Below are 55,862 nucleotides of genomic sequence, written 5' to 3' on the forward strand. Positions count from 1 at the left end.
ACGGCGGTTTGGGTATTGCAATTGTCTCCACCTCAAAGGGTGTTATGACCGGTTCACAGGCCTGGCGCCAGGGGCTCGGTGGCGAGCTGCTTTGCAAAGTCTGGTAAACTAGAGGTTTTGATATGTCTAGAATAGGTAAAATGCCGATAAAGGTTCCACCCGGTGTAACGGTGGATATAAAAGGGAACGATGTAACTGTTAAAGGACCCAAGGGTACTCTTAGCAGGACTTTTAGACCGGAAGTGACCATTACCCGCGAGGGTGATCATTTGGTAGTCGCTCCGGTAGGCACAGACAAGGCCGCCAGGTCTTTCTTTGGTCTTAGCCGTACCCTTTTGGATAATATGATAGTGGGTGTCAAAGACGGCTTTGACAAGAACCTTGAGATAACGGGCGTTGGTATGCGTGTAGATAAAGACGGCAACAATATCGTCCTGAAGGTGGGTTATTCGCACACTGTTACAGTAGCTCCTCCGTCGGGCATCACTTTGAGCGTAGACGGTACCACCAAAGTCAAGGTATCCGGTATAAATAAAGAAGAAGTGGGCCAGATGGCTGCTGAAATCAGGTCTGTCAGAAAGCCTGATCATTACATGGGCAAAGGTATCAGATATGCCGGCGAATATGTACGCATCAAGCCCGGCAAGGCTATCGGAAAGGGTGCTAAGTAATGGCTAAAGTAAATGCCAGAGAAGCGCGAATTGTACGGCACGAACGGTTACGCAAGAAGGTCAGCGGTACAGAATCCCGGCCCAGATTATGCGTTTTCCGGAGTATTGAAAATATCTACACTCAGGTAATTAATGATAACTGTGGTTCAACCCTTGTTCAGGCCTCCACCAAGGATGCCGAGCTGAAGGCTGAGCTGGACGGTAAAACAAAAACCGAACAGGCAGTTGTAATAGGCAATTTGATTGCGAAACGGTCTCTTGAAGCAGGCATCTCGGAAGTGGTTTTTGATCGCGGCGGTTATAAATATCATGGCCGGGTCAAAGCTTTGGCTGAGGCTGCCCGCTCCGGCGGCCTGAAATTCTAAGGAGGACGGAAAAGACGTGTTAGCTAAGGTAGAAAGAATCGATCCTTCTGAGCTTGAACTGAATGACAAGCTTATATTTATTAACCGTGTAACCAAGGTGGTTAAGGGCGGTAAGCGCATGGGTTTTGCGGCTTTGGTGGTAACCGGAGACGGTAAAAATCATGTGGGTATCGGTGTGGGTAAGGCTAAGGAAGTTCCTTCGGCTATATCAAAAGCCAGTGCCAACGCCAAACGTAATCTTTCACGTATACTTCTGAATGGGACGACTGTTCCCCATGAAATTGTATTTAAATATGGCGCCGCCCAGGTTTTACTGAAGCCGGCTGCTCCCGGTACCGGCATTATCGCAGGCGGTAGTGTTCGGGCAGTGTTGGAATCCACCGGTATCAAGGATATTCTGACCAAGTCTATGGGTTGTGGTAACAAGGCTAACGTTGCCAAGGCTACTTTAGGCGGGTTGACTGCTATGCGGGATCCCAAAACCACAGTTACCAAACGGCGCTCTTCTTTGAAAGAGGAGGCTGCTGGTGGCTAAGATTAAGATTACCTGGGTAAAAAGTACTATCGGTTATAAATTTGACCAGGCGGCCACTATCAAGGCTCTTGGTCTCAAAAAATTAAATCAGAGTGTTATACAGGATGATTCTGCTGCTATACGCGGCATGATACTGAAGGTAAGGCATCTTGTTGTTCTGGAAGAGGTGACCTAAGTGAGATTGAATGAACTTTCTCCAGCCCCCGGTTCAAGAAAAGACCGCAAGCGGGTAGGCCGCGGTGATGCCGGACGGGGTAACTATTCGGGGCGTGGCATGAAGGGCCAAAAAGCCCGTTCCGGTGGCGCTACACGCCCTGGTTTTGAAGGCGGTCAGTTGCCCATATATCTGCGTCTGCCCCGGAAGCGCGGTTTCTTTAATCCCTTCAGGATTAAATATACAGTGGTAAATATTGAACAACTGAACATATTTGAAGCTGGCACCGAGGTCACTCCTGAGACCATGCTGGCGGCAGGCTTGATAAGAAATTTCATAAAGCCGGTAAAAATACTTTCAGCCGGGCATGTTGACCGGGCTCTGGAAGTAAGCGCCCATAAATTTTCGCAGGCAGCCAAAGCTCAGATTGAAGCTGCTGGCGGTAAGGTACAGGAAATAGATTATGCGGCAGAAATCGAGTAGACCACGCCTCTTGCAGGCGATGATTGACGCTTTCAGCTTGCCTGATTTAAGGCGTCGGTTGCTAATTACTTTGGGAATATTGGTTGCGGCACGTTTTATCGCTCATGTGCCGCTTCCTGGTGTTGATTCAGCTGCCCTTCAGGATTTGTTCGATCAGAACGGTGCTTTGGGTATGCTGGATTTGTTTTCCGGCGGTGCTATGCGGTACTTCAGTGTGGCGGCTCTGGGTGTTTATCCCTACATTACCGCATCTATCATCATGACTTTGCTTACGCCCGTTATCCCCAAACTTACCGCCCTTTCAAAAGAGGGAGAAGCAGGGCGCAATAAAATCAATACTATTACTCACTGGCTGGCAGTGCCGACAGCGGCCTTAGCCGGTTACAGCCAGTTGCTTCTTCTCCAAAGAGAAGGGGCGGTAGCTCAGACCGAACCTTTGGCGGCAGTCGCCATAGTTTTATCCATTGTGGCCGGCACCATGTTTATGGTTTGGTTGGGTGAACAGATTACCAGTTATGGTATAGGCAACGGTATTTCACTGATAATATTTGCCGGCATCGTGGCCGGTCTGCCGGATATGATTGGGCGTGGTCTGATGGCCTCGGATCAGTTCGCCGGTTTGGCGGTATATGCCTTCATGGCTCTTTTAACTACAGTTTTGATAGTTATCTTTACTGAGGCACACCGACGGATACCTGTTCAGTATGCCCAGACTGTTATCCGCAGTGGCAAGATGTACCGCCGCGGCGGTGAGAGCCATATACCCTTGCGGGTCAATTCAGCCGGTATGATACCCCTGATATTTGCATCCGCATTGGTAATGCTGCCTGGCTTGGTGGCCAGCTATTTCATGGCAGGCTCAACCGAAGACCCCAACTTCTGGAATACCATCTATAATATTTTCAATTCCGGCGCTTCCATGCCCGGGGGGTTGGTATACTGGGGTCTTTACTTCTTTATGACTATAATCTTCGCCTTCTTCTATACTATGGTAACCTTTGAACAGCAGGATATACCCGGCACTCTTCAGAGGCAGGGCGGTTTTGTACCTGGCATTCGTCCCGGCAAAATGACTGACCAATATCTTAGCGGGGTTATCGGGCGGATTACCTGGGCTGGTGCACTGTTCCTGGGGTTTGTAGCTATTATGCCTTTCATTGCCCGTGAGGTTACCGGCATACAGGTTATTCAGCTATCCAGCTTCGGTATGCTGATTGTGGTCGGTGTAGCTCTGGATACTATGAAACAGCTCGAAGCGCAGCTTGTAATGCGGCGTTACGAGGGCTTTATTAAGTAGGCAAGAATAGTGTATAATATTATTTTCCTTGGCGCTCCGGGTTCGGGCAAAGGCACGCAAGGTGAAGTAGTCGCTAAAGAGCTTAAGCTGGCGCATATGGCTACCGGCGATTTGTTTCGCAAGGCTATAGAGTGTGGTGATGAGCTGGGTGATACCGTTAAGTCCTATATGGAACGGGGCGAGTTGGTACCGGATGAGATTACTATTAGTGTAGTCCTGAAGCACCTTGCAAGTTTAAAAGATGTTACCGGAATTATTCTGGACGGATTTCCTAGAAGTCTGCGTCAGGCCGAAGCACTGGATGAAGCGCTGGTCAAGCAGGGGCAGGGAATCGGAAGAGTAATATATATAAATGTGCCGGAAGATGAGCTGGTCCGGCGTCTAAGCGGCCGCTGGGTTTGCCGAAGCTGTCAGTCACCATACCAGTGTGGCTGTGCGGAAGTAACCGAGGGGAAATGCAGCCGCTGTCAGGGTAAGCTATATCAGCGCCCTGATGATACAGCGGAAACCGTAAAAGAAAGGCTCAAAGTGTACTTTAGCAAAACAGCGCCGCTCATTGAGTACTATCGCTTAAAGGGTAAACTTAGTGAGATTGACGGTATGGCTGAAATATCAGAGGTTACCAAACGTATTATATCAGCTATAAAGTGCGGTAAATAACCGGTTTATGGCCATAATACTTAAAACTGAAAAAGAGATTGCTGTAATGAGGCGGGCCGGTCATATACTGGCTGCTGCTTTAGAAGAAGTTAAGAAGAACGTCAGGCCGGGGATAACTACCCGGGAGTTGGACGAGATAGCCGAAAGGGAACTGTTAGGACGGGGGACTATCCCGTCGTTCAAAGGTTACCAGGGCTTCCCGGCCAGCCTTTGTGCGTCTGTTAACGATGAAATTGTTCACGGCATACCCGGCGGACGGGTATTAAAAGAAGGCGATATAATATCGCTGGATATAGGCAACATATTAGAAGGATTCCAGGCAGATATGGCCGTAACAATCGGAGTGGGTGCAATATCACCTGCTGCCCTGCGGCTTATATCCGCTACTCAGGCTGCACTGGTGGCCGGGATTGCTCAAGCCAGGGCAGGCGGGCATCTGGGCGATATAGGTGCGGTTGTGGAGGAATATGCCCAAGGCAGAGGGTATGGGGTAGTCAGGGAATATACCGGACATGGTATTGGCCGGGATATGCATGAAGACCCCCAAATACCGAACTTTGGCCGCCGGGGTAAAGGCCCGGAATTAAAAAAGGGTATGACATTGGCTATAGAACCAATGTTAAACATTGGCACTGAAAAGACAAAAGTAGCTTCAGACTGCTGGACAGTGTATACTGCGGATGGCAGTTTGTCGGCTCATTTTGAGCATACAGTTGCCATTACCGATGGTGAGCCGGAAATACTCACCGTGATAGAAGAATAGCGGGGATTTATGCCTAAGAAAGATGCAATAGAAGTTGAAGCGACAGTGCTGGAGGCTTTGCCCAGTGCCGCTTTTCGCGTTCAGCTTTCAAACGGGCATGAAGTCCTGGCCCATATTTCGGGCAAGATGAGGGTACATTACATAAGGATTTTGCCCGGTGACAGAGTACTGGTGGAGTTATCTCCCTATGATTTGACCCGCGGCCGGGTTACATACCGATTCAAGTCATAGGTTTGGGAAGGATACAGGAGAACAGTAAATGAAGGTTAGAGCTTCGGTAAAGACAATGTGCGAAAAGTGCAAAATAGTGAAACGTAGCGGGGTGGTTAGAAATATTTGCACCAACCCCAAACATAAACAGAGGCAGGGTTAAGGAGGCATTATGGTTCGCATAGCGGGTACAGATATACCCGATAACAAGCAGGTTTATTTCTCGTTGCAGTATATTTTCGGTATCGGCCCTGCTCGCAGTGAGAAAGTACTTGCTCAGGCGGGTGTGGATAAAGCGATTCGGGTTAATAAACTGACCGATGAGGAAATCAACCGCCTTAGGGAAATTATAGATAAAGAGTATCGGGTAGAAGGGGATCTTCGTAAAGAAATCACCCTCAATATCAAGCGGCTTATTGATATTGGCTGTTACCGTGGTATTCGCCATAAGCACAATTTGCCGGTACGTGGCCAGCGCACCAAGACTAATGCTCGTACTCGTCGTGGCCCGCGCAAGACTGTGGCAGGGCGTGGACAAAAACGCGGTGCAACTAAGAAATAAACGCTAAGTAGCGTAGGAGGATATAATGGCAGTTAGAAAACGTGCCGGTGCCAAGAAAAAAGAGAAGAAAGTAATACCTGTAGGTAAAGCCTTTGTACAGGCTACCTTTAATAATACTATCGTCACTCTGACTGACCTTCAGGGCAATGTTATTGCCTGGGCCAGCTGCGGTACTGCAGGTTTCAAGGGTTCACGCAAGGGTACTCCCTATGCTGCCCAGATGGCCGCTCAGGCTGCTGCCCGCAAGGCTGCTGAAAGCGGTCTCAGGCAGGTTGAGGTACTGGTTAAGGGACCGGGAAGCGGCCGTGAAGCTGCTATCCGCTCTCTTCAGGCTTCAGGTATCAATGTGACCGCAATACGGGACGTCACTCCCATTCCGCATAATGGTTGCCGTCCTCCCAAGAGAAGGAGGGTATAGAGGTAGAATATGTCTAGAGAAACAGGTGCAGTTTGCAGAATGTGCCGCCGCAGCGGCGATAAATTGTTCTTAAAGGGCGATAAGTGCGTTACCAAATGTGTGTTTGAAAAACGCCCCAAAGCCCCCGGCCCTCAACTGGGCAGACCCCGCCGTCTGTCTGACCGTGGTCAGCAGCTCCGGCAGAAACAGAGCATACGCTGGAGCTATGGTATGACGGAGCGTCAGTTCCGCCGATTCTTCGGCTTGGCCAACGCGCAGCCCGGTGTTACCGGTGATAATATGATGATTCTTTTGGAACGCCGTCTGGATAACGTTTTGTTCCGCTTGGGCTTCGGTACTTCACGTGCTCAGGCCAGACAGATTGTTATGCATGGACATATACTGGTAAACGGACAGAAAACTGACATTCCTTCTTATCTGATTAAAGAGGGTCAGGTGATAACTGTACGTGAGACCAGCAAGGCTACTGCATATTTCAAAACTTTAGCTGAAAATATTGAAGCCAAGGCAATTCCTGGTTGGTTAAGCTTGGATCGAAAAACCCTTTCCGGCAAGGTCATTAGTTTGCCCGCTGCCGGTGATATAGACGCTAGATTCGATGCTCAGACCGTAGTTGAGTACTACTCCAGGTAACTAGTATAAGGAGGTATTTCGTGTCTGATCTAGCTATACCCACAATTAGTTGCACCGAGAGCGACGGCAAGTACGGACGCTTTGTGGTAGAACCTTTGGAAAAAGGTTTCGGGACTACTATGGGTAATTCACTGCGCCGTATACTTCTTAGCTATCTGGACGGGGTTGCCATTACCCGTGTCCGGATAGATGGTATCCAGCATGAGTTCAGTGCTCTGCCCAAGGCCAAAGAAGATACACTTGATTTTTTGCTGAACCTTAAAAATATAAGGGTTGAGAGCCTTTCAGGGCTTGAGGGTATTTTGTACCTAAGAGCTTCCGGTTCTAAAGTAGTTACGGCAGCTGATATTGAGCCCTCAAATGATTTTGCGGTAGTAAATCCGGAGCTGTACCTGCTTACCCTTGATTCGGATGATGCAGTATTAAATGTGGAACTTGAGGTGGAACTTGGCCGAGGCTATCGTCCTCCTGAAAGTACCGAAAATACTCCCATAGGGACTATTCCGGTAGATGCCATTTTTACTCCCATCCGCAAGGTGAACTTTACCACCGAGCCTATGCATGTAGGCCGCGAAACCAGCCTTGAACGGTTGGTGCTTGAGGTCTGGACTGACGGTACAGTAGAACCTGCTACTGCGGTCAGCCGCTCAGCAGACATTCTGGTGAAACAGTTTGCGGCTTTGGTTAGCCACAGCAAGGTAGTGGCTGAAGTAGAGGCAAGCGAGCCGGTTAAATATGCTATACCCGAAGAAAAATATAACATGCCTATTGAACAGCTGGATTTGTCCGTCAGGGCTGTTAATTGTTTGCGGCACGCAGGTATAACCACTGTGGGTGAGGTTATAAACAGGGGAACTAAAGAGTTGCTTACTCTTCGGAATTTTGGTCTTAAATCTCTGACCGAGCTTGAGGATAGGCTCAAGACTATAGGTCTGTCCTTGAACCCCGAAGATGAACTGTTTGAAGATGCTGAAAACACTAAGAAGAAAAACAAAGGCATAGACGAAGCCTAAAACTTGTACTTGCACATAAGGTGAGGAAATATGAGACACAACGTATCAGGTAGAAAATTTGATAGACCCACTGGCCAGAGGATGGCACTTTACCGCAATCTGGTAACGGATCTTTTGAATTATGAAGAAATAACCATCTCTGAACCTAGGGCAAAGGAAATACGTAGCATGGCTGAAAAGATGATTACCCTCGGCAAAAAGGGTACTCTTGCTTCACGCCGCCGGGCTTTGGCTTTTGTATATATACCCGGTATTGTTGACAAGGTTTTTGAAGACCTGTCAAAACGGTATGCTGAGCGTCCGGGTGGTTATACACGCATAACCAAGCTGGGTCCCCGCCAGGGTGACGGTGCGGAGATGGTTAAGCTGGAACTTATCAAATAGCTTTTGGGAGGGGTATTATCTCACCCAGGGTATTAATGGTAATTGAATACGAGGGCACCAGGTATTCAGGTTTTCAGATTCAGGACAAAGGGGCCACGATACAGGGAGAGCTGGAAACAGCTATCCAAAAATTAACAAGTGAAAAAACCAGAGTGAGCGGTTCCGGAAGGACTGATGCCGGGGTACACGCGGCGTATCAGGTGGTCAGTTACCTCTCGGAATCTTCACTTGGGCTGGAAAAAATTAAAGGCGGGTTGAATTATTACCTGCCGACGGACATAGCCGTAAAAGAAGTCTACTTCGTAGCGGAAAACTTTGATGTGAGACGCCGGGCTATTAGCCGTGAGTACTCTTACCATATATTAAATAGCAAAACCCGCTCGCCGCTTGCCAGACTTCAAGCCTGGCAGGTGCCTTACAAGCTTGATACAAAGCTTATGGAACAGGCTTTTAAAATGCTTGAAGGGGAGCATGACTTTATCGCTTTTGCCTCCAGTCTGGGGCCGGAGATAAAGAAAACCGTTCGCAGGATTAACTGGACCCGGTTAGATATTGCAGAGGATAGGCTGGTATTCAGGATAGAGGCCAATTCCTTTCTTACTCACCAGGTGAGAAATACTATCGGAACGCTGGTGGAACTGGGACGCGGGATTTTGAGTATGAGCGAGTTTGGGGCATTATTTGAGGCTAAAACCCCCGGACTGGCGGGGCCGGCAGCGCCGGCTTGTGGACTGAGCCTCGTTCGGGTAAACTATAGAGAACCTTTTGGGAGTTAAGATGAACACTTACACAGTTAAAGCTAGTGACATAAAACGGGATTGGCACGTAATAGACGCTTCCGGCCGTGTGCTGGGTGAAGTAGCTGCTGAAGCAGCTAAATATCTCATGGGTAAGCACAAACCCATGTTCTGCCGCAATCTTGATTGCGGTGACTACGTGGTTATTGTAAATGCAAAGAAGATCACGGTTACCGGCAACAAGCTGGACCAGAAGATTTATTATCGCCATTCCGGCTTTCCCGGCGGTTTCCGTCAGGAAAAACTGGGTGACCTTCTGAAAACTAAGCCTTTGTTTGTGATTGAACATGCCGTGAAAGGCATGATTCCCCGCAATACTTTGGGTGCCCAGATTTTGGCTAAATTAAAGGTCTATGAAGGTGCGGAACACCCCCATGCCTCTCAGACCGGCGAAGTAAGCAAGGAGTCTTAACGGGAGATAATAATGGTAGAGAAGAATACATATTTTATTGGTGTTGGCCGGCGTAAGACTGCAGTTGCCACTGTAAAACTGACAAGCGGCAATGGAGTTATAGTAATTGATGGCAAGCCCATTGAAGAGCGGTTTACCCGCATCCAGGAGCGTAATGTTATTTTGAACCCTATGATGGTTACTGATACCATGGGTAAGTTTAATGCTGTTGTAAAGGTTCTTGGCGGCGGTGTTACCGGTCAGAGCGGGGCTATCGCTCATGGCATTGCCCGTGCCCTTGAAAAGACTGATGATAAACTGCGTGCTACTCTTAAGAGTAATGGTCTTCTTACCCGTGATGATCGGACTAAAGAACGCAAGAAGCCCGGTTTGAAACGTGCCCGCAAGGCTCCCCAGTATACTAAACGTTAAGATTATCTTACATAAAAAAGACAAAGGCCGAAACTTTTAAGTTTCGGCCTTTTTATTGATTAAAAGAGATTATTCAGTTTCCGCGTTCATCTCTGAAATAACGTACTATCCCTATGATAGCTGTCAGCAAACCCATGGCTACTGAAAGTATACCGAGAACTGTTTGAGAAAAAGACAGACTATCAATATCAGTTGGCTGCAGGTAGGTAAATATACCTATACCTATCATTATTATCCCAAACCCAAGGTAAAAAAGGCTGGTTTTCATGAATAACTCCAGGAAATTAATTTAGACATTATACCACAGGATAACTTGGTTCGGGGTTCGGGAAGTAGACCAGATAATTACCAGTTGTACTGGAGTCATTCGGGAGTAATTTAAGGTGTTACATTATGGGGAAAAACAAAATGGGGCGGTAGAATCCCCGCTGGGCAGTCATATTATATATAAAAGCCATGGAGTTATATGATGGCTTTAAAATACTCCAAAATCCGTCCTGTGTCTTTTGGCCGGTTATCTAGCGGTTGGTCGGGCATGTTCAAACTTGATTCATAAAAATTAGCTTTCGGCTAATTTACGTTTGAAGTAGTCAACAGCGTCTATCGGATAGGGGTCTACTCCTGTTAGGAAAGCCAGATACAGGCTCACAAAATCTCCCTGAAGTATCAGGCTTAATACCTGGCAAAGGGGACTGAAACCATAACCGTCGATGCTGAAAACGGGGATTTTGGCCTGATGAAGCATATCAGTAGTAATTCTCATGCGCTGGTGAATGCGTTTAGATAGGTAGGTGGTTTTGAACATAACCGCCGCCCAATAACGGGCTGAACTTTGGGGCAGTTGGTAGCCCACTACGGAGTTATGGTTCATTTCTGGTATTTCTTCGGCAAATGAAAAGCACTTGGCGTTCTCGTTCAGCTGGGTTTTAAAGCGGCGGGCTGTCGGGAATGTTATCCCTGAGCCAAATGCCATAACCGCCCGTCCTTCCAGTTTGGTGGCCAGCTGCTTAGCAGGGTTGTTGAGAGTTTGATATTTTTCTGATAATCTTTCCGCAATTTGGGAAAGGACTATCAGGCTTTCACTCACTTCGGTAGATTTATTGGGTATAAAGCCCAGTTTATGGAGGATACTTAAAACAGGCAATACTCCGTAAGCAATAGCGGTACTGGGACGGTAAGTATAGTCATAAATCAGCCCCGGTATATTATGAGTAGCGGTCATTTCCTTGAGCTGTCCGCCAGTGGTTAAAACCAGCAGTTTGGCATGGCGATTAACTGCCTGATGGAAGCAGGATACTACCTCTTCGGTTGAACCGGAACTGCTGGAAGCAATAACCAGTGTGTCCGCGGATACGTATGCCGGCAGCAAATAGTCTTGATGCAGATAGATGGGTATTTTACATTCATCACGCAGCATTCGCTCTGCCAATTGGGCACCTACTCCCGAAGTACCCATACCCAATATTACCACCTGTTTGACGGTGCGGTAATCTTCAGGCAGGTTTAAAGCTTCAGCAGTTTCCCATGCCTGTTTGCAGAGTGAAGGCATGCGTTTAAGCTCGTCCAGCATATGGTGAGGGTCAAGCTTTTCATAAATATTTGGGTCATCAAGATTGATAATATCCATCTGGTATATCCCTAAGACAATATTTTAGATACCGGAAAGTCTGCGGCCGTTTTCAAGCAATGCGGCGGTCTTATCCTGGCTTGGGCTTTCGGCATATATCCGCAGCAGTGGCTCAGTACCGGAAAAGCGGATAAGCAGCCAGCTGCCGTCTTCAAGCTTGTAGCGGAAACCGTCCAGGTTGTCTGTAGAAATCACTTTGGTTTCACTGAGATTATCCGGTTTTTGGTCTGCCAGATGTTTTATTATTTCTTTGCGGCGGGCTTCGTCAAAGGTATAGTCAACCCTGTTGTAATAATGAGGCCCAACCTTGGAATACAAATATTCAAGCATGGCTGAGGGCGATTTACCGGTGGTAATCATAAAATCCAGAAAATAAGCTCCTGCCAGTATGGCATCACGTTCAGGCACGTGCCCGGCAAAGCCGTAGCCGCCGCTTTCTTCTCCGCCGATAAGGGCATTTTGCTCTATCATGACAGGGGAGACATATTTGAAGCCCACTTTAGTCTCAAATACTGGTACATCATAAAGCTCACCCAGTTTGTCTATCATGCTGGAATTGGTAATTGTTTTAACCAGTGGTCCGCGCAGTCCTTTTACTTCCAGCATATAGAGTGCCAATAGGGAAAAGACCTGAAGCTGGTTAAGAAAGTTTCCCATTTCATCTACTACACCCAGACGGTCAGAATCTCCGTCGGTAGCCAGTCCTACATCTGAACGTATATCCTTGACCAGTCTCATCAGCTTGCTCAGATTGGGGGCAATAGGTTCGGGTTGGAGCATATCAGGGAAATTGGGGTTGGGTTCGGCGTTTATTTCATTCAGGCGGTTGCAGCCGCCCTCAAGCAGTTGCTTGAAATAACCTATGCCGGCACCATACATAGAATCTATGGCTATATTGAAACCGGCCTCCCGCAGTTTTTCAGTATCTACCAGTGTATTTATTTGTTCAAAATAAGCGGGGGTAAGGTCTGTCAATTCAATAAGCCCGCGGGAAACTGCCGTATCAAAATCCAGACGGGATACCGAAGGGTTATTCTCCAGTTTAGCTATCTCTGCCTCAATGGCGTTTATCATGTGGATAGGGGCACTGGCACCGTCAGCTGATTTAACCTTGAAACCATTCCAAATAGCGGGGTTATGGCTGGCGGTAATTATTACTGCGCCAGCTGTTTTCAGGTTTACCACCCCGTGGCTGATTACCGGCGTAGGTGTGGGGCGTGAACTAAAATAGGCCTTGATGCCGTTTGCCGCCATAACTTCGGCAACCGAACGGGCAAAATCCGCTGAGGCGAAGCGGGTATCATATCCGATTACCAGCGAAAGGTTATCGGGACGGGTATTTTTCAGGTATGCGGCAGTGGCTTGGGAACAGACAGAGACATTTTCAAAGGTGAAGTCTCTGGCAATAATGCCGCGCCAGCCATCGGTACCGAACTTAATTTGGCTTGTTATTTTGGCTGTCCCCCTTGAAGAATTTGCTTAACATAAAGATGATAGAACCCAGAATAAGCACTACCGGCAGGAAGAGTACCATAATAACGAAAGTAAGTCCTGCCAGCCCCATTATGGTAGCCAGCATTATTACTGCCAGTTCAAGTACAATTGCCCCAAAGAAGGCCAGCAATAAAGTCTTAATCATAAGCACACCTTCCTGTCGGTAGTAATATTTTTTACTTGGATACGCTTAGGGATTCCATAGTTGCCTTTATGGCATCTACTTTATCCAGCCGCTCCCACGGCAGATCCAGTTCCGGGCGTCCCAGATGGCCATAGGCGGCAGTCTGGCGGTAGATAGGGCGGCGAAGTCCCAGATTACGGATAATAGCTTCCGGCCGCAAATCAAAGTGCTTCTGGATAATAGACAAGATATCTTCATGGCTCATGCGGGCGGTGTTGAAGGTTTCAATGGAGACTGACAACGGGTGGGCAACACCGATAACATAAGCTACCTGAATTTCCAGTCTGTCTGCCAGTCCGGCGGCCACCAGATTTTTGGCAATATATCTGGCCATGTAGCAGGCGGAACGGTCTACCTTGGTGGGGTCTTTACCGGAAAAAGCACCGCCGCCGTGACGGGCAAAGCCGCCGTAAGTGTCCACCAGAATTTTGCGCCCGGTAAAGCCGGTATCTGAAACCGGACCACCCACCACAAAGCGGCCGGTTGCGTTTACATAATACTCGGTATTTGTGTCCAGCAGGTCGGCGGGGATGATAGGTTTGATAACCTCCCTGATAATATCAGATTGAATTTTTTCGGTAGTTATGTCCGGGTCATGCTGAGCACCGATAACCACGCTGCTTATCCTTTTGGCCTCTCCGTTGTGGTATTCCACTGTTACCTGGCTTTTGCCGTCAGGACGCAGGTAGGCCAGCGTGCCGTTTTTGCGTACTTCAGACAAACGCTTGCTCAGGCGGTGGGCTAAAGAAATGGGTAGGGGCATATATTCAGGGGTTTCGGTGCAGGCATAACCAAACATCATGCCCTGGTCACCTGCGCCGGTCAAATCCAACTCATCTACTTTCCCGCTCTTGGCTTCCTGAGATTTATTAACTCCCAGAGCTATGTCAGGAGACTGGCGGTTTATAGAGGTAAGTACGCCGCAGGTACGGTCATCAAAACCATATTCGGGTTTGGTGTAGCCTATATCTTTTATGACTCCCCTGACCAGTTCGGGTATTTCCACGTAGCAACTGGTGGTGATTTCACCCATTACTACTACCAAACCGTTGGTTACGGCGGTTTCACAGGCAACATGAGCAGTAGGGTCTTTGGCTATGATAGCGTCCAGAACTGCGTCAGAAATCTGGTCGCAAATCTTGTCCGGGTGGCCTTCGGTAACTGATTCCGAGGTAAAAAGATATTTTGAAGAATTCCCAAAAGTCTGAGACATCGTTTCTCCTTAAGTTCCTTCCTGCCAGCTGGACAGGTATTTTATTTGCTCTTCGGTAAGGGTATCTATACTTACGTTCAAAGAGGAAAGCTTGGTTGCCGCTACTGCCCGGTCAATTTCTTCGGGTACGGCATAGACCTTCTTTTCCAGCCTGGTGTGGTTTTTTACCAGGTATTCCAGTGAAAGAGCCTGATTGGCAAAGCTCATATCCATTACGGCGGCAGGGTGGCCTTCGGCAGCCGCCAGATTTATCAGGCGTCCTTCACCCAGCAGATAAATCCGCCGTCCGTCCTTCATTTTGTATTCCTCAACGGAGGGGCGGATAGTTTCTTTGCCGCAGGCAAGGGATTCCAAAGCAGGGATATTTATTTCGCTGTTGAAGTGGCCGCTGTTGGCCAGGGTTGCGCCGTCTTTCATAACCTTGAAATGGTCTTTGTCTATAACGTGCTTGTCTCCGGTAACGGTTATAAAAATATCACCCAGTTTGGCAGCTTCTGCCATAGGCATTACACTGAAGCCGTCCATCACAGCTTCCAGAGCTTTCACCGGGTCAACTTCGGTAACTATTATATGCGCGCCCAAGCCTTTGGCACGCATGGCAACTCCATGCCCGCACCAGCCATAACCCACCACTACCACAGTCTTGGATGCCCAGAGGAAGTTAGTAGCCCGGGTAATACCGTCCAGTGTGCTCTGGCCAGTGCCGTAGCGGTTGTCAAACATGTATTTAGTCTTGGCGTCATTTACCGCAATGATGGGGTAGCAGAGCTTGCCGCTTTCAGCCAAAGCCCGCAGGCGGATAACACCGGTGGTGGTTTCCTCCGTACCGCCAAGTATGCCGGACAAAAGTTCGGTTCTCTGGCTGTGCAGGGTAGCCACCAAATCAGCCCCGTCATCTACGGTCAGCTGGGGTTTGGCATCTAGAGCGGCGGCTATATGGCGGTAGTAACTTTCGTTGTCTTCACCGTGTATGGCAAAGGTATTTATACCGTGTTCTACCAGAGCGGCGGCAGTTTCGTCCTGGGTGGAAAGGGGGTTGGAGGCACACAGGGTCAGGTCAGCACCGCCTGCCTTTAGCACCAGCCCCAGGTTAGCGGTTTCGGTAGTAATATGCAAACAGGCCGCTATGCGTATGCCCTTAAAGGGTTTTTCTTGCTCAAAACGTTCTTTGATAAGGGACAGGGTCTTCATCTCACGGCCAGCCCAGTCTATGCGTTTTTTGCCCAGCGCGGCCAGAGACATATCCTTGACATCAAAATTTGGCATTACGAATTCATTCTCCTTGATTGGATTTAAAAAACTCCAGTATGTCTGAAAGTTGTTTATCCGTTGGTTTGGAACTATCAATTATAACACGATTTGGTTGAACAGCCAGAGGCTCAAATGACTTAATTTGCTTCAAATACACTTCCCAGCGCCCGTCAGAGACGCTCTGTTTGTCCAGACGCTCCTCAAGCCTCTTTTTAGCCAGCTCAGGTGAAAGTTTGACTTCCAGTACCACAAATTTGGCATTATTCTGGCTGGCGCACTCTTCAGCCTGCTTTCGCTGGTCTTCTTTTAAGAAAGTGGCATCAAGTATAACTGAGTAGCCTTCCTTCAGGGCATCACCGGCCTGGTCAAACATGGCCTGATAGGTTTTCTTAGTCATCTCAGGCGAATATATGCCCTGGTCAGCGTCTTCAAAACAGTGCTGATGGCAATCTATATTTGATAGTCCCTTGCGGACAATATCCGAAGAAATAACTACCGAACCGGATACCTCAGCCAGACTTTGGGCAAGAGTACTCTTGCCGCAGCCGCAAAACCCTGTTGTTATAAAGAGGGTGGGATTGGGTTTGGCATAGAAATCTGCAAGATGGTAATAATTTTTGGATTTTTGGACGTATTTGGCTTTTTCAGCCTCGGAGATATACGGGTCATCCAGCTTAAAGCCTTCCACTTTACCCCGGATATAAGCCCGGTAGCATTTGTAAAAGCGGAGCAGTTTATAAAGGTCGGTATCGTTGCTTTTTTGGATATAACTGTTTACAAAGAGGCGGGAAAGGTCAGCCCTGCCGTAATGGTCTAAATCCATAGCCAAAAAAGCCACTTCGGAAGCTACATCCCCGTATCTGAAGCGGTCATTGAACTCTATACAGTCATATATGCAGATATTGTCCATAAAGCAGATATGGGCGGCGTGCAAATCTCCGTGGCAGTCCCGTATTTTGCCCCCGTTTACCCGTGCGTTAAAAAGGGCTTGGTTATCAGAGATAAAACTGCGGGTAAAAGAACTGATACGGGCGTATTCTCCGGGGCTTACGGTAAGGCCAACTTTACTGCCGGTCTGTTCAAAGTTTTCTTCGGTATTGTATTTAATAGCCTCAAGGTTGCCGTATTTCTGGACTTCGGCATTGGTTCTGGCGGTTTGATGGAAAACGGCCAGTTTTTCAGCCAGTTTTTCCAGCATTCCGCTGCTGACACCGCCGGTTGACAGCAGATTTATCAACATGCGGTCTTCGGGTAATCTTCGCATTTTCAGGGTATATTCCACCACCTCCCCACATCCACCCAGCAAATAACCCCCCTCATTTTTAGTAACAGGCAAAACCTCAAGGTAGGCATAGTCACACAAACGGCGGTTTAGGACCAGCTCTTTTTCAGACAGGGCTTTGCGTTCTGACAGTTCGGAGTAGTCCAGATATCCCAGATTAACCGCTTTTTTGGTTTTATATGCAAAATGGTCAGTCAGGAAAACAAAAGACATCTGGGTTTGCACCAGCTCCACTTTGCTGGTAGGCTCAGGGTAAAAGTCAGGCCTCAGCATAGCCTGGGCATACAAGGGCAAATCAGACATCAGCTTTCCTTGCTGACCATTCGGGCAAAGCATTTGAATGAACGGTCATGTGTTTTTTCAATATTATTCGGAAAAGCGCAGGCGGGCAGTTCATCCATGGCCAGATGGTACGAGATACAGCGGCAGCACTTGCCTTTCCTTTCACAGGGTTCATATGTACAGTTGCAGTTTACTTTATTAAGTTCAGTTGCGCAGTTCATACTGTTCCGTGTTTCCTTCTAAGCAGGGCGGAAAGTTCAGCCAGCAGTAGGGGAGCCCGTTCTGCCGCTTCGGGGCTTTTTAAGCCCAGACCGCAGGCAGGGGTGATAAGTGAGTGGCGGGCAAGCTCGGCAAAGGGCAGGCCGCGGCTGTCAAAGTGGGACATGGCCGCTTCCAAACGGTCTTTCAAACTAGCAGCAGTTTCTTCTTTTAATGCTTTTTCGTCTGTGGGTACAATCCCCCAGGCAACCGCTCCGCCCCTTTTTATGAAGGCTTTGAGTTCATCAGTATATATAGACAGCGAATCTGCATAGGCATAAGTGTCAAAATTTATAATATCCACGCTGGTATCCATCAGGATAGACCAGTCTGTATTGCCGCAGCAGTGCACTCCTTTCAGGCCGGATATGCCTGAAAAAACCTCGTCAAACATGGCTGTAACCTGCTCACGGGAGAGAGGCAGATAGGCTGACCCGTAGGCGCTCATGGCTGGTTCGTCCACAAAGATAATGGTATTCCGGTAGATATTGCTCAGGAAATGTTCCTGCCAGGATGCCTTCAGCTTAAGGAGTTTGGTAGCCGCATCTGAAAGGACTTCATCATACAGGATATCTTTTCCTGAAGGGTCTTTGATAGACATGCAGTAGGTCAGCGGGCCGGTGATATGCCCTTTTACCAGCAAGGGGGAAAGATTGCGGGAAGCAAGCTCATAAAGCCCGGCGGCGTACTCCGCCCCTATGGGAAACTTGTTAAAATCATTATCCAGATAGGCTTGGTAAAGGCTTTCCAGTTCGCTCTCAAAACTGGGGGTTGGTTCAATCCACACCTTGTCCTGGTTTATTTTTACCCCCGGCAGCCCCTGGCTGAACTGGGCGGACATGCCTTCAAGGCAGCTTCTGCGGGGTAGCTGCGGCCAAACGGGTATATCCTGAAGGTAATGGGTAATAATATCCACCGCCGCCTTCGGGTCTGTATGGGGCATACTGCCTATCATGGTAGGCAGAAAATGAAAATCAGTTTTAGTCATTTTCACTCGCTGCGGGCATGTATTTATCAATTATCAAAGCTAACTCACGCTTACGGGTATTCGGCACTGTCTCAGGGGAAGTCATGATAGCGTTGGAAAGGGCGGTGCTGCATTCGCAGTTCCGGGCTTCTCCAATACGCCCCACGGCCAGTTTTATTATATTTTTTGAAAGGTTTATATTGCCGCGCAGGGTGGCAATCACTTTGTCTACCGTTACGGCTTCTTCTTCCTCATGCCAGGCATCGTAGTCGGTGGCACAGGCGATAATAGCGTAACAGATTTCAGCTTCTCTTGCCAGTTTTGCTTCGGGCAGGGCGGTCATGCCGATAACATCTGCCCCCCAGCTTTTGTGAAGGCGGCTTTCGGCTCGGGTGGAAAAGGCAGGCCCCTCCATAACTACATAAGTGCCGCCGTTATGCACATCGGCACCCGCCTCTTTGGCGCATTCATACAGGAGTTTGCGTAAATCCGGGCAGAAGGGCTGGGAGAACGCTATATGGGCTACAATTCCTTTGCCGAAAAATGTATTGGTGCGCTGGCTGGTGCGGTCTATCAGCTGGTCAGGTATTAAAAGATGCCCCGGTTTGACCTCTTTTTTAAAACTGCCTACTGAATTTATGGCGATAATATGCTCCACTCCCAAACTTTTCAGGGCATATATATTGGCGCGGGAGGGGATTTCCGAGGGGAGTATGCGGTGTCCCCGCCCGTGTCTGGGCAGAAAAGCCACTCCCACTCCGTCCAAATTGCCGGTAACTATGGTATCTGAAGGCTTGCCGAATGGGGTATCAAGGGCGTGTTCGCGGATATCGGTCAGTCCCTCAATATCATACAGGCCTGTCCCCCCGATAACACCTATTTTAGCGTAGTTTACCATTTAAAGACCTCCTCAGGTTTTATGTGTCTTTGGGCAGTTAGTCTGCCTAGGGTAGTATGGCAGATGCGACTAATTTTTAACCGCCCCGTCGTATTATCCCGTTTTCAGTTATAAAAGCGGTTATGAGGTTAGCTGGAGTTACGTCAAAAGCGGGGTTGGCTACCGCTATGTTTTCCGGGGCTATGCGTTGCCCCCTTATTTGGGTTATTTCCTCAGGTTTGCGCTCTTCTATAACTATATCCCGGCCTGATTCAATGGATTTATCAAAGGTGGAGCTGGGTGCGGCTACGTAAAAGGGTATGCCGTGAGCCAGCGCCAGCACTGCCAGAGAGTAAGTGCCTATCTTGTTGGCGGTGTCTCCGTTTTTGGCAATACGGTCTGCCCCCACTACCACCGCGTTGATTACCCCTTTTTGCATAAAGTGTCCGGCCATACTGTCGGTAATCAGTTTAAATGGTACACCGGCTTCTTTCAATTCCAGTGCGGTTAGGCGTGATCCTTGAAGAAGGGGGCGGGTTTCGGTGGCAAAGGCGGAAATATTTTTGCCCTGCTGATGGGCGGCTAGAATCACCCCCAGAGCCGTGCCGTAACCGGCCGTTGCCAGAGGGCCTGCGTTGCAGTGGGTGAGCACTGTCCAACCGGGTTGTATCAGCTCCGCCCCGAAGGCGGATATTTTGCGGCTGGCCTCTTCTTCTTCATGATGGATTTTTACCGCTTCTTCTACCAGAGATATTTTTACCTGTGAAACATCTGTCCCCGAAGCTACCACATGGTCCATGCGTTCTGCCGCCATAAACAGGTTTTTAGCGGTAGGGCGGGTGGAGGCAATCTCTGCTGATACCTGCTGGTAAAGGGGCAGAAACTCACTGCAATATTGGGTTTCTATGCCCAGTGCCCCCAGAGCTATGCCGTAAGCGGCGGCTACGCCTATAGAGGGTGCGCCTCTTATCCTAAGGGTCTTGATGGCCTCGGCGACGGCATGGTAGTCATTTAGTTCAAGGTATTTTTCTTCCAAGGGCAATAGGGTTTGGTCAAGTATTATCAGGCGGTTATCCCGCCACTCAATTGCTTTCATATCAGCTGCGCATAGTCCTTCCGAATATTATTGTCCCCAGGGCGAAGATAGCTACTGTCCAGATGGCCAGTATGCCTACTTCACCGCTTACGGCCGAAAAATCTGCCCCCCGTAATATTACCAGACGTGATGCCTCAATGGCATGGGAGTAGGGGAATGCATAGCCCAACCATTTGAGTACGTCCGGCATAAACTGAATAGAAAACCAGGTGCCGGATATTATGGCCAGCGGCATGGAGAAAAACCAGCTGATAGATTCTGACTGGTTTTCACTCTTGGAAAAACCGGCAATCACCATGCCTACGCCTATACTGGATAGCCCGGTGAGGAAGAATATCAGGAAAGCCAAAGCTATATTCCCCGTTATATCCATACCGAACAGATAGCCCAGCAGCATAAAAAATATTATCTGGATTATACAGATAAGGGTCATGCTAAGCGAATACCCCAGTATAAAGTCCATGGAACGGCTGGGTGTGGTCAGCATTCTTGGCATAAAGCCTTTTTCTTTATCCCGTACTATTATTCTGGCTGAGGTGGGTATAAGTATGAGCAGCCCGAATACAATAATGCCGGGAGAGATAAAATCTATGTTGGTTATCTTGTTTTCAATATTTACCGGCTGGGCATTTATGCTCAGGGGTATTTCTATTTTGGCAAAGGCGCGGCAAACTGCATTCAGTTGTGAAAGGATTTCACCGGCGGCCTGTATATCACTTTCATCATAGGTCACATCCAGATATATATTGCCATTTTCACCCGCCCAGAGTTTGTTTACTTCTTCCCCGAAGCCGGCCGGGATTATTACATATGCCCGTATGTCAGACTGTTTCAGTTTGGTCAGGGCTTCGTCAGGGGTGGTTATATAAATAATTTCATAGCTAGGTACTTCTGACAGGGCTTCATCTGCAAATGCAATTGAAACGGGTGTTTGGTCTTTATCCACTAATCCAATCTGGTAGCTGGCACTGCCTTCGCCGGAGAAAGCAAAACCGAAAAGAAGCATGAACATAAGGGGAAAACCCAGCAGGAAACCAAGAGCCATGGGGTCACGGTAGGTTTCCTTGAGGGCGCGGATACCCAGTTCCCAAAATCTCATTGCCGCAGCTCCTTTCCGGTTAGTTTCAGGTAGACATCTTCTAGGCTGGGGTCTTTTATCTGGGCAGAGCGGATAACTGCCCCTGCATTTTGCAGCCGGTTTACAATCTCGTTAAACTCCAGGTGTTCTGCCGAAACTGAAAGTGTTCCGCCTGAGAATTCCACTTTAGGGTAGAAAGTTTTTAGATCGGCTACTATTTTCTGGGAAATATTAAAGGCCTGTATCTTCATGGTGGGTTCTTTTATTAGGCTTTGTTTCAACTCCACCGGTGTTCCAAGTGCTACTATCTTGCCCTGATCCATAATGCCTATGCGGTCTGCCAGCTGGTCTGCTTCCTCCATATAGTGGGTGGTAAGGAGTATAGTTTTCTGCCCCTTCATAGATTTTATATATTCCCACATGGCGTGGCGTACCTGGGGGTCTAAGCCCAGGGTGGGTTCATCTAAAAAGACTACATCCGGGTTGTGGATAAGTGCCATCATTATGCTCAGGCGGCGTTTCATGCCGCCGGAAAAAGTATGCACCTGGCTTTTTGCCCGGTCTTCCAACCCCATTATCTCCAGAAAACGGGGTATCCATTCCTTTAGTTTTACGGGGTCTACCCGGTTCAGCCTTCCGAATAGTTCCAGATTTTCCACCGGGGTAAGGTGGTCCGAAATGGCGGTTTCCTGAGGCGAACTGCCGATAGTAGATTTAACCTGGTAGCTTTGGGTATTTATATCAAAGCCCATTATCCGGGCTGTGCCGGAGGTGGGTTTCAGCAGGCAACAGAGCATATTTATGGTGGTGCTTTTGCCTGCCCCATTGGGGCCTAGCAGGGCAAACAGTTCACCCTTGCGGATATTCAGGTTTAGCTTGTCCACTGCCAGAAGTTGCCCGTATGAGCGGCTTAAATCCAGGGTTTCAATAGCCGGTATTTCCGGCGGTGCTTTTGAAGTGGCAGCCATTTATATGCCTCCCATCTCAAATAATGGCCTATTATAACATAAGGCGGGCATTATTTTGACAAAATGCAGGGTTGTATTATAAGCTTGGCCAAATGCTGAATACCAAATACACTTTGGAAGACTTACGAGCGAATCCCGGTTTAAAACTACTGCCTCTTAGGCTGGTCATTGAGCGGGGTATGGTTGAGCGTTTTTGCAGAGCTACCGGTGATGATGTGGAGAACTGGCAGGCCGAAGCACCACCTTCATTGGCACTCACTTTGGGTTTTGGGCAGATGCTGGAAGCTATCTCGGCGGATAATATTACTGTCCTTCATGGCTCAAGTGAGCTGGAAAGCTTAAAACCCCTTGAAATAGGGCAGGAAGTGGTGGTGGAGACCAGTTTGCTAAGTTTACGGGAACGTCCGGGCAAAATGGGGCTTTCGTCATTCCTTAATTTTGAAATGCAGGTATCAAATAACAAAGGGGAGCTGCTAGCCAGGGTTTGCCAGCTGGCTATAGTGTATTCGGCATGACCAGTGTTTTTGAAAATATAACCGAAGGGCAGGAAATAACCTGCCAGATGCTTGCCCTTAGCAGCTGTGACCTGGTTATCTGGGCGGGGGCTTCGGGGGACTATAATCCCATTCATTATGATAAAGACATAGCTTTGAAAAGGGGTTTGAACGGAGTGGTAGTGCCGGGGCAATTGGTGGGGGCTATGCTGGGTAAGCTGGCATCCCGCTTTGCCTGCCCCTCTGGCAGGCTTGCCAAACTGTCTGTCAGTTATAAAAAGATGATGCCTTTGGGGGAACCCCTTTTTCTGAAAGGTGTGGTATCCTCAAAGGCAGATACTTCGGAAAGCAAAACCTTGAGCCTGAAACTCTGGGCGGAAGATACTGCCGGGGATAAAACCGTTACCGCGGCGGCTGTTATACTTTATTAGACTGGTGTTCTTCAGCCAGCAGGTCTTTGTTTTTCAACCAGTTTGCTTTTAAAAGTTCCATCATTATAAACCGGTGCTGGCCTGATTCTCTTTCCCCGAAAGGTTTAAAGCCGCATTTTTTAAAGGCACACTGGGCACGGGTATTATCAGATAGGGTTTTCAGGTAAAGTCTTTTTAGGCTGGTGTTTTCAAACACATATCCAACCATCAGCCCCAGAGCGTCACTGCCGTAACCTTTGCCCCAGTATTCTTTTTGACCTATCATTATGCCTGCTTCCGCTTCTCCGGCGGCTCTGTCCCAGTTGTAACAGGCGCAGTAGCCAATATATTCCCCCCGGAGGGTTTCAATGCCGAATTGCACCCGCAGGGATAAAGAATTTTCCAGTACGAATATATATTCACCCAGGAAGGTTCTGAAGGGGATAGTCAGAGGCTCTGCCGCATCCAGGCGGCTAAGCTCCGGGTCAGTCTGCCAGATATAATCCAGCGAGGCATCTTCCAGACGTTTGTCTCTCAGCCGGGTCAGCTTTCCCTGAGCGTGTATCACAGATTACTCCTCTGGTGAAATGGCTGGCATACCGGCAGCAGATTCATCTGCCTCTATATCTGCCAGTGCGGTGGTTATCATATCGCGGACAGCCTGACTGGAGGTACTCTCCAGATTTTCAGTCAGACCTTTTTTAGCGTCCTTGCCGCCTATTTTAGCCAGCGCCTGTATTGATGCCAACTGGACTTCTATATCGGGGTCTTCAATCAAAGAAACCAATTTAGGGACGAAACTCTCCAGTCCAAGTTCTCCGGCGGCAACTGCCGCTTCATAACGAAGGTCGTTATTATCATTATTCAGTTCAGATGTTATTACAGACTCCCACTGGTCACTGGCATTTTGTCCCATGGCATAGACCGCACCTATTTTGAGCAGGTGTTCAGGGTTGTTATAGGCTTGGGAAATTGCCATAATTACTTGCGGTTGTCCGAAAGGGGATACTGATTCCAGTGCCCTGCGTCTTAGTTCCACCGGCAGTTCGGTATTTCTGAAAATAGTTAGCAAACTGGTTTGCAGTGTTTGACTGGTTTTTTCCGGCAGCTGGCCGAATTCACCCATAAGGCTGTAGCGCCCCAGAGAGGCTGTTGCGGCTATGCGGACTTCCATAGACGGGTCTTCGTTTGATAAAGACAGCAAATGGTCAATCAGTGAAGGGCGGTTGCATTCCCAAAGGCCGTCGATTGATTTTGCACGCACTTCTGCATTCGGGTCATGCATAGTTCGGATAAAGATGCTTTCAAAATCCAGAGAAACATCATCTTCGGCCAGTTCAACCAAACGGCTGACTATATCAAGCCGTCTTTCAGGGCTCATGCGAATCCAGAAATCTTTGAAGGCGGCTACCTCCTGATTGTTAAGGTCGGACAACAGGGCCAGGTCTGTATGTTTCAGGCTGGTGTTTTCATCTGTCAGCCTTTCAAAAAGTTCAGTAATTTCCGTGTTATTCTGGCTCATCAGTTGTTACTCGCTTCCTCATTGTCATCATCTTCGTCATTATCAAGGTCATCGTCGTCTTCACCGCTTTCCCAAATAGGTTCGGTAAAGTAGTCTATATAATCCTCCATAGCCTCAGCTGCAATCTGTGATACATGCTGCTTGGCGTCAGATGCAATCTGTTCCAGTTCAGTGATATCAACTTCCAGATGGAGCAGTTTGGACAAAATCTGGACAATCACCAAAGCTGCCATGGGATTTTGCAGGCGGGAAGCATAGCTGGGGACTTCGCCCAGCAGGCATACCCCATCCATATTCCGTTCTTTTGCCACACCCAGCAGCAGACCATTCAGACCGGAAATCTGGAGGTTGCCGCTGCCGCTAAGCCCCCGCTCCACCAGTTCATTGGCTACTTGGGTGTTAGTACCCACTGCCCATGCCCGCGGTTGTTCGCTGTGGTGGATGCGGGTCAGGGCGGCGGCGAAAGTATAAATTCTTTTAACGCCGAAACGCTGACCTACGTCCAGAATCAAATTAGCCAGTTCGTAACTCTTAGTAGAAGGTTGGTCTTCACCTATAAACAGGATAATATCGTTATCCTGTTTATTTTTCAGGTAGTAAAAGCGGTTTTGGGGGAATTGGGGTTCTTCAACTACACCGTCTTTTACCAGTACGCCTATAGGGTCAAAGAAACTGGGGGAATCTATCTCGGCCAGTTCCTTAAACTCCAGTTTGCGTGCCAGATAGGTAGCTACAATAAGGGCGACATTGCTTATGCCCGGCCAGGCCGCCAGCAGGCAGGGTGATTTGAGCTTGGGTCTGGAATTCAGCTTGTATTTTTTGTCCATATATCTGTCTCTCTTATTTGGTAGCTACAGACAGCTTCGGGAAATACATGGATGGGGTGAAAAGCTCACCGTCCAGCCAGCGTCCGTCACTGCCGATGGCGTTTATAGTTTTAAGGGCATTATAAATATTGCCGGAGAGCATAGTGTCTTTTACCCGCCCGGTAATCTGTCCGTTTTCTATTTTATAACCCAGCAGTACATTTCCTGAGAAATCACCGCCCAATACATTGCCCTGTTCGGCACCCATCATAAATTCCACTATCAGGCCTTCTTTTATACCTGAAACCATTTCTTCAAATGAAACTGTGCCGGGTTTTATCATCAGGGCGCTGAAACCGGGCGCAGGCTGTCCGCCATGCCTTTCGGCGTTTCCGGTGCTTTTGGCTTTGGCCAAAGCGGCGGTGCGTAGGTCATAAATGAAGTTTTTAATAATCCCGTTTTCCACCATGGGTGTTATCTGGCTGGCGGTGCCTTCATCATCAAAGGGGCGTGAATTCGGGCTGAAACTCTGGGTAGGGTCATCAACCAGATTAAGGGCAGGGTCAAACATTTGCTCACCCAGTTTGCCGGCCAGGGGAGATGCCTTTTCCTGTACCAGTTTGCCGTTGAGTGCGGCAGACAAGGCTGGGATAATGGTGCTACCTACCCCGTGGGGGGTAAAAATAACAGGCATTTCCCTGCTTTGTAAAGTTACATTCTGGCGGGCGCGTTCAAGCTGCTTGCCAACCAGATTTACTACTTCGCTGCCGGAGCGTATAGGACGGCAGGAGCTAAGCCCGTCACCCACAAAAAGCATATCTGTGCCACGTACTAGAGTGCCTTCCAGCCCCATGGAGAAATTGCTTTTTTTATAGCTGATATCTGCTCCGCTGGTATTCAAGAGGCGTATATTCAGGGTGCTTTTGGAAAGGCTGGCACTGCAGACCAAGTCAGGGTTTATTTCAAGCAGCCCGGTTATCATATCTTTGCCCAGCTTTACCATTTCCTCCAAACTTACCGCCTCTGTCTCAGGGTCAAATATTTTAATCTCAGGGCAGATTTGGGCGGCAGGGAACTGGAAATGGGCTGTTTGGCCGTATGCGGCTGTTTCTACTGCCATATCCGCCAGTTTCAGCCAGTTAGCCGGGTTGGAGCTGGCGGCATAACCGATTTTACCGTCCTTGATAATCCGCAAAGCCAGGCTAAGGCTTTGTTTGGACTCAATATTTTTCAGCTGATTAGCTTCAAAATGAATTGGGGCAGATTCGGATTCCACCATAAAACATTCGGCCTGTTCAGCCACTTTTTTAGCTTGCTCAAGTATTTTTTCAAGCATATCAGGCACCACCTACCAGACATTTCTGAATACGGATATGGGGTGAACCGTTTGAAACCGGCAGAGGAGACTGGCCGCTCTTGCCGCAGCCGCCGCCCTGATTCATATCCAGATCGTTGCCTATCATATCTATATTGTGCAGGGTATCAAATACATTTCCTGACAAAACCACCGGCCGCAGAGCTTCGGCTATCTTGCCGTCCCTTATCATATAAGCTTCTCCGGAGGAGAAGGTAAACATTTCCATACTGGTAGTTCCGCCGTACCAGTTCTTTACATAAATACCTTCTTTTACCCCGTCCAGCATTCCTTCCAGAGTAGATGTGCCGGGTTCTATATAGGTATTACTCATACGTACAATAGGGGCATAGCGGTAAGATATGGCTCTGGCATTACCGGAAAGGGGTTCATTTAACTTGGCGGCAGTCTCCCGTGAATGGAGGCGGCCGCTAAGTTTGCCCTCACGGATAAGGTAATTTTTAGTAGCGGCTACACCTTCGTCGTCGTATTTATAGCTGCCCCGAAGGTCAGGCATGGTGGGGTTGTCTACTATATTTAGTATTTTTGGGCCGAATTTTTTACCCAGCACCATTATTTCGCGCATCTGGGGGTTTTCATATATGTGGTCAGCTTCGGAGAGGTGTCCGAAAGCCTCGTGGACAAATACCCCCGCCAGTATGGGGTCAAGTATTACGGTGTATTCGCCGCCTTTTACCTTCTGGGCGGAGAGCAGTTTTACTGCATGTTCGGTCATGTCTTTTATCTGGGAGTGAAGCCCGGTTATGGCGCTGTAATTGCCTCGGCTGCCTACGGAGATATTTGACTGTTGGAGTTCGCCGTCTGCCGAAGCAATGGCAGTGGCGTTGAAATTTATATCCGCGCGTGACTGCTCTATGACACTCCCGCGGGAGTTTACATAAAAGCGGCGGCGGTAGCCGTCTGAAAAGCGGATAAATGATGTTTTTATGCCTTTGGTCTGCCAGATAAGGTCTTTATATTCGTCCAGCACCCGTTTTTTATCTTCAAGCGGGCGTTCCACCGAACTTTGAGACAGCTCGTCCGGCTGGGCATAGGTAACCGAAGGGGCAGATGCAAACTGGCTCTGGGCAGAACCGGCCAATGCAGCCTGGTGGATTGCCTGGTCTATCCGTTTACGGATATCATCCAGACTGTTAAAACTTACAAAACCCCAGCCGCCGTTTACCAGCGCCCGAACGTTGCCGCCCAGGTCACTGCCGCGCCCGGCAGTATCCAGATTTTGTCCCCTGTAAGAGATATAGCTGCTTGTGCTTTCTTCCAGGTGGATTTCCAGATAGTCTGCCCGGTAGTGATAAAGCTGTTGGGAAAGCTCGTGGGCAATATTTCTGAGTTCAGTCAAGGTGGTCACCTTTAGAGAGAGTATTCTAATCTAAGTTTAAACTGGGGCAGTTGGCTTGTCAATTTATTGTTCAGTTTTCAGCCTTGATAGCTGGATGGGCATTGACTAATGATGGGTAAAAGGGCTAGGATTTAGCCGTATGGGATTATTCGGAACTTCCGGCATCCGCCGTTTGGTAGATGACCGTTTGATGGAAACAGCTCTTAAAGTGGGGTTTTCTGTAGGAAAACGCTACCGCAGGGTGGTGTTGGCCGGTGACAGCCGTACTTCCACACCGGCTATCAAGCGCATACTTAGCGGGGCTTTGATTTCCGCCGGGGCAGATGTGCTTGATGTGGGGCTGGTGCCGACACCTACTCTGGCCTTTATGGCCAGAGACTTTGATGCCGGGTTGATGGTGACTGCTTCACATAATACAGCTGAATACAATGGCATCAAGTTTCTGAATCCTGACGGCTCGGCTTTCAGTTATCTGCAGCAACAGGAAATAACCAAAGACGTTGAATCAAGCCGTTCCCCTTCAATAAAGTGGGATAATTTCGGCCAGATAAATGCTTTCCCTTGTACAGTTGAAAAACACATGGAACATATCCTCGGTTACCTGCCGGACAAATGCCGCCTTAAGGTAGTGGTGGATTGCGGCGGCGGGGCGGCATCCGTTATAACCCCTTGGTTGCTTCAGCGTATGGGCAGCAGGGTGATTTCCCTGAATGATACTACCCACGGTTTTTTCCCTCACCCGCCTGAACCTCTGGCTGAAAATCTTACAGGACTAATTCAGACTGTCAAAGAAAGTGATGCTGATTTGGGCATTGCCCATGACGGTGATGCCGACCGGATGGTGGCGGTAGATAAACACGGCAACTTTATTTCCGGTGATAAAATGCTGGTACTTTTTGCCAGAGCTGCCAGGGCAGACAAGGTGGTTACCACTCTGGATGCTTCTATGGTAGTAGACGAGATGGGATTTAAGGTTATCCGTACAGCTGTAGGTGATAACTATGTTTCCGAGGAACTTAAACGGCAGGGTAACTTCGGGGGTGAGCCCTGCGGTGCCTGGGTTTTCCCTGAGAGTTCTCTTTGCCCTGACGGTATTTATGCCGCTGCCAGATTGTTAAATCTGGTTGCCCGCCAGCCTCTTGCGGAGCTTACTTCGGATATCCCGGAATATTCCATGAAACGGGGGAGTGTGGCTGGCAGTGGTTTGAATCTGGCCTTGGTTGAGGAATCACTCCAGTGCCTGAATCCTCTTTCCTCCAGCCTGCTGGACGGGATTAAGCTTAATCTGAAAGATGGCTGGTTGCTTATCCGCCCTTCGGGTACAGAGCCTAAAATCCGTTTGACGGCTGAAGCCAAAACCCCTGAACAATGTGAAACCATTTACCAAACAGGCCTTAAGTGCTTAAAGAGCCTTTCCCGGGAGAAATAAAATGAAGGCAGTCATATTGGCGGCAGGCGAAGGCAGCCGCATGCGCCCGCTGACATTTACCCGTCCCAAAGTTATGCTGCCCATTGCGGGCAAGCCTATTTTGGAGCACCTATTACTGGAGGTCAGCGCTGCCGGTATCACGGAGTTTATACTGGTGGTGGGTTACCGTGATGAGCAGGTGCGTTTGTATTTTGCAGACGGTGCCAAATGGGGGCTGAAAATCAGCTATTGCCAGCAGAACCGCCAGCTGGGTACCGCCCATGCCTTAAAGCAGCTTGAAGACCAGCTTCAGGCTGAATTTCTGGTTATGAACGGAGATATACTGGCAAAATCAGCAGATATCGCCGCTCTAGCGGCATCTGCCAAAACTACACTGGGTGTTTTTGAAGCATCAGACCCCAGCCGCCTTGGTGTGCTTGAAACAGACGGCAGACGTGTAAAACGTATCCATGAAAAGTCCGCAAATCCGCCTACCAATCTGGCAAATGCCGGTTTGTACCTGTTTACCCCGCCGATATTTAAAGCCATAGACGATACTCCGCTGTCACCGCGGGGCGAATATGAAATAACCTCATCTATCCAGCTGCTTATTGACAGAGGCCTAGCGGTGGGTTACCACCCGCTTACTTACTGGCAGGACGTCAGCTACCCGTGGGATTTGCTTGACCTGAATGCTTCCATGCTTAAAAGCCTTAGCCAACGTATTTGCGGCAAGGTAGAGGAAAATGCGGTTATCAAGGGGGCGGTGGAAATAGGCGAAGGTAGCCTTATCCGTTCGGGTGCGTATATAGAAGGGCCGGTGATAATAGGTAAAAACTGTGATATAGGTCCGAATTGTTATATCCGCCCGTCTACTTCCATAGGGGATAATTGCCGGGTTGGTGCTTCGGTTGAGATAAAAAACTCTATTATTATGGATAATACTAAAATACCCCACCTTAATTATGTGGGGGATAGTGTAATCGGACAAAACTGTAATCTGGGTGCCGGAACCAAGCTGGCTAATCTGCGTTTTGATGGTGCGGATATTTCAGCTGGGGGTGTCAATACCCGCCGCCGCAAGCTGGGTGCGGTTTTGGGAGATGGGGTTGAGACCGGTATTAATGTAAGTCTTAATCCGGGCGTTCTTGTAGGCTCAGGCAGCCGCATAGGGCCCGGTGCGGTTGTGAGCGGGCTTATTGAGCCAAACTCATATATCGGCTAAGGCGGGGAGTGAAATATGAAACAGGCAGTTATACTGGCAGCCGGTGAGGGACAACGCCTGCGGCCTTTTACCGCAAGTAAGTCAAAAGTGATGCTGTCTATTGCGGGCAAACCCCTGCTTGAGTATGTTATTGAATCCCTCGCCCGAAATGGTATCCGGGATATTATTTTGGTAGTAGGTTACCAGCGTGAGCGTATATTTGATTATTTTGGTCAGGGCGGGCATTTGGGGGTGCAGATAACCTATGTTCACCAACCAAACCAGTTGGGCACAGCCCATGCTCTTAAACAGGCAAAAGATAAAATCAAAGGGGATTTTCTGGTTCTGAACGGAGACCAGCTTATCAAGCCTTCTACCATAAGTGAGTTTGCAAAACAACCGCCGCAGGCGGTTATGGTAAAAGCTGTAAACGGCGAAGACCCCAGACGATACGGGGTGATAACTTCTTCGGGTGGCTTGTTAACTTCCATAGAGGAAAAACCCAGTATAGCCAAAAGCAGTTTTATAAATACCGGCATTTACTCTTTCTCAATGAAAGTTTTTGATTATATCGGCGAGCATCTGGATATTCCGGTGGTTTTGCAGTCCATGATAAAAGACAAATTGGATATACAGGTAGCAGAAAGCCATGGACTTTGGCTGGATATAGTCTACCCGTGGGATATGCTTTCACTTAATGCGGCAGTATCGGCCGAGCTTAAGCCGGGGGTAGCCGGCACTATTGAAAGCGGTGTGGTAATAAAAGGGCCGGTACTGATTGGCAAAAATACGGTTATCCGTTCAAATTCATATATTACCGGTCCGGTTATAATAGGTGAGGGGTGTGATATTGGCCCGAGTGTTTGTATTTACCCTTACTCCAGCATTGCAGATAATGTAACGGTAGCCCCTTTCTGCCAGATAAAAAACAGCCTTATTTACAGCGGCAACAGTATCGGGGTAGCTTCGGTTATTGAAGATTCGGTGATAGACCGCGGCTGCGTGCTTCACGGCCAGTTCAATGCCCCTTCCTCCGAGGTAGAGACCCGCATAAATGATGAATTGCATAAAATAAAAGTCGGCACCATGATGGGTGAAGGCTGTATCGTGGGTAACTCTGTCGTGTCGCAAAGCGGTACGGTGGTGGGCAATTCCAGCCGCATAGCCCCTTTAAAAACGCTTTCGGGCAGTATACCTGACGGCAGTTTGGTGGTATAGATGTGCGGTATAGTGGGCTACACCGGTAAACGCCAGGCGCAGGCGGTTTTATATGATTGTTTGTGCCGTTTGGAATACCGGGGGTATGATTCCTGCGGTATAGCCGTAAACTCGCCTGAGATAAGGCTTTTTAAAGATGCAGGCAAAGTCCATAACATACTTCAAAATGCCCCCCGGTTTGAGGGTACAGCCGGTCTGGGGCATACCCGCTGGGCCACCTGCGGTGAGCCAACCCAAATAAATGCCCATCCACATACAGACTGCACCGGCAAAATTTGTTTGGTGCACAACGGGGTTATAAACAACTATTCACAACTCTTAAAACGGCTTGAGGCTAATGGCCATAAGATAGTTTCGGATACTGATACCGAGCTTATTGCTCATTTGATAGAGGAGTACGACAAAGGAAACTTGGAAGAAGCCGTCCGTCAGGCAGTGAAGGAAATAGAGGGTTCATATGCTCTGGTGGTTATGCGTTCAGGGGAAAATACCTTGGTGGCGGTGCGGCAGGATAGTCCTTTGGTTATAGGGGTAGGTGACGGAGAATATCTGGTTGCTTCAGATGTACCTGCCATTTTGGGGTATACCAACAGGGTTATATATCTGGATGAGGGTGATATCGGCATTATAAACCCTGATAATCTCAAAATACGCCGGAATGGTGAGTACATTGTGCCTCCGGTGGAAAAAATAAACTGGACTCAGGATGAATCACAGAAGGGTGGCTACAGCCACTATATGCTAAAGGAAATACACGAACAACCGCGGGTTATTCAAAATACTCTGATAAATATGCCCTTACCGGAATCTTTTAATAAGTCTCCATTACTGGAGCAGAGCCGCAAAACAGGTATCCTTTTTTTAGCCTGCGGCAGTTCCTATCATGCAGCACTGACTGTCCGTTATCTGGTGGAAGAGCATCTGAACATACCAGTCCGGCTGGAGGTGGCTTCAGAGTTCAACTATATGCATCGTTTACCTCCCTGCAAACTGGCCGTGGTGCTCAGCCAGTCAGGTGAAACAGCAGATGTTTTACGGGCGATGCGCCGCTTAAAGCAAGCCGGCTGTATGGTGGTAGCCATAACAAATGTAGCCGGCAGTACGGCTGCCCGTTTGGCAGATCATACTATATATACTCAGGCAGGGCCGGAGATAGGGGTGGCGGCTACTAAGAGCTTTGTTGCCCAGCTGACAGTTCTGTATTTTTTGTGTTTTGCCTGTGCCTCTGCTGCAAACCCGCGTTATCAGGATTATCTAAGCACTATGCGTCTTTTGCCCAGTGTTGTTCAAAGAGTATTTGGTAGCCAGCAAAACATTAAAGAGGCTGCTTTAGAAATAGCCAAAGCTAATAGCGTCTTTTTTATAGGGCGGGGGATTAACTATCCCATAGCCCTTGAGGGTGCTTTGAAACTCAAGGAGATTTCGTATATTCATGCGGAGGGTTATGCGGCAGGGGAACTTAAACACGGACCGTTTGCATTGCTTTCTCCGGAAACACCTGTGCTGGCATTGGTAAGCCATGACCAAACCTACGAAGCTATGCTGACCGGGCTGAGGGAAATAAAAGTGCGCCGTGCCCCCCTGATTGTTATCGGTGAAGCTGGAGACGAACAGCTTGGCCAGTTAGCAGATAGGGTAATAAGCCTGCCGTCTTTCAGCCGTCTGTTTAGTCCCATACTTTTTACTGTAGTACTGCAGCTACTGGCATATTACGTAGCCTGTGAGTTGGGCTGTTCCATTGATACTCCCCGGAATCTGGCTAAGAGTGTCACTGTCGAATAGTCTTATTCAGATTACAAACAGCCCGGTAAGGTCTGTCTGGTCAATGATATGCCCTTCCATAGCTCTTAAGAGGTCTGTTTGGTGACAGCCGGCTTTCAGTTTAAGTGCGGTATCCAGTGCAAACAGGCGGAAATGATAGTGGTGCACCCGGTTGGGTGGGGGATAAGGACCTGTATAACCTATTTCGCCGGCACTGTTTAATCCCTGACGGATACCATCCGGCAGGTTGGGTTCAGTGGGAACAGCTTCGGGCAGGCTGTTACGATTGGAAGGGATATTGTAGATAAGCCAGTGGGTAAAGGCTTTGGAAGCGTCCGGGTCTTCCAGTATTAGGGCCAGGCTGTTGGTGCCCTGCGGTAGTTTCATCCAGTGGAGGGGTGGTGAAATATTGCCGCCCAAACCGGAAAAACGGCGGGGAATATACTCTCCACAGGCAAAAGCGCTACTACCCAGAAGCATATCCGCCTCCTTTACGTATTGTCTATGCAATACTCCAGTTCATCCAGGCCGGTTATCCTGCGGCAATCACTTAAATCAATATAGCAGTTACGCCGGTCAAGCAGAATGGGATTCAGCCCGACATTCATCGCTCCTATATAATCTACCTGATACTGGTCACCTATGTATAGTACCTCTTTGGCGGCAAGGCCGCTTTTTTCCAAAGCTGCCTGAAAAATAATGGGATTGGGTTTGGTTACACCTACATTCTGAGATATTACTACTGTTTCCAGATAGGCATCCAGTCCGGTCTTATTGAAGAGTTCGGACATATCTTTATCTGCGTTTGAAATCAGCCCTATTTTCAGGTTTCGGTTTTTCAGGTTCTTCAGGCAGGGTATTACATCCTGGTAGAGAGTCATTTCCCATTTCAGATTTTTCCAGCGGCCAATCAGGTTGGTTATCAGCTCGGGTGACGCCTCAATGTCTATTGCCTCAAGAATAATCCGGTAATAGTGGCTCCAAACTGCCATCTGTTCTACTTTTTCCCGCAGGCTTATAGGGCTTTGGGCATTTTGCTGGTAAAAATATTCGTCCGCTTTGTTCATAGGCAGGTAGAGGTCATTTTCTATTATCGTGTAGCCCATCTCCGAAAGCAGCTTTTGAGTCATCTCTTCACGGCTGGGCTGGTAGCCTATCAGGGTATTATACAGGTCAAAGAAAACACCTTTTATCATTTGGTACTCCAGGGTAGTATTTCGCATTCCATTCTAGACCAATAAAATAAGTTAAAGCAAATTCAGCCAATCTTTAGCATATTTTCATGGCAATATTCATTGACGCAGTTGTGTAACCACTGGTATGATAAGCAATTATGGAACCAAGAATACAAGTATTCCCCAAAAACGCTGAAGTAAAAAATAACCGCCTGGTTATTGGCGGAGCGGATGTTACCGGGCTTTGTGCCAAGCATGGCACGCCGCTTTATATCTTTGACGAGTCTACCATCCGCCAGAATTGCCGAGATTTCAAGCGGGAATTTTCACGCCGCTATGCTGACAGTTCTGTCAGTTACGCTTCGAAAGCCTTTTTACATCCGGTTTTATTGAAAATATTGGCCGAAGAAGGTATGAGTCTGGATGTGGTTTCAGGCGGAGAGCTTTCCATAGCCAATAATGCCGGTTTTCCTATGGATATGGTTTATTTCCATGGAAATAACAAATCTGCCGAGGAACTTCGGCTGGCACTCCGGCTGCATGTAGGGCGGATTGTAGTAGATAGTTTTGATGAAATCAAATTGCTTTCAAAATTGGCGGATGAAAGCGGGCACATACCGGATATACTCCTCAGGCTTACCCCCGGAGTTGATGCCCACACTCACCACCATATTACTACCGGCAAGCTGGATTCGAAGTTTGGTTTTCCTCTGTTCCAGGCAGCTGAAGCGGTAGGTCTGGCTATGGCTCAGGCCAGCTTAAATCTGGTAGGGTTTCATTTCCATATCGGTTCCCAGATATTTGAAACTCAGCCCTTCCTTGATGCCATAGATTTGGTATTGGATTTTGCCGCTCAGGTTCAGGAACGTTATGGCTTTGACATAGAAGAACTGGATATCGGCGGCGGCTATGGTGTTCAGTACGAAGTAGACAAGCCTGCACCTGCGGTATCGGTTTATGCAGAGGCTATCGGTGCTAAGATTGTAGCTAAATGTCATAGTTTGAAACTGGCCCCTCCAAGCCTGAATATTGAACCGGGACGGGCTATCATCGCTCAGGCAGGGGTTGCATTGTATACGGTAGGGGTTATCAAAGATATCCCCGGCATTCGTCTGTATGCCTCGGTGGACGGGGGCATGGGGGATAATATCCGCCCGGCTTTGTATGAGGCAAAGTACGAAGCTGTGGTGGCAAACAATGTACAATCTGCTGAAAAGCAAAAGGTAACTATAGCCGGCAAGTTTTGCGAATCCGGTGATATACTTATAACCGATATTGAGCTGCCTGTCCTCAAGACAGGTGATATACTGGCAGTGCCCTGCTGCGGGGCTTACTGTTTACCTATGTCCAGCAATTACAACGGCTATCAGCGCCCGGCGGTAGTAATGCTGAAAAATGGTGAAGACCGCCTGATACGGCGGCGTGAAACTGTGGAAGACCTTAGCCATCTGGATTCGGTCTAAGCCGGGTTTCTTATATGTGGCGGATAATAGGTCAGGACAAGGTCGTCTCCTTTCTGGGTAACAGCCTCGGTCAGGATAAACTGTGCCATGCTTACGTATTTTACGGCCCGTCAGGGGTAGGTAAACAGCGGATGGCTCTAACTTTTGCTCAGGCACTTAATTGTCAGGCATCACAGCCCCCGTGTCAGGAATGTTTGGTTTGCGAGCGTATTTTATCTGGCAATCACCCTGATATTATCCATCTGGAGTTGCTTTCGGCCGAAGATGCCTCTGACGGCAAGGCCAAAGCTGAAATAGGTGTTAAACAGGTAGAGGATATCCAGCATGCCGCCAGTTTGCCTCCGTTTGAGGGAAAGTATAAGGTTTTTATTATTCACCATGCAGAAAAACTTTCACAGGAATCTTCAAATCGCCTTCTAAAGACACTGGAAGAGCCCGGTTCCCAGAATATATTTATTTTGCTGACCGCTGATAAATCACTTTTGCTGCCCACTGTAATTTCGCGTTGCCAGATTCTGGAGTTAAGATACGTTGAGATAAACCTTATCCGGGATGCTTTGCTTGAACAGGGTTTGGCTGAAGAAAAAGCCGAGCTTCTGTCTCACCTGAGCCACGGCAGAATAGGCTGGGCGATGGAAGCAGCGTCAAACCCTGAAATTTTGGAAGAACGTAAAGCTAATTTAGAAAAGATTATATTGGTACTGGGGCAGGACGAAGAAGAACGTTTTGATTATGCTTCTGATATCTCAAATCTGTTTGCTCAAAACCGTATGGCGGCTGAAGCTGTACTGGATATGTGGCTAGCCGTATTTAGGGATATGCTTCTGCTGAAGGCTGATGCCAGCCAAAACATGACTAATATTGATTATAAAGATATACTATATCAGGCCTGTGGCGGGCTTGGGCTTGTGGATATACGTGCGGGTATAGATAATATACTTAAGGCCCAAATCCAGCTGCGGGCGAATGCCAATCCCAGACTGTGTCTGGAGGTGCTTATGCTTAGTTTACCCTTGGTAAAGGAAGGACTATAAAGATGGTCAATATTGTCAAGATACGCTATAAACAGGCCGGCAAGATATATTATTTTGACCCGGCCGGTTTTGAACTTTACCCGTATGATTGCGTAGTGGTGGAAACCAGCCGTGGCGAAGAACTGGGCTGGGTGGTTGCCTCTCTTTCACAGGTAGAGGAGAGCAGTCTGGAACAGCCGCTGAAGCCTGTTATCCGTTTGGCTACTGCTGAAGATATGGCCCGGGAACGCCAGCTGGAAGAGAAAAACCAGAGTGCAGTCGCGGAATGTGTGGAATTGGTAGACAGGCTGAATTTGCCCATGAAACTTATACGGGCGGAATACAGCCTGGATGAAAACCACGTAACCATATATTTTTCCGCCGAAGACAGGGTGGATTTCCGTGAACTGGTCAGGGAAATTTCACGCAAGCTGAGAGTCAGGGTAGAGCTTCGGCAGATTGGTCCGCGGGATGAGGCTAAGATGGTGGGTGGTTACGGCAGGTGCGGACGTGAACTTTGTTGCTGCAGTTTCCTGAGTGAGTTTGACCCGGTGTCTATAAAAATGGCTAAAGAGCAAAATCTGCCGCTTAATCCCCAGAAGATTTCGGGTGTTTGCGGCAGGCTTCTTTGTTGCCTTGATTATGAATATGAAACCTACAAAGCCGCCAAGGCTAAGATGCCTAAGGACGGGCTGAAAGTAGTCACTCCGGTGGGTAAAGGCGAAGTAGTTGGGGGTAATCCTTTGGAAGAAATGGTATTTGTCTTGCTGGAAAGCGGAGCTAATGCCGAGGTGGCTTTAAAGGATATCCGCCCTGACAAAGAAGGCCGCCGCCCTGATGCCTCGCTACACCGCTAATTTGGGTTCGTCTTCAAGCCCAAGGTAAGGACGCCATTCATGGCGTATACTGCCGTTTGATCTGGGCAGTGAATAACCGTATCTGTACTGGGGTACTCCCGGAGCACTCATAAGCTTCATATGGGCTTGTTCGGGGGTGCGGCCGGCTTTATGGCGGTTACAGTGCAGACAGGCGGTTACCACATTTTCCCAAACATGGGGTCCCCCCTGATGCTTGGGATTAACATGGTCTATAGTCAACTCAAGGTCTCTGCGTCCGCAGTACTGGCAAGTGTGTTTATCACGGCTGAATATTTCGGCTCTGTTTAACTTGGGGCGGAGGGGCGGGTGTTTTATGAGGCAGGAGAGGCGTATAACTGATGGCAAGGCAAAACGGTCTTTTTCAGAGTGCCAGAAACCTGACCCGTTTTCCAACATTTCAGCTTTGCTCTGGTAAATAAGCAAAACAGCCCTCCGTACGTGGCATACGTTTAGTGGCTGATAGTCTTGGTTTAAGACCAGTACCTGATGGTTGTCCATCAAACACCGCTTTCCCTTGAAAGATTAAGTTTATTCTAAACAAAATCTCATAACTGGGCAAGTTTGTTCGCTTAGCGTTGGGGGCGGGTAGTCCTGTTCATACGGGATACCGGGCGTTGTTTTTGCTGGCCGGTGCTGTCACAGCGGAAATTAGGGGCGGTGATGTTAAACACCATGCTTATCTGTGGGTCAACGAAGCGTGAGCTTATGGCTATCTCTATCTCACTCAACTGACATCTGGTGGTAATCACCGTAGCCAGTCGGCGGTTATAACGGTAATTTATTACCTGATATAGTTTTTCCTGAGCCCAGGGAGTGCTTGATTGTTCGCCGAAATCATCCAGTACCAGCAGTTTGGCGTTTTTAACCGCATCAAACATCTGGTCGTAAGAGGTTTTACTCTCAGGGCTGAAGGTTGAACGCAGGTGGTCTAAAAATTCGGGTACGACCACAAACATAGCGGGTTTGCCTTGACGGTAACGTTCATTGACAATAGCTGATGCCAGATGGGTTTTACCGCAGCCGGTTTCACCTTGAAACACCAGCCAGCTTTCAGGGTTTCTGGAAAATTCCAGAGCCAGATTGTAAGCGGCATCTATATTTTGGCGTTGTTCCGCAGTCAAGTTTGCACGCTTGTGGTCATAATTTTCAAAGGTCATTTTCTTTTGAAGCGCCAGAGCATTATCCCAGCGGTATTCCAGGGTGTCTTCCGGGTTTGAGGCAACCGGATATATTCTGGATACAGATTTATCCAGCAGACGGCTCTGGATACGGGAATCAAGCTCGTTTATAGGTGTAGACAGGGTAATAATAGTGGGCAGTTCCTGACTGAAACGGTAAGTAAGCAACTGGTCAAGTTTTTCTTTTGACCAGTCCGAACCGCTCTGAACGGTAAGGTCGTCTATTATCAGCAGGGGTGCGTTTTTGAGGATATCAAAGCTCTGACTGTAACCGGACTCGCTGTCAGGCTCAAAAGATTTTTTCAGGTCATCTATCAGTTCAGATGCTCTTTTATAAAGAACCGGCTGCCCCATGGAAAGGCGTTTATTGGCAATAGCAGCTGCTAGATGGGTTTTGCCTGTACCGCTTGGTCCGGTGAAAACCAGCCAGCCGGAGGGGTTGAAAGCATAATCCATGGCGGCCTCGTAGGCTTGCTTAAATGTATTCTGACTGTGCGGGTCATCAGTTTTACCCAGCGAATTCAGTTTTTCAAAGGTGTATTTTTGCAGACCTCCCAGACAGCTATAGGTAAGCAGCCGTTTTTCCCTGTCCGCACCGGATTCGGACTGGGTGCACTGGCAGGGGATTACCCGGCTAAAATCCGTTACCCCTTCGGCGGAAACAGGGTACACGAATTTTGCCCCTTTACATAACGGGCATGTGTTTGCCTCGGCCGCTTTGTCCACCTTACCTTTGGACGAGGTGGTCGAAGAGCTGCCCTTTATATTTATCTGTTTCCCCAGTATGTCCTTTATGTGTTCCACTGCTTTTTCCCTGACTTGACCAATTTTCCAGTATTCGTTCTATATAACGCCAGTTGCGTTTATTCAGGCTGACCGCCTCTTTTATGGCTTCGGCAATCCATTCTTCGGGGTAGAGTTTTTCCGCCTCTTTCAGGTTGTCTGCCAGCATGGGGGTCAGCATGCCTATATTCTGTTCGTAAAGTTTAAATATATTTGGCTGTTCGGCTTGGCCACTTATTACTTCGGCTGTGACATCTTTTAAACAGGGCAAAACCAGACTGCCATTTTTTATCTTTTCCACCACTGCCGCTTCTGATTCGGCATTTATGAAATAAAGCTGGTGGTGGTGTTTGCCGCTTTTTACTTCCAGTCCCAGCAGGGTTCCCCGTTTTACGGCCATGCCCAGGGCTTTATTCAGTGATTGCAGGCTTTCGTCCCTGGTTTTGCCCAGTGCTTTTATCAGGGTTTCTTCGGCTGCAAGCTCTGCCAGTGTGGTGTATCTGGGGTATCCTTTTTTTACCTGAATAAGGCTGAATACCGCCAGGCTTACCTTCAGTTCGCTAATGTCTTCTATCTGGGGAGCTACCCGGTGGATAAAATAACGGGATACGGGGGTAAACTCCTGTCTGGCAGGGAGGGCGGGAGGATTACTCATAAGAAGCTGGGCTCCGTGCTTGACCCCAGATTTTCAAAGCGGGTCAGGTCATGGCGGAAGCGGCACTTTACAGTACCGATAGGACCGTTACGGTGTTTAGCTATAATAATATCCGCAATTTCGCGCGGGTATTCCTGGTCCGGGTGGAGGTTAGCCCATTCCTCTTCCTTGTAATAAAACTCGTCTCGGTATATGAAAACCACTATATCCGCGTCCTGTTCAATAGAGCCTGATTCACGCAAATCTGAAAGCTGTGGTTGATGGGACGAGCGGAATTCCGGGGCACGGGAAAGCTGGGAAATGGCTATAACCGGCACATTCAGTTCGCGGGCAATACCTTTCAGTGAACGTGAGATATAGCTTATTTCCTGTACCCGGTTTTCTTTGGTGTTACCTTCACCCTGAATAAGCTGAAGGTAATCCACAATAATAAGGTCTATATTTTGTTCGTAGCGCAGCCGCAGGGCTTTGCTCCGTATTTCGGCTACCCTTATCTGGGGTGAGTCATCTATAAAAATGGGCGCTTCAGAAAGTACGCCGATGGCATCCATTATTTTACGTTCTTCTTCAGGGTTGCTTTCATTCAGGCGGATGGAACGTGAATTTACCGCGGCTTCGTTGGAAAGCAAACGCTGCACCAGAGATTCGCGGGACATTTCCAGGCTGAATATGGCTGTGCAAGCCCTTTGTTCTACAGCCGCATTCCGGGCAATATTCAGAGCCAGCGAGGTTTTTCCCATAGAGGGGCGTCCCGCCATAATAATAAGGTCTGAACGCTGCAGCCCGCCTAAGAAAGTATCCATGCCGGTCAGCCCGGTAAGTACATGGGGTATTGCCTGATAGCCCTCGCTGCCGGGTATGGGTACAGGTTCAAAATACTTATCCAGAATATTTTTAATATGGGTAAAGCCCAGACTGGAGCGTTCATGGCGAAGGCGGAATAGCAGGTCTTCGGCTTTGCCGAGTGAATCCGAAACGTCAGGGTCAGCCTTGAAACCCAGTTCGCTTATTTTTTGCCCCGCATCAATAAGCTGCCGCATAACCGAAAGACGGTAAACTATGCGGGCATAGTGTTCAATATCCAGTGAGGTAGGGACTACCGTAACCACATGGCTCAGGTAAGCTGACCCGCCGCATCTTTCCAGCTTGCCCAGCCGTTCCAGTTCCTGGGCTACGGTAACCTGATTGATGGCTTCACTCCGCCCGTAAAGGGACATGCAGGCTTCAAAGATAAGGCGGTTGGGTTCGGTGAAGAAGTCCTGCGGCTTTAAGATGGGTATAATATCAAAAATAGCCTGCCCGTCTATCAGCAGAGAGCCGCTTACCGATTCCTCGGCATCTACATCATAAGGGGGCATTTTGGCATCAAGCAACTAAGTGTTCTCCTCAGCGGTGATTATCAGGTTTATTTTAGATGATAAATCTTTATTAAAACGGATAACTACTTCGTAGTTGCCCAGCTGGCGGAGGGGTTCGGCCATCTCCAGTTTGCGTTTGTCTATGGCTTTGCCGGTTTGTTTTTCAATCTCAGCGGCAATTACAGTGGTAGTTATTTGGCCGTAAAGTTTATCTTTTGCACCGGTCTTGGCCTTGATGCTTACATTAGTGCCGTCAAGCTCTTTGGCTAACTGCGCCATTTCAGCTTCGGCTTTAGCTTTGCGGCGGTCTTCAGCCGCCTGTTTGGCTGCTATTTCGCTGGTTACCGAGGCAGAAGCCGGCATAGCCAGTTTGTTGGGTATAAGATAGTTACGGGCATAGCCGTCATTTACTTCTTTTACATCCCCGGTTTTCCCTCTGCCGGGTACATCTTTCAGAAAAGCAACCTTCATGCCAACCCCTTTTTAATTTACTATTATACTGGAAAAGCGTACCGGTTTTGTACTCTTAAATAATATAATTTATCGGTCAAGATAGCGTTTGGCGGAAAGGGCGGCAACTGCCCCATCTCCGGCGGCGGATATAACCTGCCTGATTGAGCCGCTTCGGATATCCCCGGCACAGAGTATGCCGCTTACTGATGTTTCCATCTGGTCATTTACCAGTATACTGCCGTTTTTATCCATATCCACCACCCCCTTCAGGTAGGCGGTATTCGGCTGTAAGCCCACGGCTACAAAAAGCCCGTTTACCGGCAGGTCAGATGTTTTTTGGGTTTTAAGGTTATTTAATGAGAGTGACTGAATACTGTCTTTGCCGTTTATGGCAGTGATTACCGTATCCAGCACCATTTCAATATTGCCCTTGCTCTTTGCTTTATCTATTAATACCGCATCTGCCCGGAAACCTTGCCGGCGATGAATCAGGTAAACTTTTTTTGCAAACTCGGACAGGTGCAGGGCTTCGTAAATTGCCATGTTTCCCCCGCCTACTGCTGCAACAACCTTGTCATTGTAAAAAGGGGCATCACAGGTGGCACAGTAGGAAACACCCCGTCCTGAAAACTCCTCTTCACCGGGAACGCCCAGCTTATTGCGTTCGGTTCCGCCGCAGATAATAATACAACGCCCGCTTAGTTTGCCCGCTTCGGTGCTAATTTCAAAGCTGTCTTTGGCTTTATTAAGGGCAGTTACCTCTGCCGAAGTTATCTCCGCCCCGTATTTTTCGGCCTGTATTTGCATCTGCTGGGTCAGGTCAAAGCCGGTGATACCCTCCGGAAAACCGGGGTAGTTATCCACTTTTTCCGAACGGGTTATCTGCCCGCCAATAAATGCGCGTTCAATAACCAGTGTCTTCAATTTTGCCCTGCCGGTATACAGGGCGGCAGTCAGCCCGGCCGGGCCTCCGCCTATAATTATTACGTCATACAGGAGTGGTGACATGGTTTTGTTCTCCTTCCGTAGCTGTTAGGGTGCGCAAGCGTACATCTTCGGCAATCAGCTTATCCACCCCTTTTTCGGCAGTGCGTTTAGCCAGACCGATAGCATTTTTGATAGCTCTGGCATGGCTTCGGCCGTGGGCAACAATAACTGTTCCTTTTACCCCCAGCAGGCAGGCACCGCCGCATTCTTCAAAATCCATGCCTTTTACCATAGAACCCAAGCCCACGTCAGCCAGCAAAGCCCTGCCCCGCAGGTGGGCGGCACTGTCAATGGCATGGCCTACTTTCCGCAGCTTAAGCAGCGCATCCCCCAGCCCTTCCAACGTTTTGAGCACAACGTTTCCGGTAAAGCCATCTGTTACAATCACATCCGCTTTATTAAGGGAGATATCATGCCCCTCTATATTGCCGATAAAATTCAGCTGGCTTTTCTTGAGTAACTGATGGGTTTCCAGTGTTAGCTTGGTACCCTTGGCCTCTTCTTCGCCGTTATTCAGCAGCCCGATTCGGGGTTTTTCAAGTCCCAGCACCTGCTTGGCATAAATATTGCCCAGGTGGGCGAACTCATCCAGATGGTTGGGGCGGCACTCTGCATTTGCCCCGGCATCTATCAGCAAAGATGGGATATGGGGGCGGGTGGTGATAATGGCACCCAGTGCCGGGCGTTCAACCCCGTCTATTTTGCCCAGAATAAAAAAAGCGGCAGCCAGCACCGCACCGGTGTTACCGGCAGAGATGAAGGCATCTGCCTTGCCCTGTTTGACCAGGGAAGTGCCTATTACGATAGCTGACTTAGGTTTGCCCTTGATTGCTTCCACCGCATGTTCGTTAAAGGTAATTGTTTGAGGGCAATGGACTATTTCTATAGGGTATTTCTTCAGGTAGTGTCCCGCATGGACGTGAATAACCTCTTTTTTGCCCAGTAGGATAAGCCCAATCTTGTACTCCTGGGCAGCCTTAAGTGCACCTTTGATAATTTCCTTCGGGGCGTAGTCACCCCCGTCTACATCTACCGCTATTATCATCTATATCCTCTTTGAAAATTCATCTTAATAAAACCGGGACTATACTTTCTCCCGGAGAAAAGGGGTTTCAAACCCCCGAAAGTTGGTGGGCTTGGCTGGACTATCTGTCTCTCTTTCCTGACAAAGCAGCAAAGCCGCACCCAAAGCCCCGGTTATTTCCGGCCGGGGCGGGACTATCAGTGAAAAACCCAGTTCTTCTTCAAAGGCTTTTTTCATAGCCGGGTTCCGGGCAACCCCACCCTGAAAAACCACCGGCTGGCGGATTTCCTTGTGCAGCCCCAGGTCATTCAGATAATTTCTGACAAGAGCTTTACATAAACCGTAAACAATATCGGGACGGCTGCTGCCGGTTTGCTGAAAGTGAATCATATCTGATTCTACAAATACCGTGCAGTGTCCTTTAAGTTCAATAGGGTTTTGGCTGAAATGAGCCAGTTTCCCCATTTCCTCCAGTGAAAGGTTAAGCCTGCGGGATTGGTGTTCCAGAAAGCTGCCGGTGCCGGCGGCACAGACAGTATTCATGGCAAAATCAGATACAAACCCGTTTTCCAGCAGGATAAGTTTGCTGTCCTGCCCGCCAATCTCTATCACCGTTTTCACTTCGGGTATCAGGTGGGCAGCCGCTTTGGCTTGTGAGCTGATTTCGTTTTTGACCATATCTGCACCCACTGCTTCGGCTACCAGCTCACGGGCACTGCCGGTTACGGCCACTCCCAATACGCTGGTATCTTCCGGCAAACGGTGTTGTAATTGTCTCAGCCCCGTCCGCAGTGTACTTAGCGGGTCTCCGGCTGTAGGCAGATATATCCAGTCTGCCAGTTCGGCAGACGGTGACAGGCATATTATTTTGGTAGATACGGAACCGCTGTCAATGCCCAGAAAAATGTTCATCTAAATAACCTGTGGCCGGAAGTGTCAGGCGGATGGCCGGGTAGATTTTTGAAATTCTGTTCGTACTTTATCCAGATTGGCTGGGTTGCCGAGTAAATCAGCTGCGGTCATAGCCATAGCCTTGGCGGCATCCAGAGCACCTTTAATACCCTTTGACGAACAGGCGGCAGAAGCAAATTCTTCGGTATGGCCGGAAACTTCTTTACGGGTGATGGAGTAATACCCATGCAGGCTGGGTACAATTTGACTGACGTTGCCCATGTCAGTACTTCCAAAATTCATCTCAGGGTCTTCGAGCAAAGTCTTGCGGCCCAGCATATCCATGTTTGTTACATATAAATTTGCCAGTGTTATGTTGTTATTCATGGGGGCATATATGGATTTATCAAAGCGGTATTCCAAACGGGCACCGGTAGCCTGAGCGGCAGATTTAAAGCAGTCCAGCACCCTATCCATCAGCTCTTTAAGGTAGGGCATAGTCTGGGAGCGTATCAGGAAAGTGCCGGCGGAATGTCCCGGTACGATATTAGCCGCTTTGCCCCCGTCGGTAATAATGCCGTGAATACGGGCACCCGGCTCTATGTGCTGGCGAAGTGAATTGAGGCTGGTATAGGCCAGCACTATGGCATCAAGTGCGTTTATGCCTTTATCAGGGTGAGCGGCGGCATGGGATTCTTTACCGAAATACTCTACATTCAGGGTAACACAGGCAAGTGCCTGAGTGGTGGCAATATCATCATTGCCGGGGTGGGCTATAAGCGCCGCATTCAGTTCTTTAAATATACCCTTTTCTACCATCTGTATTTTCCCGCCGCTAAGTTCTTCAGCCGGAGTGCCGATAAGACACACCGTTCCTCCGTAAAGTTTGGCGGCCATACGGGCGGCTATGACTGCACCTGCTGCCGAGGTGGCAATAAGGTTATGGCCGCAGGCATGACCCAGCTGGGGCAGGGCGTCATACTCAGCCAGAAAACCTACTACCGGTTTGCCCTGACCAAAGGTGGCTTTAAAGGCAGTCTTGAGGCCGCCTAAATTTTTTTCAATGCTGAAGTTGTGTCTGGACAGGTATTCGCACAACCATTCTACAGCTTTATATTCCTGATAGCCCAGCTCAGGGTTGGCATGCAGCTTAAGAGACAGCTCTTCCAAACTGCCCTTTTCAGTGTCAATCATTTTAATAACGGCACTTTTGATATTGGCAAGATTGTTATCTGACATTGGCCTGATTATATCCCAAACCAGCTCGAAATACCATTTACTTTCCTGTTTTGTGTGATCAATGGAAGGAGGAAATCCTTTCTGAAAGTCAGGCAAAGTAGTGTTATGGCTTTGGTATGGGTTTGGTCTTGGCTTGTTAAGCATTATGGTGTAAAATATTAGAACACATGTTTTGATTTGCCCTTACAAATAAATGAACAGGAGACCATACCTGTGGCTCAGGAATATATAAAGATAAAAGGTGCCCGCGAACACAACCTCAAAAATATAGATGTCCAGATTCCCCGTGACAAGCTGGTGGTTGTGACCGGGCTTTCGGGGTCAGGTAAGAGTTCACTGGCTTTTGATACCGTTTATGCCGAAGGTCAGCGCCGTTATATGGAGTCTCTTTCATCATATGCCCGCCAGTTTCTGGGCAGGATGGAAAAACCGGATGTAGACCATATAGAGGGGCTTTCTCCGGCTATAGCCATTGACCAGAAGGGCGTCAGCCACAACCCCCGTTCTACCGTGGGTACGGTAACTGAAATATATGATTATTTGCGTTTGTTGTTTGCCCGTACCGGTCACCCCCACTGCCCTGAGTGCGGCAAGGAGATTTCCGCCCAGAGTGTAGAGCAGATAACAGATGCTGTTCAAACACTTGCGGAGGGTACAAAAATACTTATTCTGGGGCCTCTGGTGCGGGGACGCAAGGGCGAGTATGTCCAGATGTTTAAAGACCTGCGTAAGTCAGGTTACGCCAGAGTGAGGGTAGACAGGCAGATTAGAGATTTGTCTGAAGAAATAGAGCTGGATAAAAATAAAAAACATGATATAGAAGCCGTAGTAGACCGGTTGGTGGTTGGTCAGGCAGGTGGGCAGGGGCGGATTGCAGATTCGGTTGAAACTGCCCTGAAACTGGGCGGCGGGCTGGTAATAATATCTGTGGTAGACGGGCAGGATATGCTTTTTTCAGAAAAATTTTCCTGCACGGACTGCGGGGTAAGTCTGGGTGAGATAGAACCCCGGACTTTCAGCTTTAATACCCCCCACGGTGCCTGTCCAACTTGTATGGGACTTGGTGCCAAGATGGAGCTTGACCCTGATTTGATCATACCGGACAAGAGCTTGTCTCTGGCTGACGGGGCTATCAGCCCATATCAAACTCAAAACTGGTATTTCGGGCAGGTGGAAGATTTAGCCCGCCGGGCGGGTTTTTCGGTTAATAAACCTGTCTCTACTTTTACTCCCGCCCAGATGCAGGTACTGCTTTATGGTGAGGGCGGTGATATTCATAAATACCGCAACCGTTACGGACGGGTACGGGAATATACCAGCGGCTTTGAGGGGATTATACCCCGTCTGGATAGGCTTTATCGTGACAGCGAATCTCAGGGGGTAAGGGAAAGCATTGAAAAATACATGCTGGCCAGCCCGTGCCAGGCCTGCGGCGGTAAAAGGCTTCGCAAGGAAGCCTTGTCAGTAAAAATAGGCGAGCTTAATATTGCTGATGTTGCGGCCATGTCTGTAGATGAGCAGCTTAAATGGGCAAATGAACTGGCTGGCAAGAATACCATATTTAACAAACGCGAACAGCTTATTGCCGCCCAGATACTCAAAGAGATACGTTCACGTTTGGGTTTTTTAAACAATGTAGGTTTGGAATACCTGACTGTAGACCGTATTGCCGGCACGCTTTCCGGCGGTGAAGCTCAGCGGATACGCCTGGCATCCCAGATAGGCTCAGGGCTGATGGGGGTGCTGTATGTTTGTGATGAACCTACTATAGGCTTGCACCCCGCAGATGATACCCGTCTGGTGGAAACCCTGCAAAAACTGCGTGATTTGGGCAATACCATACTGGTAGTGGAGCATGATGAATCCGTGATGCGGGCGGCGGACTATATTATAGATATGGGGCCGGGGGCAGGTGAACACGGCGGGCGGGTAGTGGCTACCGGTAATATTACCGAAATAATGCAAAACCCGGCTTCGCTAACTGGTCAATATCTTTCGGGTGCTAAGGTCATTCCTGTTCCCGAAAAACGGCGTAATGGTAATGGACAGGAAATAATAATACAGGGTGCGCGCCAAAATAATCTGAAGAATATAGATGTGCATATTCCTCTGGGCAAGCTGGTCTGTGTCAGCGGCGTATCTGGCAGCGGCAAATCCACACTGGTTACCGATATACTTTTTAAACATCTGGCGCAGGTATTTTACGGGGCAAAAGACCGGGCGGGCGGAGCGGATGCTATAACCGGCACGGAACATATTGATAAAATAATAGAGATTAACCAGTCACCCATCGGGCGGACACCCCGTTCAAATCCGGCCACCTATACCGGGGCATTTACCCATATAAGGGAACTGTTTGCCTCTGTGCCTGAAGCCAAAGTGAAAGGCTACGGACCGGGGCGGTTTTCATTTAACATAAAAGGCGGTCGCTGCGAGACCTGCGGTGGTGAGGGTTATATCCAGATAGAAATGCAGTTCCTGCCGGATGTGACTGTGCCCTGTGAGGTCTGTCACGGGGCGCGTTATAACCGTGAAGTGCTGGAGATAAAATTTAAAGACAAGACCATTGCCGATGTGCTGGATATGACGGTGGACAGGGCACTGGAATTTTTTGAAAATTTCCCCAAAATTAGTTCCAAGCTCCAAACATTGCAGGACGTGGGTTTGGGATATATCCGCATCGGCCAGCCGGCACCCACCTTATCCGGGGGTGAAGCCCAGCGCATCAAGCTGGCAACCGAGCTTTCCAAGCGGGCTACCGGGCGGACTTTATACATATTGGACGAACCTACCACCGGGCTTTCTTTTGAAGATGTGGCGGCGCTTTTGCGGGTGCTCCAGCGGCTGGTGGACAGCGGCAATACGGTGGTTGTGATTGAACACCAGCTGGACGTTATTAAAAATGCCGACTGGATTATAGACCTGGGGCCGGGTGCGGGCGTAAAAGGCGGGCAGATTGTGGCTGAGGGCATTCCTGAGGAGATTGCCTTAAACAAAGCTTCTGTGACAGGTAAATACCTGAGGCGGGTTTTGCCGAAAATTAAACCGGCTTAAGAAATTACGGTCTGCTGTCAGGCGGCAGTGGCAAATTTGTGAAGACTAATCAGCGGAGAGATAAATATGGACAGGCAGCTTGCTTTAGCTGAAGTGGAAAAACGGATAGAAAATAAAAATCTGGTCAAACATATGCTGGCGGTTGAGGCCGTGATGAAAAGTTTGGCCGTATATTTCGGTGAAAACGAAGACGAATGGGCTATGGCAGGGCTTATACATGACATAGATCTGGATGAAGTAAAAGACGATATGTCACTTCACAGTAAACGCAGTGCCGAGATTGCCGCGGTTTTAGGCGCAAATGACACTATTCGCAGGGCTATTCTGGTGCACAATTCGGCTCATGGCATACTTCCTGAAAGCCGTATGGAAAAAGCTTTGTTCTGCGCTGACCCTATAACTGGGCTTATTACAGCCGCTGCGTTAGTCAGGCCGGATAAAAAGCTGGCCTGTGTGGAAGCTAAAAGTGTAGCCAAACGCTTTAAGGAAAAGTCTTTTGCCGCCGGTGCAAACCGGGAACAGATAGCCGCCTGTTCCGCTTTGGGTTTGGAACTGGATGAGTTTATCCGTATCTCTCTGGGTGCTATGCAAGCTGTTGCCTCTGATTTAGGGCTTTAAATATTTTCAGCAAACACTTTAACCTTTTGCATTTTGTCCCGCATACGTAATATAATTCTAACATAAGTACTTTATGCTAACGGGCAGAAAGAGCAAGGGGAAACTTCTGATGATACTGCGTACCCGTATTAAGGAACTGCGGGCAAGATACAATCTTACTCAGGCTGAGCTGGCTGAGACGGTGGGTGTCAGCCGCCAGACTATGCTTTACCTTGAAAAGGGTACTTACAATCCTTCGCTTATTCTGGCTCACAAAGTAGCCAAAGCCCTGCACGCAGATATAGATGACGTTTTTATCCTGCGGGATGTTTAGTTTAAGCGTATAGCTGAGCCTGACGGGGTTTTATCTATCTCAATGCGGGTGGGGAAAGAATCTTTCAGGTCATCTATATGGGTTATGACCAGTATCTTGTCAAACTCATCCTGAATGGAGTTTATAGCCTCTTTCAGGCGTTCAATACCGGTTGAGTCCTGTGTGCCGAACCCTTCATCAATAATCAGCGTCCGCAAAGGTGCGCCCAGACGGTTTGCCAGCAGGCGTGACAGGGCAATCCTGACCGCAAAATCTATCCTGAAAGCCTCACCCCCGCTGAATGTTTCGTAGTTGCGGGTGCCCAGCTCATCCGAGATATTTATATCCAGCGTCTCGGTCTGGTCTCCCTTTTTGGTTGAGCGCTGGGTTTCTATACTAAGGTGCATACGCCCGTCAGTCATCCGTGACAGCAGCAGGTCTGCCCCGCTTTCCAGTTCCGGCAGGGTGTCTTCAATCAGCATGGTCTGGATTCCGTCTTTCTTGCCGAAAGCTCTGGCCAGTTTACCAAAGTAGTATATTTCTTTGGCGGTTTGCTCTTTATCCTGCTCCTGTTTTTTCAGCTTTTTTTCCAGTTCATTCAACTGCTCTTCTTTCTGGTTGAGCGAACCCAGTTGTTGCCTCAAGGTATCCTGTGTTTGGCTGAGTAACTTGTATCCGGCTTCGGCGGTTTCCAGCTCCTGCTCCAGTGCGGGCAGTTCAGTCAGTTCTCTTTGCAGGGTTTGCTGTTCACTCAGTTTAGTATCATGGCGGGCGGTGAGTTCTGCCAGTGCCGAAGTCGTTTTTTCCAAGCTATCTCTTTCTATCGGCAGGCGGCTTTGTGCCTCGTCCAGTTTGCGTTTTTGTTCCTCAAAGTGGGTCAGGCCGGCCAAAGTTTGCTGGTTTTGGGTGTATTCGGCATTATCAAAATTCAGTTCCAGTATCTCTTTTTCAATTACTGCCAGCCTGGCTTGCTCGGAAACGGCATAACTGCGTTCGTTCAGCTGCTTCTCAATATCCGAAATCAGCTCTCTGCCTTTTGCCGCTTTGGTTCCGGCATCTTTGGCGTCTGCAATCCCTTTTTCCAGTACGCTCAGCTGTCCCTCATACTGCCTGCGTTTTTGGTTTAAGCGTTTGGTTTCAGTTTCAATTTGGGCAGTTAAAGTCTGGATATCCAGCCTTAGCTGCTCAAGCTTTAGTTTCAGGCTGCTTTGCTGTTTTCCATTAGCATCTTGTTCTGTCCGATATTTGCCGAATACCAATTTGAGTTTGTCTTGCCCCAGCTCGGTTTCGCACAGGGGGCAGTTGCAGCGGCTTTCACTTGCTTCGATAAGCAGTTTTAGTTTTTCTTCCAGAGAGCTTATTTCTCTGGCCGTACCGGCATACTCGGTCTCTAGTCCGGCTAAACTTCCTTGCATCTCTGCCAGCTTGGTTTGCTTGATTTTTAAGACAGTCTCTTCATTTTCCAGTTCCAGGTGCATCAGGTCTGACTGTTTTTTTTCTTGTTCCAGCCTGCTCAGGGTTTGGGCGGTTTCCTGCCGCATTTTGAGATGTTCCTGATATTTAGTCAGGGTGTTTTTCAGGCTGTTTTCCTCTTTATAGACGGCATCTTCAAAGGGTTTTTTGGAACTTTCCAACTGTCTTAGTTTCGCCAGTACGCGATTGTGTTTTTCATACAGACTTTGGCAGGCGGTGTATTCCTGAAAACCTTTAAGGATTTCATCCTTTCGGGCAGAGAGTGATTCAAACATGCTGATACGCTGTTTTATATCCTGTTGATTTTGTGCCCAAAGTGACTGGTCTTTTGATATGTCCCGCAGGTCTTTTTCTATCTGGAGGCAGGCACTTTGTTTGGCATCAAAGGCATGTTTTTTATGCCTGAGGATTTCCAGCTTGGCAATATGGGTTTTCAGTTTCTCCTCACCGTCTGTCAGGCTCAGGCGGGTATTTTTTAAAGCTTCTTCCAGTTCCGGTCTGGATTTCAGCCCTTCTTGGCCGTCTGCAATACTCTGCTCTATAAGCAGTTTTTTAGCCTCTGCCTCGCGTACGGCCTGTCTGGCCAGGTCTTCCAGCTGGTCATATATTTCTAACCCCAGTATATTAGAGAGTACTTCCTTGCGTTTGCCGGGGGGCTGCTGGGTAAACTGGTTGGCATGCCCTTGCCGCAGAAAAGCACTGTTTATAAAGGTGTCATAGTCCATATGCAGTATGGAAATTATCTTTTTCTCTGTTTGGGTCAGGGTATCCCCGGTGATATTCAGGGGTTTCCCATCCTTTATGGCAAACAAGCTTAAAAGGCTTTGCCCGTTTGCTCCGGTCTTTTTGGGGCGTTGGCGTTGGCGGATAACCTGATAAAGTTCACCCGAAATCTCAAAATCTAGGCTGACTTCAGTTTCCTGTTCGTTTAGAGACACTACATCATCATCACTTTTAGCCCGGCTTTTTCCCCAGAGTGCCCAGGTAATGGCGTCTATCAAAGCAGATTTGCCGGCCCCGTTCTGGCCGCAGATGCAGGCGGTATGCACCCCGTTAAAAGAAAAAGGCGGAATTTCGCCGCGGTAGCACATAAAGTTTTTTATTCTGAGTTTGACAGGAATCATAATGCTCTCCAGTTTTACTGCCTATATTTTAGCATAAAAAGGGGAATATAAAGCTATTTTCATAGCTTAATGTGTATTAAAGTATTTGAGATATAGAGCTGCCAGCCAAACGGAATAAAAAACCCCTGCCGTTTGGGGCAGGGGTTGTCTTTAGTTATCAATAAGCAAGCTTATTATTCCAGGTAATCTTTCAGTTTGCGGCTGCGGCTGGGGTGGCGGAGTTTCCGCAGAGCCTTGGCTTCTATTTGGCGGATGCGTTCACGTGTTACATTAAATTCTTTGCCCACTTCTTCCAGTGTACGGCTTCGGCCGTCTTCCAGACCAAAGCGGAGCTGAAGTACCCGGCGTTCACGCGGAGTCAGGCTGCCCAGTACTGTATCTATCTGCTCCTTTAGCAGCTGGCGCGAAGCGGCATCCGGCGGAGCCAGAGCGTTCTGGTCTTCAATAAAGTCTCCCAGATGACTATCTTCCTCTTCGCCTATAGGGGATTCCAGCGAAACCGGCAGCTGGGACACCTTGGCAATTTCACGTACCTTTTCAGGCGGCAAATCCATTTCAAGGGCTATCTCATCTGGGGTAGGTTCACGCCCCAGCTTCTGTGACAGCTGCCGGCTTATGGACAGCAGCTTGTTGATGGTTTCCACCATATGGACAGGTATGCGAATAGTCCTGGCCTGGTCTGCAATAGCCCGGGTAATTGCCTGACGTATCCACCATGTGGCGTAAGTGGAAAACTTGAAGCCGCGGTGGAAATCAAATTTTTCCACTGCCCGTATAAGGCCGATATTGCCTTCCTGTATTAGGTCAAGCAGGGGCATGCCTCTGCCGATGTGTTTTTTTGCTACGCTGACAACCAGGCGAAGGTTAGCCTGAATAAGGTGACGTTCAGCTCGTTTGGCATCTATCTCAAGGTTATCCAGATAATATTTCAGGCTGGCCTCATGCCGTTCCAAGTGACTTATAAAGGCAGGGTCGTTGGTATGGTCTGATATTTCCGGTATGGTCATTTTTTCAGGTATGGCATCCAGCACAACCTTGGGCAGAAGGGAGCTGTTTATAGCCAGATTGATAAATGCCTGCTCAATCTCCGCCATGCTCTTGCCGGTATTATCGGAGATATTTTTGGTAAGCTGCTGGTCAATCTCATGGTCAATAGCCGCCCTTAGCTTGGGGTTGTGGATAATAGTTTTCAGACTGGCAGAAGTATCCACCTTTAGTTCCTGCCCCAGTTGGAAAAGCACCTCGGTAGCTTGGGCAAGCTCTCTCAGCATGCACAGGAAAGATTCCGCAGCCGAGGGGTAGCGTCCGCGTTTTTCAAGGCACTCCTGACGGATTTCACGTATGCGTTTGCCTTCTTCCATTTTCTTAGCCAGGGTTTTTTCGTCTTCGGCGGAAAGCAAAGGTACCCTGCCGATTTCATGCAGATACATGCGTACCGGGTCATCTACGATACCCTGGGTATCAACCTGCTCAAGGGGTATTTCAAGGTCAATATTAAGCGGGCCGATTTCTTCATCTGTGTCCGGCATCATATCCGCTTCGGCCGCCAGTTCTTCTTCGGTTAGTTCGGCCGGTATGTCGGTATCGGCTATATCTTTGAGGTCAGGCTCTACCAGTTTGTCACTTTCTGCTTCGGCATCCTGTTCGTCATGGATATCAGCCAGCCCCTGTTCCACATCTTTATCATCATCGATATCGTCAGGGCTAAATTCCTTCTTATCTTTCTCAGCTGGCATTTATTGTCTCCTCTGTTTCTGGTTTCGTCTGTCTTTAAGGCTGAATACACTGCGCAATTCTTCGTTGACCTTTACACACTGGTCATTCAGCGCCTGGTATTCAGCTGTTTCCGGCTGGTTGATTTCACTCAAGGCTTGGTTCAGTTTTACCGCCAAGTTCCTGAGGTATCTTTCTCTCAGCCTCAGGCATAGGTCGCAAAACTTATCCTCTATATTATCATTTGCCGCATTTTTATTCATCAAGTTGTCATAATATTCCCGCAGGTTTTCATCAAGACCCGCCCGCAGGGTATCTTTTTCGGCAGATTGATTATAAACAGTCAGCAATTCCCGGTACTGGGGTATTTCAAGATATTCAGGGTGCAGTTTACCGGCAAAACGGGTAAGCTCTGCTGAGGTGAAAAGCAGGCTAAGGGCATATTCCTCCAGAGCCGGGTTTTTGGCTGCTGAAACAGCTGTTGATGTGGTTTCTTTTTCTATAGCTTTGGTAATACGGGTTTCATTTTTCAGTTTTTTCATCCGTTCCAGTATACGGTTCTGGCTGGTGCTTACTATTTCAGCCAGCTTGCCCAGGTAGTGGGACTGG

The 55,862-nt window shown here is 48.5% G+C and carries 63 protein-coding genes (2 of these 63 running past the window's edge); 31 read left to right on the forward strand and 32 right to left on the reverse strand.

The features are described 5' to 3' along the window. The 19 genes in view from rpsH to rpsI are tightly spaced (at most 35 nt apart) and all read left to right on the forward strand, a layout consistent with a single transcriptional unit that may run on beyond the window. Positions 1–107, forward strand: the 3' portion of a protein-coding gene (gene rpsH / locus UCH007_RS02110; protein ID WP_012881753.1) for a 30S ribosomal protein S8. It extends 289 nt beyond the left edge of the window; the window shows 107 of its 396 coding nt (coding positions 290–396); its start codon lies beyond the left edge, outside the window; it ends in the stop codon at positions 105–107. Positions 108–122: 15 nt separating this feature from the next. Then, positions 123–671 carry a 50S ribosomal protein L6 gene (gene rplF / locus UCH007_RS02115; RefSeq protein ID WP_041330687.1) on the forward strand — a complete coding sequence of 183 codons (549 nt, stop codon included), beginning with the start codon at positions 123–125 and terminating at the stop codon, positions 669–671. Continuing rightward, on the forward strand, positions 671–1,036 hold the full coding sequence (gene rplR, locus UCH007_RS02120; protein WP_012881755.1) for a 50S ribosomal protein L18: 366 nt from the start codon (positions 671–673) through the stop codon (positions 1,034–1,036). The genes rplF and rplR overlap by 1 nt, the downstream gene beginning before the upstream one ends. Before the next feature lie 16 nt (positions 1,037–1,052). Further along, positions 1,053–1,571, forward strand: coding sequence for a 30S ribosomal protein S5 (gene rpsE / locus UCH007_RS02125; protein ID WP_012881756.1), 519 nt, complete (start codon positions 1,053–1,055; stop codon positions 1,569–1,571). After that, positions 1,564–1,746: a 50S ribosomal protein L30 gene (gene rpmD, locus UCH007_RS02130; protein ID WP_012881757.1), complete on the forward strand. Its 183-nt coding sequence runs from the start codon at positions 1,564–1,566 to the stop codon at positions 1,744–1,746. Before rpsE ends, rpmD begins: the two co-directional genes overlap by 8 nt. Further along, positions 1,747–2,208, forward strand: coding sequence for a 50S ribosomal protein L15 (rplO, locus tag UCH007_RS02135; RefSeq protein ID WP_046960932.1), 462 nt, complete (start codon positions 1,747–1,749; stop codon positions 2,206–2,208). Positions 2,209–2,227: 19 nt separating this feature from the next. Then, a complete protein-coding gene (secY, locus tag UCH007_RS02140; protein ID WP_231854746.1) occupies positions 2,228–3,505 on the forward strand; it encodes a preprotein translocase subunit SecY in 1,278 nt (425 codons plus the stop codon). Between the two features lie 9 nt (positions 3,506–3,514). Next, entirely contained in the window at positions 3,515–4,165 is a 651-nt protein-coding gene (locus tag UCH007_RS02145) for an adenylate kinase (protein WP_046960933.1), read from the forward strand. 7 nt (positions 4,166–4,172) lie between these two features. Continuing rightward, positions 4,173–4,928: a type I methionyl aminopeptidase gene (map, locus tag UCH007_RS02150; protein ID WP_023652022.1), complete on the forward strand. Its 756-nt coding sequence runs from the start codon at positions 4,173–4,175 to the stop codon at positions 4,926–4,928. 9 nt (positions 4,929–4,937) lie between these two features. After that, a complete protein-coding gene (infA, locus tag UCH007_RS02155; protein WP_010936274.1) occupies positions 4,938–5,159 on the forward strand; it encodes a translation initiation factor IF-1 in 222 nt (73 codons plus the stop codon). A 28-nt stretch (positions 5,160–5,187) separates the two neighbouring features. Beyond that, positions 5,188–5,301 carry a 50S ribosomal protein L36 gene (gene rpmJ, locus UCH007_RS02160; protein WP_023652023.1) on the forward strand — a complete coding sequence of 38 codons (114 nt, stop codon included), beginning with the start codon at positions 5,188–5,190 and terminating at the stop codon, positions 5,299–5,301. A gap of 9 nt (positions 5,302–5,310) precedes the next feature. Then, a complete protein-coding gene (gene rpsM / locus UCH007_RS02165) occupies positions 5,311–5,700 on the forward strand; it encodes a 30S ribosomal protein S13 (protein ID WP_012881762.1) in 390 nt (129 codons plus the stop codon). A 25-nt stretch (positions 5,701–5,725) separates the two neighbouring features. Further along, positions 5,726–6,118: a 30S ribosomal protein S11 gene (gene rpsK, locus UCH007_RS02170; RefSeq protein WP_046960934.1), complete on the forward strand. Its 393-nt coding sequence runs from the start codon at positions 5,726–5,728 to the stop codon at positions 6,116–6,118. A gap of 9 nt (positions 6,119–6,127) precedes the next feature. Further along, positions 6,128–6,751: a 30S ribosomal protein S4 gene (rpsD, locus tag UCH007_RS02175; RefSeq protein ID WP_012881763.1), complete on the forward strand. Its 624-nt coding sequence runs from the start codon at positions 6,128–6,130 to the stop codon at positions 6,749–6,751. A 20-nt stretch (positions 6,752–6,771) separates the two neighbouring features. Next, positions 6,772–7,764: a DNA-directed RNA polymerase subunit alpha gene (locus UCH007_RS02180; protein ID WP_023652025.1), complete on the forward strand. Its 993-nt coding sequence runs from the start codon at positions 6,772–6,774 to the stop codon at positions 7,762–7,764. A 30-nt stretch (positions 7,765–7,794) separates the two neighbouring features. After that, positions 7,795–8,148: a 50S ribosomal protein L17 gene (rplQ, locus tag UCH007_RS02185; protein ID WP_012881765.1), complete on the forward strand. Its 354-nt coding sequence runs from the start codon at positions 7,795–7,797 to the stop codon at positions 8,146–8,148. A gap of 35 nt (positions 8,149–8,183) precedes the next feature. Further along, positions 8,184–8,924, forward strand: a complete 741-nt coding sequence (gene truA / locus UCH007_RS02190) for a tRNA pseudouridine(38-40) synthase TruA (RefSeq protein ID WP_046960935.1) — start codon at positions 8,184–8,186, stop codon at positions 8,922–8,924. A gap of 1 nt (position 8,925) precedes the next feature. Then, positions 8,926–9,357: a 50S ribosomal protein L13 gene (gene rplM, locus UCH007_RS02195; protein ID WP_023652027.1), complete on the forward strand. Its 432-nt coding sequence runs from the start codon at positions 8,926–8,928 to the stop codon at positions 9,355–9,357. Positions 9,358–9,369: 12 nt separating this feature from the next. Further along, positions 9,370–9,768, forward strand: a complete 399-nt coding sequence (rpsI, locus tag UCH007_RS02200) for a 30S ribosomal protein S9 (protein WP_012881768.1) — start codon at positions 9,370–9,372, stop codon at positions 9,766–9,768. Positions 9,769–9,841: 73 nt separating this feature from the next. Here rpsI and UCH007_RS02205 read toward each other — a convergent pair whose 3' ends face one another. The 13 genes from UCH007_RS02205 to UCH007_RS02265 all read right to left on the reverse strand — a co-directional run bounded on the left by UCH007_RS02205 (position 9,842) and on the right by UCH007_RS02265 (position 22,345). Beyond that, positions 9,842–10,036: a DUF202 domain-containing protein gene (locus UCH007_RS02205; protein ID WP_012881769.1), complete on the reverse strand. Its 195-nt coding sequence runs from the start codon at positions 10,034–10,036 to the stop codon at positions 9,842–9,844. A gap of 291 nt (positions 10,037–10,327) precedes the next feature. Continuing rightward, positions 10,328–11,395, reverse strand: coding sequence for a bifunctional phosphoglucose/phosphomannose isomerase (locus tag UCH007_RS02210; protein ID WP_046960936.1), 1,068 nt, complete (start codon positions 11,393–11,395; stop codon positions 10,328–10,330). Positions 11,396–11,419: 24 nt separating this feature from the next. Further along, a complete protein-coding gene (locus UCH007_RS02215) occupies positions 11,420–12,835 on the reverse strand; it encodes a phosphoglucomutase/phosphomannomutase family protein (RefSeq protein ID WP_046960937.1) in 1,416 nt (471 codons plus the stop codon). After that, positions 12,831–13,034: a hypothetical protein gene (locus tag UCH007_RS02220; protein WP_023652032.1), complete on the reverse strand. Its 204-nt coding sequence runs from the start codon at positions 13,032–13,034 to the stop codon at positions 12,831–12,833. Before UCH007_RS02220 ends, UCH007_RS02215 begins: the two co-directional genes overlap by 5 nt. A 31-nt stretch (positions 13,035–13,065) precedes the next feature. Beyond that, positions 13,066–14,286, reverse strand: a complete 1,221-nt coding sequence (gene metK / locus UCH007_RS02225; protein WP_012881773.1) for a methionine adenosyltransferase — start codon at positions 14,284–14,286, stop codon at positions 13,066–13,068. Between the two features lie 9 nt (positions 14,287–14,295). After that, the gene (locus tag UCH007_RS02230; protein ID WP_023652033.1) at positions 14,296–15,552 is read right to left on the reverse strand and encodes an adenosylhomocysteinase; all 1,257 of its coding nucleotides are present in this window, start codon (positions 15,550–15,552) and stop codon (positions 14,296–14,298) included. Positions 15,553–15,559: 7 nt separating this feature from the next. Continuing rightward, positions 15,560–17,122, reverse strand: coding sequence for a bifunctional aminoglycoside phosphotransferase/ATP-binding protein (locus UCH007_RS02235; RefSeq protein ID WP_046960938.1), 1,563 nt, complete (start codon positions 17,120–17,122; stop codon positions 15,560–15,562). Further along, on the reverse strand, positions 17,122–17,322 hold the full coding sequence (locus UCH007_RS02240) for a DUF6485 family protein (RefSeq protein WP_046960939.1): 201 nt from the start codon (positions 17,320–17,322) through the stop codon (positions 17,122–17,124). Before UCH007_RS02240 ends, UCH007_RS02235 begins: the two co-directional genes overlap by 1 nt. Continuing rightward, positions 17,319–18,347, reverse strand: a complete 1,029-nt coding sequence (locus UCH007_RS02245) for a methionine synthase (protein WP_046960940.1) — start codon at positions 18,345–18,347, stop codon at positions 17,319–17,321. The genes UCH007_RS02240 and UCH007_RS02245 overlap by 4 nt, the downstream gene beginning before the upstream one ends. Then, positions 18,340–19,224 carry an S-methyl-5'-thioadenosine phosphorylase gene (mtnP, locus tag UCH007_RS02250; protein WP_046960941.1) on the reverse strand — a complete coding sequence of 295 codons (885 nt, stop codon included), beginning with the start codon at positions 19,222–19,224 and terminating at the stop codon, positions 18,340–18,342. Before mtnP ends, UCH007_RS02245 begins: the two co-directional genes overlap by 8 nt. Before the next feature lie 76 nt (positions 19,225–19,300). Beyond that, positions 19,301–20,299: an S-methyl-5-thioribose-1-phosphate isomerase gene (mtnA, locus tag UCH007_RS02255; protein WP_046960942.1), complete on the reverse strand. Its 999-nt coding sequence runs from the start codon at positions 20,297–20,299 to the stop codon at positions 19,301–19,303. Between the two features lies 1 nt (position 20,300). Further along, positions 20,301–21,398 carry an ABC transporter permease gene (locus tag UCH007_RS02260; RefSeq protein WP_046960943.1) on the reverse strand — a complete coding sequence of 366 codons (1,098 nt, stop codon included), beginning with the start codon at positions 21,396–21,398 and terminating at the stop codon, positions 20,301–20,303. Next, complete coding sequence (locus UCH007_RS02265; protein WP_046960944.1) at positions 21,395–22,345, reverse strand: ABC transporter ATP-binding protein; 951 nt, start codon at positions 22,343–22,345, stop codon at positions 21,395–21,397. Before UCH007_RS02265 ends, UCH007_RS02260 begins: the two co-directional genes overlap by 4 nt. Positions 22,346–22,437: 92 nt before the next feature. Between UCH007_RS02265 and UCH007_RS02270 the strand changes: the two genes are divergently transcribed. Both UCH007_RS02270 and UCH007_RS02275 read left to right on the forward strand, forming a co-directional pair. Beyond that, positions 22,438–22,860 carry an FAS1-like dehydratase domain-containing protein gene (locus UCH007_RS02270; protein ID WP_023652039.1) on the forward strand — a complete coding sequence of 141 codons (423 nt, stop codon included), beginning with the start codon at positions 22,438–22,440 and terminating at the stop codon, positions 22,858–22,860. Continuing rightward, positions 22,830–23,270, forward strand: a complete 441-nt coding sequence (locus UCH007_RS02275) for a MaoC/PaaZ C-terminal domain-containing protein (RefSeq protein WP_231854726.1) — start codon at positions 22,830–22,832, stop codon at positions 23,268–23,270. Before UCH007_RS02270 ends, UCH007_RS02275 begins: the two co-directional genes overlap by 31 nt. Here the strand turns inward: UCH007_RS02275 and UCH007_RS02280 are convergent. From UCH007_RS02280 to UCH007_RS02300, 5 genes are read right to left on the reverse strand one after another with little or no spacing between them, the layout of a single operon-like run. Continuing rightward, on the reverse strand, positions 23,257–23,817 hold the full coding sequence (locus tag UCH007_RS02280) for a GNAT family N-acetyltransferase (protein ID WP_023652041.1): 561 nt from the start codon (positions 23,815–23,817) through the stop codon (positions 23,257–23,259). The two genes, UCH007_RS02275 and UCH007_RS02280, sit on opposite strands and share 14 nt — an antisense overlap. A 3-nt stretch (positions 23,818–23,820) precedes the next feature. Then, the gene (locus tag UCH007_RS02285; RefSeq protein WP_046960946.1) at positions 23,821–24,771 is read right to left on the reverse strand and encodes a HEAT repeat domain-containing protein; all 951 of its coding nucleotides are present in this window, start codon (positions 24,769–24,771) and stop codon (positions 23,821–23,823) included. After that, positions 24,771–25,598 (reverse strand): PAC2 family protein, encoded by an 828-nt coding sequence (locus UCH007_RS02290; protein WP_023652043.1) that lies wholly within the window; start codon positions 25,596–25,598, stop codon positions 24,771–24,773. The genes UCH007_RS02285 and UCH007_RS02290 overlap by 1 nt, the downstream gene beginning before the upstream one ends. A gap of 13 nt (positions 25,599–25,611) precedes the next feature. Continuing rightward, positions 25,612–26,913: a TldD/PmbA family protein gene (locus UCH007_RS02295; protein ID WP_023652044.1), complete on the reverse strand. Its 1,302-nt coding sequence runs from the start codon at positions 26,911–26,913 to the stop codon at positions 25,612–25,614. A 1-nt stretch (position 26,914) separates the two neighbouring features. After that, the gene (locus UCH007_RS02300) at positions 26,915–28,291 is read right to left on the reverse strand and encodes a TldD/PmbA family protein (RefSeq protein WP_041330706.1); all 1,377 of its coding nucleotides are present in this window, start codon (positions 28,289–28,291) and stop codon (positions 26,915–26,917) included. A gap of 139 nt (positions 28,292–28,430) precedes the next feature. Here UCH007_RS02300 and glmM point away from each other — a divergent pair, with 139 nt between their 5' ends. The 4 genes from glmM to glmS are packed head-to-tail and all read left to right on the forward strand — an operon-like array spanning position 28,431 to position 33,903. Further along, entirely contained in the window at positions 28,431–29,720 is a 1,290-nt protein-coding gene (gene glmM / locus UCH007_RS02305) for a phosphoglucosamine mutase (RefSeq protein WP_046960947.1), read from the forward strand. Between the two features lies 1 nt (position 29,721). Then, the gene (glmU, locus tag UCH007_RS02310; protein ID WP_046960948.1) at positions 29,722–30,924 is read left to right on the forward strand and encodes a bifunctional sugar-1-phosphate nucleotidylyltransferase/acetyltransferase; all 1,203 of its coding nucleotides are present in this window, start codon (positions 29,722–29,724) and stop codon (positions 30,922–30,924) included. 15 nt (positions 30,925–30,939) lie between these two features. Continuing rightward, a complete protein-coding gene (glmU, locus tag UCH007_RS02315; RefSeq protein WP_046960949.1) occupies positions 30,940–32,121 on the forward strand; it encodes a bifunctional sugar-1-phosphate nucleotidylyltransferase/acetyltransferase in 1,182 nt (393 codons plus the stop codon). Next, a complete protein-coding gene (gene glmS / locus UCH007_RS02320) occupies positions 32,122–33,903 on the forward strand; it encodes a glutamine--fructose-6-phosphate transaminase (isomerizing) (protein ID WP_023652049.1) in 1,782 nt (593 codons plus the stop codon). A 6-nt stretch (positions 33,904–33,909) separates the two neighbouring features. Here the strand turns inward: glmS and UCH007_RS02325 are convergent, their stop codons facing one another. Together UCH007_RS02325 and UCH007_RS02330 are read right to left on the reverse strand one after the other, a co-directional pair. Next, entirely contained in the window at positions 33,910–34,362 is a 453-nt protein-coding gene (locus UCH007_RS02325) for a YbhB/YbcL family Raf kinase inhibitor-like protein (protein WP_023652050.1), read from the reverse strand. A gap of 11 nt (positions 34,363–34,373) precedes the next feature. Next, positions 34,374–35,078, reverse strand: a complete 705-nt coding sequence (locus tag UCH007_RS02330) for an HAD family hydrolase (protein ID WP_046960950.1) — start codon at positions 35,076–35,078, stop codon at positions 34,374–34,376. A gap of 137 nt (positions 35,079–35,215) precedes the next feature. Between UCH007_RS02330 and lysA the strand changes: the two genes are divergently transcribed. Genes lysA through UCH007_RS02345 form a run of 3 tightly spaced genes read left to right on the forward strand, consistent with a single transcriptional unit; the run spans position 35,216 to position 38,390 of the window. Then, complete coding sequence (gene lysA, locus UCH007_RS02335) at positions 35,216–36,520, forward strand: diaminopimelate decarboxylase (protein ID WP_046960951.1); 1,305 nt, start codon at positions 35,216–35,218, stop codon at positions 36,518–36,520. A gap of 14 nt (positions 36,521–36,534) precedes the next feature. Beyond that, the gene (gene holB / locus UCH007_RS02340; RefSeq protein ID WP_046960952.1) at positions 36,535–37,554 is read left to right on the forward strand and encodes a DNA polymerase III subunit delta'; all 1,020 of its coding nucleotides are present in this window, start codon (positions 36,535–36,537) and stop codon (positions 37,552–37,554) included. Positions 37,555–37,556: 2 nt separating this feature from the next. After that, positions 37,557–38,390, forward strand: coding sequence for a PSP1 domain-containing protein (locus UCH007_RS02345; protein ID WP_046960953.1), 834 nt, complete (start codon positions 37,557–37,559; stop codon positions 38,388–38,390). On the opposite strand, the gene UCH007_RS02350 is transcribed toward UCH007_RS02345, so the two are convergent. The 9 genes from UCH007_RS02350 to UCH007_RS02390 form a co-directional block, all read right to left on the reverse strand. After that, complete coding sequence (locus UCH007_RS02350) at positions 38,379–38,909, reverse strand: HNH endonuclease (protein ID WP_023652055.1); 531 nt, start codon at positions 38,907–38,909, stop codon at positions 38,379–38,381. The two genes, UCH007_RS02345 and UCH007_RS02350, sit on opposite strands and share 12 nt — an antisense overlap. Before the next feature lie 71 nt (positions 38,910–38,980). Beyond that, positions 38,981–40,393 carry an ATP-binding protein gene (locus UCH007_RS02355; protein ID WP_046960954.1) on the reverse strand — a complete coding sequence of 471 codons (1,413 nt, stop codon included), beginning with the start codon at positions 40,391–40,393 and terminating at the stop codon, positions 38,981–38,983. Beyond that, positions 40,317–41,027: a DnaD domain-containing protein gene (locus UCH007_RS02360; protein WP_046960955.1), complete on the reverse strand. Its 711-nt coding sequence runs from the start codon at positions 41,025–41,027 to the stop codon at positions 40,317–40,319. Before UCH007_RS02360 ends, UCH007_RS02355 begins: the two co-directional genes overlap by 77 nt. Continuing rightward, positions 41,024–42,400: a replicative DNA helicase gene (gene dnaB, locus UCH007_RS02365; RefSeq protein WP_052753395.1), complete on the reverse strand. Its 1,377-nt coding sequence runs from the start codon at positions 42,398–42,400 to the stop codon at positions 41,024–41,026. The genes UCH007_RS02360 and dnaB overlap by 4 nt, the downstream gene beginning before the upstream one ends. Further along, positions 42,401–42,856: a 50S ribosomal protein L9 gene (rplI, locus tag UCH007_RS02370; RefSeq protein WP_046960956.1), complete on the reverse strand. Its 456-nt coding sequence runs from the start codon at positions 42,854–42,856 to the stop codon at positions 42,401–42,403. Between the two features lie 69 nt (positions 42,857–42,925). Next, complete coding sequence (gene trxB / locus UCH007_RS02375) at positions 42,926–43,846, reverse strand: thioredoxin-disulfide reductase (RefSeq protein WP_046960957.1); 921 nt, start codon at positions 43,844–43,846, stop codon at positions 42,926–42,928. Then, entirely contained in the window at positions 43,827–44,870 is a 1,044-nt protein-coding gene (plsX, locus tag UCH007_RS02380) for a phosphate acyltransferase PlsX (RefSeq protein ID WP_010936320.1), read from the reverse strand. Before plsX ends, trxB begins: the two co-directional genes overlap by 20 nt. Before the next feature lie 39 nt (positions 44,871–44,909). After that, entirely contained in the window at positions 44,910–45,761 is an 852-nt protein-coding gene (locus UCH007_RS02385) for an acyl-CoA dehydratase activase (protein ID WP_046960958.1), read from the reverse strand. Positions 45,762–45,785: 24 nt separating this feature from the next. After that, the gene (locus UCH007_RS02390; RefSeq protein ID WP_046960959.1) at positions 45,786–46,979 is read right to left on the reverse strand and encodes a M20 family metallopeptidase; all 1,194 of its coding nucleotides are present in this window, start codon (positions 46,977–46,979) and stop codon (positions 45,786–45,788) included. A 213-nt stretch (positions 46,980–47,192) separates the two neighbouring features. Here UCH007_RS02390 and uvrA point away from each other — a divergent pair, with 213 nt between their 5' ends. The 3 genes from uvrA (at position 47,193) to UCH007_RS02405 (ending at position 50,964) form a co-directional block, all read left to right on the forward strand. Continuing rightward, a complete protein-coding gene (uvrA, locus tag UCH007_RS02395; protein WP_046960960.1) occupies positions 47,193–50,033 on the forward strand; it encodes an excinuclease ABC subunit UvrA in 2,841 nt (946 codons plus the stop codon). Between the two features lie 66 nt (positions 50,034–50,099). Continuing rightward, positions 50,100–50,651 (forward strand): HD domain-containing protein, encoded by a 552-nt coding sequence (locus tag UCH007_RS02400; RefSeq protein WP_046960961.1) that lies wholly within the window; start codon positions 50,100–50,102, stop codon positions 50,649–50,651. A gap of 109 nt (positions 50,652–50,760) precedes the next feature. Beyond that, entirely contained in the window at positions 50,761–50,964 is a 204-nt protein-coding gene (locus tag UCH007_RS02405) for a helix-turn-helix transcriptional regulator (RefSeq protein WP_010936325.1), read from the forward strand. On the opposite strand, the gene UCH007_RS02410 is transcribed toward UCH007_RS02405, so the two are convergent. From UCH007_RS02410 to dnaG, 3 genes are all read right to left on the reverse strand, one after another. Continuing rightward, positions 50,961–53,540 (reverse strand): AAA family ATPase, encoded by a 2,580-nt coding sequence (locus tag UCH007_RS02410; protein WP_046960962.1) that lies wholly within the window; start codon positions 53,538–53,540, stop codon positions 50,961–50,963. The two genes, UCH007_RS02405 and UCH007_RS02410, sit on opposite strands and share 4 nt — an antisense overlap. Positions 53,541–53,713: 173 nt before the next feature. Beyond that, positions 53,714–55,276 carry an RNA polymerase sigma factor RpoD gene (rpoD, locus tag UCH007_RS07905; RefSeq protein ID WP_012881811.1) on the reverse strand — a complete coding sequence of 521 codons (1,563 nt, stop codon included), beginning with the start codon at positions 55,274–55,276 and terminating at the stop codon, positions 53,714–53,716. Then, positions 55,277–55,862, reverse strand: the end of a protein-coding gene (gene dnaG, locus UCH007_RS02420) for a DNA primase (RefSeq protein ID WP_046960963.1). 1,187 nt of this gene lie beyond the right edge of the window; only the last 586 of its 1,773 coding nucleotides appear in the window; the start codon falls outside the window, past its right edge; the stop codon is at positions 55,277–55,279.

The organism is Dehalococcoides sp. UCH007 (genome assembly GCF_001010485.1).
In the GTDB taxonomy this organism is placed as follows: Bacteria; Chloroflexota; Dehalococcoidia; order Dehalococcoidales; family Dehalococcoidaceae; genus Dehalococcoides; species Dehalococcoides mccartyi_A.

What these genes read in the sequence shown, in the direction of transcription:
- rplF (WP_041330687.1), top strand. Translation starts at nt 123, where the DNA reads ATGTCTAGAATAGGTAAAATGCCGATAAAGGTTCCACCCGGTGTAACG.
- rplR (WP_012881755.1), top strand. Translation starts at nt 671, where the DNA reads ATGGCTAAAGTAAATGCCAGAGAAGCGCGAATTGTACGGCACGAACGG.
- secY (WP_231854746.1), top strand. Translation starts at nt 2,228, where the DNA reads ATGATTGACGCTTTCAGCTTGCCTGATTTAAGGCGTCGGTTGCTAATT.
- map (WP_023652022.1), top strand. Translation starts at nt 4,173, where the DNA reads ATGGCCATAATACTTAAAACTGAAAAAGAGATTGCTGTAATGAGGCGG.
- infA (WP_010936274.1), top strand. Translation starts at nt 4,938, where the DNA reads ATGCCTAAGAAAGATGCAATAGAAGTTGAAGCGACAGTGCTGGAGGCT.
- rpmJ (WP_023652023.1), top strand. Translation starts at nt 5,188, where the DNA reads ATGAAGGTTAGAGCTTCGGTAAAGACAATGTGCGAAAAGTGCAAAATA.
- rpsM (WP_012881762.1), top strand. Translation starts at nt 5,311, where the DNA reads ATGGTTCGCATAGCGGGTACAGATATACCCGATAACAAGCAGGTTTAT.
- rpsK (WP_046960934.1), top strand. Translation starts at nt 5,726, where the DNA reads ATGGCAGTTAGAAAACGTGCCGGTGCCAAGAAAAAAGAGAAGAAAGTA.
- rpsD (WP_012881763.1), top strand. Translation starts at nt 6,128, where the DNA reads ATGTCTAGAGAAACAGGTGCAGTTTGCAGAATGTGCCGCCGCAGCGGC.
- rplQ (WP_012881765.1), top strand. Translation starts at nt 7,795, where the DNA reads ATGAGACACAACGTATCAGGTAGAAAATTTGATAGACCCACTGGCCAG.
- truA (WP_046960935.1), top strand. Translation starts at nt 8,184, where the DNA reads ATGGTAATTGAATACGAGGGCACCAGGTATTCAGGTTTTCAGATTCAG.
- rplM (WP_023652027.1), top strand. Translation starts at nt 8,926, where the DNA reads ATGAACACTTACACAGTTAAAGCTAGTGACATAAAACGGGATTGGCAC.
- rpsI (WP_012881768.1), top strand. Translation starts at nt 9,370, where the DNA reads ATGGTAGAGAAGAATACATATTTTATTGGTGTTGGCCGGCGTAAGACT.
- UCH007_RS02205 (WP_012881769.1), bottom strand. Translation starts at nt 10,036, where the DNA reads ATGAAAACCAGCCTTTTTTACCTTGGGTTTGGGATAATAATGATAGGT.
- UCH007_RS02210 (WP_046960936.1), bottom strand. Translation starts at nt 11,395, where the DNA reads ATGGATATTATCAATCTTGATGACCCAAATATTTATGAAAAGCTTGAC.
- UCH007_RS02220 (WP_023652032.1), bottom strand. Translation starts at nt 13,034, where the DNA reads ATGATTAAGACTTTATTGCTGGCCTTCTTTGGGGCAATTGTACTTGAA.
- metK (WP_012881773.1), bottom strand. Translation starts at nt 14,286, where the DNA reads ATGTCTCAGACTTTTGGGAATTCTTCAAAATATCTTTTTACCTCGGAA.
- UCH007_RS02230 (WP_023652033.1), bottom strand. Translation starts at nt 15,552, where the DNA reads ATGCCAAATTTTGATGTCAAGGATATGTCTCTGGCCGCGCTGGGCAAA.
- UCH007_RS02235 (WP_046960938.1), bottom strand. Translation starts at nt 17,122, where the DNA reads ATGTCTGATTTGCCCTTGTATGCCCAGGCTATGCTGAGGCCTGACTTT.
- UCH007_RS02240 (WP_046960939.1), bottom strand. Translation starts at nt 17,322, where the DNA reads ATGAACTGCGCAACTGAACTTAATAAAGTAAACTGCAACTGTACATAT.
- UCH007_RS02245 (WP_046960940.1), bottom strand. Translation starts at nt 18,347, where the DNA reads ATGACTAAAACTGATTTTCATTTTCTGCCTACCATGATAGGCAGTATG.
- mtnP (WP_046960941.1), bottom strand. Translation starts at nt 19,224, where the DNA reads ATGGTAAACTACGCTAAAATAGGTGTTATCGGGGGGACAGGCCTGTAT.
- mtnA (WP_046960942.1), bottom strand. Translation starts at nt 20,299, where the DNA reads ATGAAAGCAATTGAGTGGCGGGATAACCGCCTGATAATACTTGACCAA.
- UCH007_RS02260 (WP_046960943.1), bottom strand. Translation starts at nt 21,398, where the DNA reads ATGAGATTTTGGGAACTGGGTATCCGCGCCCTCAAGGAAACCTACCGT.
- UCH007_RS02265 (WP_046960944.1), bottom strand. Translation starts at nt 22,345, where the DNA reads ATGGCTGCCACTTCAAAAGCACCGCCGGAAATACCGGCTATTGAAACC.
- UCH007_RS02270 (WP_023652039.1), top strand. Translation starts at nt 22,438, where the DNA reads ATGCTGAATACCAAATACACTTTGGAAGACTTACGAGCGAATCCCGGT.
- UCH007_RS02285 (WP_046960946.1), bottom strand. Translation starts at nt 24,771, where the DNA reads ATGAGCCAGAATAACACGGAAATTACTGAACTTTTTGAAAGGCTGACA.
- UCH007_RS02290 (WP_023652043.1), bottom strand. Translation starts at nt 25,598, where the DNA reads ATGGACAAAAAATACAAGCTGAATTCCAGACCCAAGCTCAAATCACCC.
- UCH007_RS02295 (WP_023652044.1), bottom strand. Translation starts at nt 26,913, where the DNA reads ATGCTTGAAAAAATACTTGAGCAAGCTAAAAAAGTGGCTGAACAGGCC.
- glmM (WP_046960947.1), top strand. Translation starts at nt 28,431, where the DNA reads ATGGGATTATTCGGAACTTCCGGCATCCGCCGTTTGGTAGATGACCGT.
- glmU (WP_046960948.1), top strand. Translation starts at nt 29,722, where the DNA reads ATGAAGGCAGTCATATTGGCGGCAGGCGAAGGCAGCCGCATGCGCCCG.
- glmU (WP_046960949.1), top strand. Translation starts at nt 30,940, where the DNA reads ATGAAACAGGCAGTTATACTGGCAGCCGGTGAGGGACAACGCCTGCGG.
- glmS (WP_023652049.1), top strand. Translation starts at nt 32,122, where the DNA reads ATGTGCGGTATAGTGGGCTACACCGGTAAACGCCAGGCGCAGGCGGTT.
- UCH007_RS02325 (WP_023652050.1), bottom strand. Translation starts at nt 34,362, where the DNA reads ATGCTTCTGGGTAGTAGCGCTTTTGCCTGTGGAGAGTATATTCCCCGC.
- UCH007_RS02330 (WP_046960950.1), bottom strand. Translation starts at nt 35,078, where the DNA reads ATGATAAAAGGTGTTTTCTTTGACCTGTATAATACCCTGATAGGCTAC.
- lysA (WP_046960951.1), top strand. Translation starts at nt 35,216, where the DNA reads ATGGAACCAAGAATACAAGTATTCCCCAAAAACGCTGAAGTAAAAAAT.
- holB (WP_046960952.1), top strand. Translation starts at nt 36,535, where the DNA reads ATGTGGCGGATAATAGGTCAGGACAAGGTCGTCTCCTTTCTGGGTAAC.
- UCH007_RS02345 (WP_046960953.1), top strand. Translation starts at nt 37,557, where the DNA reads ATGGTCAATATTGTCAAGATACGCTATAAACAGGCCGGCAAGATATAT.
- UCH007_RS02350 (WP_023652055.1), bottom strand. Translation starts at nt 38,909, where the DNA reads ATGGACAACCATCAGGTACTGGTCTTAAACCAAGACTATCAGCCACTA.
- UCH007_RS02360 (WP_046960955.1), bottom strand. Translation starts at nt 41,027, where the DNA reads ATGAGTAATCCTCCCGCCCTCCCTGCCAGACAGGAGTTTACCCCCGTA.
- rplI (WP_046960956.1), bottom strand. Translation starts at nt 42,856, where the DNA reads ATGAAGGTTGCTTTTCTGAAAGATGTACCCGGCAGAGGGAAAACCGGG.
- trxB (WP_046960957.1), bottom strand. Translation starts at nt 43,846, where the DNA reads ATGTCACCACTCCTGTATGACGTAATAATTATAGGCGGAGGCCCGGCC.
- plsX (WP_010936320.1), bottom strand. Translation starts at nt 44,870, where the DNA reads ATGATAATAGCGGTAGATGTAGACGGGGGTGACTACGCCCCGAAGGAA.
- UCH007_RS02385 (WP_046960958.1), bottom strand. Translation starts at nt 45,761, where the DNA reads ATGAACATTTTTCTGGGCATTGACAGCGGTTCCGTATCTACCAAAATA.
- UCH007_RS02390 (WP_046960959.1), bottom strand. Translation starts at nt 46,979, where the DNA reads ATGTCAGATAACAATCTTGCCAATATCAAAAGTGCCGTTATTAAAATG.
- UCH007_RS02400 (WP_046960961.1), top strand. Translation starts at nt 50,100, where the DNA reads ATGGACAGGCAGCTTGCTTTAGCTGAAGTGGAAAAACGGATAGAAAAT.
- UCH007_RS02405 (WP_010936325.1), top strand. Translation starts at nt 50,761, where the DNA reads ATGATACTGCGTACCCGTATTAAGGAACTGCGGGCAAGATACAATCTT.
- UCH007_RS02410 (WP_046960962.1), bottom strand. Translation starts at nt 53,540, where the DNA reads ATGATTCCTGTCAAACTCAGAATAAAAAACTTTATGTGCTACCGCGGC.
- rpoD (WP_012881811.1), bottom strand. Translation starts at nt 55,276, where the DNA reads ATGCCAGCTGAGAAAGATAAGAAGGAATTTAGCCCTGACGATATCGAT.